Annotated in this window: 51 protein-coding genes (1 of these 51 running past the window's edge); 11 read left to right on the forward strand and 40 right to left on the reverse strand. The window is 72.2% G+C overall.

Annotation, left to right across the window (positions count from 1 at the left end; genetic code table 11):
- Positions 1-440 precede the first annotated feature (440 nt).
- Genes CG736_RS34135 through CG736_RS34145 form a run of 3 tightly spaced genes read left to right on the forward strand, consistent with a single transcriptional unit; the run spans position 441 to position 2,803 of the window.
- On the forward strand, positions 441-1,379 hold the full coding sequence (locus CG736_RS34135; protein WP_232734366.1) for a hypothetical protein: 939 nt from the start codon (positions 441-443) through the stop codon (positions 1,377-1,379).
- Complete coding sequence (locus CG736_RS34140; RefSeq protein WP_100590008.1) at positions 1,376-2,113, forward strand: DUF4166 domain-containing protein; 738 nt, start codon at positions 1,376-1,378, stop codon at positions 2,111-2,113. Before CG736_RS34135 ends, CG736_RS34140 begins: the two co-directional genes overlap by 4 nt.
- Positions 2,114-2,161: 48 nt before the next feature.
- Positions 2,162-2,803, forward strand: coding sequence for a TetR/AcrR family transcriptional regulator (locus CG736_RS34145; RefSeq protein WP_100590064.1), 642 nt, complete (start codon positions 2,162-2,164; stop codon positions 2,801-2,803).
- 94 nt (positions 2,804-2,897) lie between these two features.
- Here the strand turns inward: CG736_RS34145 and CG736_RS34150 are convergent, their stop codons facing one another.
- The 4 genes from CG736_RS34150 to CG736_RS34165 all read right to left on the reverse strand — a co-directional run bounded on the left by CG736_RS34150 (position 2,898) and on the right by CG736_RS34165 (position 7,403).
- Positions 2,898-4,421: a CoA-acylating methylmalonate-semialdehyde dehydrogenase gene (locus CG736_RS34150; protein ID WP_100590009.1), complete on the reverse strand. Its 1,524-nt coding sequence runs from the start codon at positions 4,419-4,421 to the stop codon at positions 2,898-2,900.
- Positions 4,422-4,528: 107 nt separating this feature from the next.
- Complete coding sequence (locus CG736_RS34155) at positions 4,529-5,308, reverse strand: hypothetical protein (RefSeq protein WP_100590010.1); 780 nt, start codon at positions 5,306-5,308, stop codon at positions 4,529-4,531.
- Positions 5,309-5,326: 18 nt separating this feature from the next.
- Entirely contained in the window at positions 5,327-5,776 is a 450-nt protein-coding gene (locus CG736_RS34160) for a hypothetical protein (RefSeq protein ID WP_100590011.1), read from the reverse strand.
- A 112-nt stretch (positions 5,777-5,888) separates the two neighbouring features.
- Entirely contained in the window at positions 5,889-7,403 is a 1,515-nt protein-coding gene (locus CG736_RS34165; RefSeq protein ID WP_100590012.1) for a gamma-aminobutyraldehyde dehydrogenase, read from the reverse strand.
- Positions 7,404-7,588: 185 nt separating this feature from the next.
- On the opposite strand from CG736_RS34165, the gene CG736_RS34170 reads away from it, so the two are divergent.
- On the forward strand, positions 7,589-9,235 hold the full coding sequence (locus CG736_RS34170) for a PucR family transcriptional regulator (RefSeq protein ID WP_043916190.1): 1,647 nt from the start codon (positions 7,589-7,591) through the stop codon (positions 9,233-9,235).
- Positions 9,236-9,348: 113 nt separating this feature from the next.
- Here the strand turns inward: CG736_RS34170 and CG736_RS34175 are convergent, their stop codons facing one another.
- Both CG736_RS34175 and CG736_RS34180 read right to left on the reverse strand, forming a co-directional pair.
- Entirely contained in the window at positions 9,349-10,707 is a 1,359-nt protein-coding gene (locus CG736_RS34175) for an aspartate aminotransferase family protein (RefSeq protein ID WP_043916189.1), read from the reverse strand.
- Positions 10,708-10,886: 179 nt separating this feature from the next.
- Positions 10,887-12,332, reverse strand: a complete 1,446-nt coding sequence (locus CG736_RS34180) for a gamma-aminobutyraldehyde dehydrogenase (RefSeq protein ID WP_100590013.1) — start codon at positions 12,330-12,332, stop codon at positions 10,887-10,889.
- Between the two features lie 266 nt (positions 12,333-12,598).
- Between CG736_RS34180 and CG736_RS34185 the strand changes: the two genes are divergently transcribed.
- The 4 genes from CG736_RS34185 to CG736_RS34200 all read left to right on the forward strand — a co-directional run bounded on the left by CG736_RS34185 (position 12,599) and on the right by CG736_RS34200 (position 16,536).
- A complete protein-coding gene (locus CG736_RS34185; protein ID WP_030458782.1) occupies positions 12,599-13,072 on the forward strand; it encodes an Lrp/AsnC family transcriptional regulator in 474 nt (157 codons plus the stop codon).
- The gene (locus CG736_RS34190) at positions 13,069-14,463 is read left to right on the forward strand and encodes an aspartate aminotransferase family protein (protein WP_100590014.1); all 1,395 of its coding nucleotides are present in this window, start codon (positions 13,069-13,071) and stop codon (positions 14,461-14,463) included. Before CG736_RS34185 ends, CG736_RS34190 begins: the two co-directional genes overlap by 4 nt.
- Positions 14,464-14,678: 215 nt before the next feature.
- A complete protein-coding gene (locus CG736_RS34195; RefSeq protein ID WP_100590015.1) occupies positions 14,679-15,386 on the forward strand; it encodes an ABC transporter ATP-binding protein in 708 nt (235 codons plus the stop codon).
- A gap of 10 nt (positions 15,387-15,396) precedes the next feature.
- Positions 15,397-16,536, forward strand: a complete 1,140-nt coding sequence (locus CG736_RS34200; protein ID WP_100590016.1) for a hypothetical protein — start codon at positions 15,397-15,399, stop codon at positions 16,534-16,536.
- Between the two features lie 74 nt (positions 16,537-16,610).
- Here the strand turns inward: CG736_RS34200 and rlmN are convergent, their stop codons facing one another.
- The 7 genes from rlmN to rpsB form a co-directional block, all read right to left on the reverse strand.
- A complete protein-coding gene (gene rlmN, locus CG736_RS34205; RefSeq protein ID WP_043916184.1) occupies positions 16,611-17,711 on the reverse strand; it encodes a 23S rRNA (adenine(2503)-C(2))-methyltransferase RlmN in 1,101 nt (366 codons plus the stop codon).
- A 40-nt stretch (positions 17,712-17,751) separates the two neighbouring features.
- A complete protein-coding gene (locus CG736_RS34210; protein WP_043916183.1) occupies positions 17,752-17,940 on the reverse strand; it encodes a hypothetical protein in 189 nt (62 codons plus the stop codon).
- Between the two features lie 94 nt (positions 17,941-18,034).
- A complete protein-coding gene (locus tag CG736_RS34215; RefSeq protein WP_043916182.1) occupies positions 18,035-18,901 on the reverse strand; it encodes a phosphatidate cytidylyltransferase in 867 nt (288 codons plus the stop codon).
- Positions 18,902-19,043: 142 nt separating this feature from the next.
- Positions 19,044-19,601, reverse strand: a complete 558-nt coding sequence (frr, locus tag CG736_RS34220; protein ID WP_033256297.1) for a ribosome recycling factor — start codon at positions 19,599-19,601, stop codon at positions 19,044-19,046.
- Positions 19,602-19,681: 80 nt separating this feature from the next.
- Positions 19,682-20,437, reverse strand: a complete 756-nt coding sequence (pyrH, locus tag CG736_RS34225) for a UMP kinase (protein WP_100590017.1) — start codon at positions 20,435-20,437, stop codon at positions 19,682-19,684.
- Positions 20,438-20,721: 284 nt separating this feature from the next.
- Positions 20,722-21,561 carry a translation elongation factor Ts gene (tsf, locus tag CG736_RS34230; protein WP_100590018.1) on the reverse strand — a complete coding sequence of 280 codons (840 nt, stop codon included), beginning with the start codon at positions 21,559-21,561 and terminating at the stop codon, positions 20,722-20,724.
- Between the two features lie 131 nt (positions 21,562-21,692).
- Entirely contained in the window at positions 21,693-22,559 is an 867-nt protein-coding gene (gene rpsB, locus CG736_RS34235; RefSeq protein WP_100590019.1) for a 30S ribosomal protein S2, read from the reverse strand.
- Positions 22,560-23,104: 545 nt separating this feature from the next.
- Between rpsB and CG736_RS38485 the strand changes: the two genes are divergently transcribed.
- Complete coding sequence (locus CG736_RS38485; RefSeq protein WP_255419066.1) at positions 23,105-23,680, forward strand: M23 family metallopeptidase; 576 nt, start codon at positions 23,105-23,107, stop codon at positions 23,678-23,680.
- A 7-nt stretch (positions 23,681-23,687) separates the two neighbouring features.
- On the opposite strand, the gene CG736_RS34245 is transcribed toward CG736_RS38485, so the two are convergent.
- The 18 genes from CG736_RS34245 to proS all read right to left on the reverse strand — a co-directional run bounded on the left by CG736_RS34245 (position 23,688) and on the right by proS (position 41,878).
- The gene (locus CG736_RS34245; protein ID WP_100590021.1) at positions 23,688-24,338 is read right to left on the reverse strand and encodes a TetR/AcrR family transcriptional regulator; all 651 of its coding nucleotides are present in this window, start codon (positions 24,336-24,338) and stop codon (positions 23,688-23,690) included.
- A 170-nt stretch (positions 24,339-24,508) separates the two neighbouring features.
- Positions 24,509-25,390, reverse strand: coding sequence for an RNA polymerase sigma factor WhiG (gene whiG / locus CG736_RS34250; RefSeq protein ID WP_369880805.1), 882 nt, complete (start codon positions 25,388-25,390; stop codon positions 24,509-24,511).
- A 1,276-nt stretch (positions 25,391-26,666) separates the two neighbouring features.
- The gene (dprA, locus tag CG736_RS34255; protein ID WP_232734367.1) at positions 26,667-28,337 is read right to left on the reverse strand and encodes a DNA-processing protein DprA; all 1,671 of its coding nucleotides are present in this window, start codon (positions 28,335-28,337) and stop codon (positions 26,667-26,669) included.
- Between the two features lie 142 nt (positions 28,338-28,479).
- Positions 28,480-30,132, reverse strand: coding sequence for a YifB family Mg chelatase-like AAA ATPase (locus CG736_RS34260; RefSeq protein ID WP_100590022.1), 1,653 nt, complete (start codon positions 30,130-30,132; stop codon positions 28,480-28,482).
- A 1-nt stretch (position 30,133) separates the two neighbouring features.
- On the reverse strand, positions 30,134-30,607 hold the full coding sequence (locus CG736_RS34265) for a YraN family protein (RefSeq protein WP_100590067.1): 474 nt from the start codon (positions 30,605-30,607) through the stop codon (positions 30,134-30,136).
- 290 nt (positions 30,608-30,897) lie between these two features.
- Complete coding sequence (locus tag CG736_RS34270; protein ID WP_043916176.1) at positions 30,898-31,224, reverse strand: DUF2469 domain-containing protein; 327 nt, start codon at positions 31,222-31,224, stop codon at positions 30,898-30,900.
- A 56-nt stretch (positions 31,225-31,280) separates the two neighbouring features.
- The gene (locus tag CG736_RS34275) at positions 31,281-31,754 is read right to left on the reverse strand and encodes an NUDIX hydrolase (protein WP_232734368.1); all 474 of its coding nucleotides are present in this window, start codon (positions 31,752-31,754) and stop codon (positions 31,281-31,283) included.
- A gap of 70 nt (positions 31,755-31,824) precedes the next feature.
- Positions 31,825-32,574, reverse strand: a complete 750-nt coding sequence (gene lepB, locus CG736_RS34280) for a signal peptidase I (protein WP_100590024.1) — start codon at positions 32,572-32,574, stop codon at positions 31,825-31,827.
- Between the two features lie 167 nt (positions 32,575-32,741).
- Complete coding sequence (gene lepB / locus CG736_RS34285; RefSeq protein WP_100590025.1) at positions 32,742-33,665, reverse strand: signal peptidase I; 924 nt, start codon at positions 33,663-33,665, stop codon at positions 32,742-32,744.
- Between the two features lie 205 nt (positions 33,666-33,870).
- Positions 33,871-34,767, reverse strand: a complete 897-nt coding sequence (gene lepB / locus CG736_RS34290) for a signal peptidase I (RefSeq protein WP_232734369.1) — start codon at positions 34,765-34,767, stop codon at positions 33,871-33,873.
- A gap of 301 nt (positions 34,768-35,068) precedes the next feature.
- Positions 35,069-36,025 (reverse strand): signal peptidase I, encoded by a 957-nt coding sequence (gene lepB, locus CG736_RS34295; protein WP_100590026.1) that lies wholly within the window; start codon positions 36,023-36,025, stop codon positions 35,069-35,071.
- Between the two features lie 65 nt (positions 36,026-36,090).
- Complete coding sequence (gene rplS / locus CG736_RS34300; protein WP_043916173.1) at positions 36,091-36,441, reverse strand: 50S ribosomal protein L19; 351 nt, start codon at positions 36,439-36,441, stop codon at positions 36,091-36,093.
- A 155-nt stretch (positions 36,442-36,596) separates the two neighbouring features.
- Entirely contained in the window at positions 36,597-37,415 is an 819-nt protein-coding gene (gene trmD, locus CG736_RS34305) for a tRNA (guanosine(37)-N1)-methyltransferase TrmD (RefSeq protein ID WP_100590069.1), read from the reverse strand.
- Positions 37,416-37,420: 5 nt separating this feature from the next.
- Positions 37,421-38,149 carry a ribosome maturation factor RimM gene (gene rimM / locus CG736_RS34310; RefSeq protein ID WP_100590027.1) on the reverse strand — a complete coding sequence of 243 codons (729 nt, stop codon included), beginning with the start codon at positions 38,147-38,149 and terminating at the stop codon, positions 37,421-37,423.
- Positions 38,150-38,339: 190 nt separating this feature from the next.
- Positions 38,340-38,579 (reverse strand): RNA-binding protein, encoded by a 240-nt coding sequence (locus CG736_RS34315; protein WP_043916171.1) that lies wholly within the window; start codon positions 38,577-38,579, stop codon positions 38,340-38,342.
- Between the two features lie 2 nt (positions 38,580-38,581).
- A complete protein-coding gene (gene rpsP, locus CG736_RS34320) occupies positions 38,582-39,010 on the reverse strand; it encodes a 30S ribosomal protein S16 (protein WP_043916170.1) in 429 nt (142 codons plus the stop codon).
- A gap of 441 nt (positions 39,011-39,451) precedes the next feature.
- On the reverse strand, positions 39,452-40,030 hold the full coding sequence (locus tag CG736_RS34325; RefSeq protein ID WP_043916169.1) for a hypothetical protein: 579 nt from the start codon (positions 40,028-40,030) through the stop codon (positions 39,452-39,454).
- Positions 40,031-40,465: 435 nt separating this feature from the next.
- A complete protein-coding gene (gene proS, locus CG736_RS34330) occupies positions 40,466-41,878 on the reverse strand; it encodes a proline--tRNA ligase (RefSeq protein ID WP_100590028.1) in 1,413 nt (470 codons plus the stop codon).
- 244 nt (positions 41,879-42,122) lie between these two features.
- On the opposite strand from proS, the gene CG736_RS34335 reads away from it, so the two are divergent.
- Positions 42,123-42,923 (forward strand): SAM-dependent methyltransferase, encoded by an 801-nt coding sequence (locus tag CG736_RS34335; protein ID WP_100590070.1) that lies wholly within the window; start codon positions 42,123-42,125, stop codon positions 42,921-42,923.
- Here CG736_RS34335 and ftsH read toward each other — a convergent pair.
- From ftsH to CG736_RS34370, 7 genes are all read right to left on the reverse strand, one after another.
- Complete coding sequence (ftsH, locus tag CG736_RS34340; protein WP_100590029.1) at positions 42,910-44,814, reverse strand: ATP-dependent zinc metalloprotease FtsH; 1,905 nt, start codon at positions 44,812-44,814, stop codon at positions 42,910-42,912. The genes CG736_RS34335 and ftsH overlap by 14 nt on opposite strands.
- A gap of 55 nt (positions 44,815-44,869) precedes the next feature.
- Positions 44,870-45,394 carry a GNAT family N-acetyltransferase gene (locus CG736_RS34345; protein ID WP_232734370.1) on the reverse strand — a complete coding sequence of 175 codons (525 nt, stop codon included), beginning with the start codon at positions 45,392-45,394 and terminating at the stop codon, positions 44,870-44,872.
- Between the two features lie 128 nt (positions 45,395-45,522).
- On the reverse strand, positions 45,523-47,076 hold the full coding sequence (ffh, locus tag CG736_RS34350; RefSeq protein ID WP_043916164.1) for a signal recognition particle protein: 1,554 nt from the start codon (positions 47,074-47,076) through the stop codon (positions 45,523-45,525).
- 103 nt (positions 47,077-47,179) lie between these two features.
- Entirely contained in the window at positions 47,180-49,588 is a 2,409-nt protein-coding gene (locus CG736_RS34355; RefSeq protein ID WP_100590031.1) for a [protein-PII] uridylyltransferase, read from the reverse strand.
- Positions 49,585-49,923 carry a P-II family nitrogen regulator gene (locus tag CG736_RS34360; RefSeq protein WP_043916162.1) on the reverse strand — a complete coding sequence of 113 codons (339 nt, stop codon included), beginning with the start codon at positions 49,921-49,923 and terminating at the stop codon, positions 49,585-49,587. The genes CG736_RS34355 and CG736_RS34360 overlap by 4 nt, the downstream gene beginning before the upstream one ends.
- Positions 49,920-51,242: an ammonium transporter gene (locus CG736_RS34365; RefSeq protein WP_100590032.1), complete on the reverse strand. Its 1,323-nt coding sequence runs from the start codon at positions 51,240-51,242 to the stop codon at positions 49,920-49,922. Before CG736_RS34365 ends, CG736_RS34360 begins: the two co-directional genes overlap by 4 nt.
- Positions 51,243-51,417: 175 nt before the next feature.
- On the reverse strand, positions 51,418-52,872 hold the full coding sequence (locus tag CG736_RS34370; RefSeq protein ID WP_100590033.1) for a hypothetical protein: 1,455 nt from the start codon (positions 52,870-52,872) through the stop codon (positions 51,418-51,420).
- A 444-nt stretch (positions 52,873-53,316) separates the two neighbouring features.
- Here CG736_RS34370 and CG736_RS34375 point away from each other — a divergent pair, with 444 nt between their 5' ends.
- Positions 53,317-53,976: a bifunctional DNA primase/polymerase gene (locus CG736_RS34375; RefSeq protein ID WP_100590034.1), complete on the forward strand. Its 660-nt coding sequence runs from the start codon at positions 53,317-53,319 to the stop codon at positions 53,974-53,976.
- Between the two features lie 93 nt (positions 53,977-54,069).
- Here the strand turns inward: CG736_RS34375 and ftsY are convergent, their stop codons facing one another.
- Both ftsY and smc read right to left on the reverse strand, forming a co-directional pair.
- Positions 54,070-55,350, reverse strand: a complete 1,281-nt coding sequence (gene ftsY / locus CG736_RS34380) for a signal recognition particle-docking protein FtsY (RefSeq protein ID WP_100590035.1) — start codon at positions 55,348-55,350, stop codon at positions 54,070-54,072.
- Positions 55,351-55,363: 13 nt separating this feature from the next.
- On the reverse strand, positions 55,364-57,671 hold the 3' portion of the coding sequence (smc, locus tag CG736_RS34385; RefSeq protein ID WP_100590036.1) for a chromosome segregation protein SMC. Its footprint extends 1,286 nt past the window's final position; only the last 2,308 of its 3,594 coding nucleotides appear in the window; its start codon lies off the right edge, out of view — the gene reads right to left on this strand; the stop codon is at positions 55,364-55,366.

The raw sequence follows: 57,671 nt of genomic DNA on the forward strand, positions 1-57,671 counted from the left end.
GTTTCCAGCTTATCAGATGTTTTCCGCTCCGTTTTCCGGAGTTTCAATCCGACTTACTGTTCGTCTTCCCGACCTGACGGCCCGTCCGACGTTTCAAACTCTAGCCGATCCCCGCTCCGAAAAGCGAATCCGCCGCAATCTCCGAAAACGCGCACAGCAAATACGAACGGAGGCGCGAAAAGGACGCGACCCGGCACGGATCAACTGGGTGGTTCTTGAGGATTGGCCGCCCCGGGACCGTCCACACAGATGCGTGTCCGGTGCTCCCTGCCGAGCGACCAGTGAACACTACGCCGGATCCGCCCCAGGTGCAAACACCTCCTGCCGGCGATCCACCGCCACCCCGCAGCATCGACTCTTGAGCGGTCGCTCAAACCTCTGCCATGATGACCGCGCCAAGCGTTGAGCGATCGCTCAAATCTCGCGACAGGGGGACATCCATGCCTGGTCAGGGGCGACGCCCGACCAAACCGATCTATGTGGAGCTGTCGATCCGCACGGATCCGGACACGCTCTGGGAGCTCACCCAGCGGCCGTGGCACCACCAGCGCTGGGACGCCCGATTCAGCCGCATCGACTACCTGGACTCGCCGAGCGAGCACCCACCCGAGCCCGGTGCACAGGAGAAGGAGGAGTCGGAGCCAGTCGGGTTCCGGTACCTGCTGGGGCTGTCAAAGGGGCCGGCACTGACGGGAAGCGGGGTCACCACAGCCGAGCGGCGGCGAGCCGACGGGCAGCGGGTGAGTGCGTTGCGCTTCGCGTCCGACTCGGGCTGGTCCCCGCTGCAGGAGGGGGCGGGGTACTGGCGCTACCTGCCCAGCCGTTCCGAGGACCCGGCGACTGACCGGACGTCGGCGGACGGCGCGGCGTCCCGCGTCACCTTCGTCACCGGCTACGACTACCGCAGCTGGCGTTGGCGCGGCGGTGCGCAGCTGGACCGCTTTCTGGTGCGGCCGTTCGTGGGGTGGCTGACGGCCTGGTCGTTCGACCGGCTGCGGCTGTGGGCGGAGCGTGGGATCCCGCCGGAGCGGGCATTGGTGCACGGGCTGGCCGAGGTGGCGGTCCGGGCGGGAGCTGCGGCGCTGGCGGGAGTGCTGGACGCGGCGGTCACGGGGCAGGCCGTCGCGGGTGTGCTCACGGCGGGCGTGGTGCTGGTGTTCTCGGCGCTCGTCCCGCCCTGCCCGGTCACTCCTGCTGCCCGCCGCTGCCGTCGTCGTCCGCGCCCGGGTGCTCGCGGCCGGGCTGCCGCCCGCGCGCCCCGTCTGCTGGCCGCGCTCGCCCCGCCGTCCGACCGCCCCGCTCCCTCTCCGAGCCGGAAGCACCTCTCCCCACGCCGACCCAGCGGGAACCTGGGCGCGATCACCCTGGAGCAGTCATGACCGTCACAGTTGCCGTCACCGACCCGGCCGGCTCCCCCGCCGCCGCGGCTCCGAGCCGTTCGATCTTCCATGCGGCGCTCGGCGCGGACTTCGAGCGTCTGCACCCGGAGTTGCAGCGCCGGTTCGGCTTCTCCAGTGCGGACGGGATCGCCTGTGTCGGAACGGGACGGATGGATCGGATCGAGCGCGGGTCGCGGCTGCTGGTGCCGTTTCTCCGGGTGGGGGCGCGCCGCAACGTCCTGTTTCCGGAGCAGGGGCGGGACATACCGTTCACGATCGCCAATTACGCGTACCGGGACGGGTTCGGACGGGAGACGGTGACGTTCGTGCGGACGTTCCAGTTCGCCCGGCCGCGGCGGTTCGACGCGACGATGGTGGCGGCGCAGGGCCGGCCGGGGACGGTGCTCGACTATCTGGGGACGCACCAGCAGTTGGCGGTGGACCTGCGGCTGGGGGTGACGGCGCGCGGCGGGCTGGTGATCTCCTCGGGGGCGCAGCGGGTGGCGTCGTTGGTCGGGGCGCCGGTGGTGCCGGAGCTGCTGACGGGGCGGGCGGAGTTGCACGAGTGGTTCGACGACGAGGCGGGGCGGTTCCGGATCCGGGTGCGGGTGAGCAATCCGGTGGTGGGGCTGGTGCTGGGGTACCAGGGGTGGTTCACGGCGGAGTACCCGCGGGTGGGGGCGGAGGGGATCCCGCGTCATGTGCGTCCGCTGCGCGAGCGCTTCCGGATGTAGCGGATGGGTCGGGACGGCGGGCAGCGGGCGGCGACTACGCTGCGGCGCATGGGCGACACACGTGAGCGGTTGATGGATGCGGCGATCAGTGCGCTCAAGCGGCAGGGGATCTCGGGGGTGTCGGCGCGGAGCATCGCCGGGGAGATCGGGGCCAATCAGGCGCTGGTGTTCTACCACTTCAAGACGGTGGAGGGGCTGCTCGCGGCGGCGGCGCTGCGCGAGACGGGGCTGCGGTTGGAGCGGTACCGCGAGCGGTTCGCGGAGGTGCGGTCGCTGCGCGAGCTGCTGACGGTGGGCCAGGAGCTGCACGCGCGGGAGCGGGCGGAGGGGAACGTCGCGCTGCTGGGTCAGTTCCTGGCGGGGGCGACGGGGTACCCGCAGCTCGCGGACGTGTCGGCGGAGGCGCTGCGGCTGTGGACGGCGGAGATCGAGGCCGTCCTCGGCCGGCTGTTCGCCGGGCATCCGCTGGCGGAGTTCCTCGACCTGGCGGGGTTGGCGCAGGCGGTGACGGCCGGGTTCGTGGGTCTGGAGCTGTACGAGGGTGTGGACCCGGCGGGGGCGGCGGGGGCGTTCGGCGCGCTGGACCAGTTGGGGCTGCTGGTGGAGGTGGTGGACGGCCTCGGACCGGTGGTGTCGCGGGCGGTGCGGGCGACGGTGCGCCGTCAGGTGAGGAACAACGGCGCGGAGTAGTGCGGCGCCCCCGCGGAGCGGGAACGCCGGACGGCCGGCCCCCTGGCAGGGGGCCGGCTGTCCGTGTCGTGTCCCGGGGCCGGGCTCGACAGCCTCAGCTGTTGGTCGGGAACCCGAGGTTGATGCCGCCGTGCGAGGGGTCGAGCCAGCGCTGGGTGACGGCCTTGCCGCGGGTGAAGAACTGGACGCCGTCGGCGCCGTAGGCGTGGCTGTCGCCGAACAGCGAGGCCTTCCAGCCGCCGAAGGAGTAGTAGGCGACGGGGACGGGGATCGGCACGTTGATGCCGACCATGCCGACCTCGACCTCGTTCTGGAAGCGCCGGGCCGCGCCGCCGTCGTTGGTGAAGATGGCGGTGCCGTTGCCGTACGGGTTGTCGTTGATCAGTTCCAGGCCCTCGTCGTAGGAGGGGACCCGGACGACCGACAGGATCGGGCCGAAGATCTCGTCGTTGTAGACGGACATGCCCGGCTTGACGTGGTCGAACAGGGTGGGGCCGAGCCAGAAGCCGTCGGTGGTGGGGGCGCCGGAGGCGTCCTCGCCGGCGATGGCGTGCTTGCGGCCGTCGACGGCGAGTTCGGCGCCGTCCGCGACACCGGACTCGACGTAGGAGGTGACCTTGTCGCGGTGCTGGCCGGTGACCAGCGGGCCCATCTCGGAGTCGCCGTTGCAGCCGGGGCCGACCTTGAGGGTGGCCATCCGCTCCTTGATCTTGGCGACCAGCTCGTCGCCGATCGGGTCGACGGCGACCAGCACGGAGACGGCCATGCAGCGCTCGCCGGCCGCGCCGAAGCCGGCGTTGATGGCGGCGTCGGCGGCCAGGTCGAGGTCGGCGTCGGGGAGCACCAGCATGTGGTTCTTGGCGCCGCCGAGGGCCTGCACGCGCTTGCCGTAGCGGGTGCCGGTCTCGTACACGTAGCGGGCGATCGGGGTGGAGCCGACGAAGGAGACGGACTTGATGTCGGGGTGCTCCAGCAGGCGGTCGACCGCGACCTTGTCGCCGTGCACGACGTTGAAGACGCCGTCGGGGAGGCCGGCTTCCTTCCACAGTTCGGCGATGAAGTTGGCGGCGGACGGGTCCTTCTCGGAGGGCTTCAGGACGACCGTGTTGCCGGCCGCGATGGCGATCGGGAAGAACCACATCGGCACCATGGCCGGGAAGTTGAACGGCGAGATGATGGCGACCGGGCCGAGCGGCTGACGGATCGAGTAGACGTCGACGCCGGTGGAGGCCTGCTCGGTGAAGCCGCCCTTGATCAGCTGCGGGATGCCGCAGGCGTACTCGACGACTTCCTGGCCGCGGGCGAGCTCGCCGAGGGCGTCGGAGTGCACCTTGCCGTGCTCGGCGACGATGATCGCGGCGAGCTCGTCCTTGCGGGCGTTGAACAGCTCGCGGAAGTTGAACAGCACCTGGGTGCGCTTGGCGATGGACGCCTTGCGCCAGGAGGCGAAGGCCTGGGCGGCGGCGGCGACCGCCTGGTCGACCTCGGCGATCTCGGCGAAGTCGACCTGGCCGGTGGTCTGGCCGGTGGCCGGGTCGAAGATGTCGCCGCGGCGGGGCGCGGTTCCGGCGGTGGCGACGGACTGGCCGCCGATCCAGTGGGTGATGTGCTTGCTCAAGGGTCTCTGCCTCCGACTGTCCACGGATGTCCCGCGCTCGTTCTCCAGTCTGCTCCGCGCATCCGGCCCGCTCAACGAGCACCCTGACGGGGAAGCGCGATTCACCCTTACAGGTCGTCGGGCGCGGCGTCGGGGGCTTCCTCGGCGCTCTCCGCGGCGTCCAGGTAGGGGTCGTGCAGGCCGTCGGCGAGTTCGGTGGTCTCCAGCAGATCGAGCCGCAGGTCCTGGGCCCAGTGCTCGGCCCACTGCCGGGTGTCGGCGGCGCCGGACGGGAGCAGCGCGGCGGCGCTCTCCAGCCGGTCGGCGAGCGTCCCTGCGGTGAACTCCTCGTCGAACGCGCCGGCCAGGGCGAGGAGTTGGCCCTCGCGCAGGCGGGCGGTGACGGCGTGCAGGGCGAACAGGTCGGCGGGCAGGGCGCGTTCGCAGAGGGTGAGGACGGCGAGCGCGGCGGCGTCGTCCAGGGCGGCGACGGGGAGCGGGGCGCCGTCGGGCAGCACGGGCGGGTGGCGCAGCGGTTCGCGCCGCAGTTCGACGCGGAGCGCCGGGCGGGCCGGGTCCGGGAGCCCGAGGCCGGCGGTGCGGCCGGCGGTGACGGCGAGTTGGTGGCGGCGGGCGGTGCCGGTGCTGTCCGCGGTGCGGTGGCCGGCGGCGCGCAGGGTCTCGGCGAGTCCGGTGGCGAGGTCGGCGAGCGGCGGGCCGTCGGCGCAGACCAGCAGCAGGTCGGCGCCGTGGCGGTGGACGGGCAGGCCGTGCAGGCGGAGTGCGTCGGCCCCGGCCAGCGCGAGGGCGTGCTGCAGGCAGTACGGCTGGGCGTCGGCGAGCAGGCGGGTGCGGTCGGTGTGCTGGTCCCGGGCGGGTGGCCCGGGGTCGGCAGTGCTGGTGTCCATGGGGACAGTGTGGTCCGCTCAGCGGGGGAAGCGCGGGCAGCGCAGGTGCGCGGCGGTGTCGTGCAGGGCCAGCGCGAGGGCGGCGGGGTCGACGAGGCGTCCGCTGCGGTGCGGGGGGATCAGCCAGTGCGGGCCGCGGCCGGGGCGGTCGGGGTGCGGGACGGCGATCCAGGTGCCGTCGCCGGAGCGGCGGATGCCGGTGCCGACCCAGTGGTCGGCGGTGCCGACGGGGACGAGGAAGCCGACGGTGTCGTCGGCCGGGTCCTCCAGGACGGGTCCGCCGCCGGGCCGGTCGAGCAGCGCGGCGGCGGGGCGGCCGAGCGGGCCCGGGGCGTGCAGTACGTCCCAGCGGCGGCCGGCGGGCAGCAGGGCGAGGCCGGTGCGCTCCCAGCGGCGGCGGCAGCTGTCGGGGTCGGGGGCGGCGGCGGCCAGCCAGTGCAGGGCGCTGGGGTGGCGGGTGGTGCTCACGTGCGGTTCCTCGTCTCTCCCGGATGACACGCGGTGGGCGTTGTCATCCGGGAGAGCGGGGTACCGGCGGTCTCTTACACGGATCGCGGACCCCGGTGGGCCCGAGGACCGGTCAGCGGTCGCCGAAGATGGTGCGGTGCCAGTCCTTGCGGGCGACCGCGGTGGTGTCGAACATGACGTGCTTGACCTGGGTGTACTCGTCGAGCGAGTACTGCGACATGTCCTTGCCGTAGCCGGAGGCCTTGTACCCGCCGTGCGGCATCTCGCTGATGATCGGGATGTGGTCGTTGACCCAGACGCAGCCGGCGGCGATCTCGCGGGTGGCGCGCAGCGAGCGGTGGATGTCGCGGGTCCAGGCCGAGGCGGCCAGGCCGTAGGGGGTGTCGTTGGCGAGCCGCAGGCCCTCCTCGTCGCTGTCGAAGGGCAGCACGACGAGCACGGGGCCGAAGATCTCGCCCTGGACGACCTCGCTGTCCTGGGTGGCGCCGGTGATCAGGGTGGGGCGGTAGTAAGCGCCGAGCGACAGGTCGGTGCCGTCGTGGCCCTTGCCGTCGGCGGGGCCGCCGGTGACCACGGTGGCGTAGGAGCGGGCGCGCTCGACGAAGCCGGCGACGCGGTCGCGGTGGGTGAAGGAGACCAGCGGGCCCAGGTCGGTCTGCGGGTTCATCGGGTCGCCGAGGCGGATCGCGGCGTACAGCTCGGCGACGCCGGCCACGAAGGCGTCGTACAGCGGGCGCTGGACGTAGGCGCGGGTGGCGGCGGTGCAGTCCTGGCCGCTGTTGATCAGCGAGCCGGCGACGGCGCCGTGCACGGCGGCGTCCAGGTCGGCGTCGTCGAAGACCACGAACGGGGCCTTGCCGCCGAGTTCGAGGTGGGTGCGCTTGACGGTGGCGGTGGCGATCTCGGCGACCCGCTTGCCGACGGCGGTGGAGCCGGTGAAGGACACCATGGCGACGTCGGGGTGGCCGATCAGGTGCTCGCCGGCGGTGCGTCCGGCGCCGGTGATCACGTTGACGACGCCGTCGGGGATGCCGGCGTCGGTGCAGGCCCGGGCGAACATCAGCGAGGTGAGCGGGGTGATCTCGGCGGGCTTCAGGACGATGGTGTTGCCGGCCGCGATCGCCGGGAGGATCTTCCAGGCGGCCATCTGCAGCGGGTAGTTCCACGGCGCGATGCTGCCGATCACGCCGACCGCCTCGCGGCGCACGTACGAGGTGTGGTCGCCGCTGTACTCGCCGGCGGCCTTGCCTTCGAGGTTGCGGGCGGCGCCGGCGAAGAACGCGGTGTTGTCGATGGTGCCGGGGACGTCGAACTCGGTGGACAGCTTGATCGGCTTGCCGGTCTGCGCGGTCTCCACCCGGGCGAACTGTCCGGCCCGCTCGGCGAGGATGCCGGCCAGGCGGTTCAGCGCCTCGGAGCGGGCGCCCGGGGTGGCGCCGGACCACTCGGGGAGCGCGCCGCGGGCCGCGGCGACCGCGGCGTCGACGTCGGCGGTGGTGGCGAGCTCGACCTGCTGGACGGTGCTGCCGTCGGCGGGGTTGACCACGTTGAACGGCTCGCCGCCCGAGCCCCGGGTCAGACGGCCCGCGAGGTACTGCGCGCCGTCGTTGAAGCTGGTCAGGTCCATGAGTTGCCTCCATTGCCTACTCGACCCGGCCGACGATGCCTCGGTTCGGGGGTCGGAGGCAAGCGTCACTCAGCAACGGCCCCGGCGGGCGGTCTTACAGGCTGCAAGGCTCCGCCCTGGGCGACAGGGCGTCGCGCCCGAGCATGATTCACTTGACACCCTGAAACCCCCTGGAGGTGTCCGCGATGCTGCCCACCGTCGCCCGCGTGCTCGATCTCGACGTGATGCGGCGCGGCCTGCCCCAGGTGGTGGCCGGAGCCTCCGCGTTGGAGCGGCCGGTGCGCTGGGTGCACGTCAGCGAGCTGCCGGACCTGGCAGGGCTGCTGCACGGCGGCGAGCTGGTGCTGTCCACGGGCATCGCGCTTCCGGAGGACCGGGACGGCCTGGCCCGCTACGTGCGGGAGCTGGCCGAGGTCGGGGTGGCCGGGCTGGTGATCGAGTTCGGCCGGCGCTACTTCGACTCGCTGCCCCGGGCCCTGGTGGCGGCCGCCGAGCGGCACAACCTGCCGCTGGTGGTGCTGCGCCGGGAGCTGAAGTTCGTCGCCGTCACCGAGGCGGTGCACGCGCTGGTGGTGAACGCGCAGCTGGAGCAGCTGCGGGTGTCCGAGGCCGTGCACCAGGTGTTCAACGAGCTGGCCACCGAGGGCGCGGAGCCCGCCGAGGTGGTCCGGCAGGTCGGCCGGATGGCGGGCGCGCCGGTGGTGCTGGAGAACCTCGCCCACCAGGTGCTGGCGCACGCCACGGCGGGCCGCGGCGAGCACGAGCTGCTGGAGAACTGGGAGCACCGCTCGCGCGGCGTCAACCCGCCGGGCCGCACCGGCTACGACCCGCGCTCGGGCTGGCTGGTGACCACGGTCGGCGCGCGCGGCCAGGACTGGGGCCGGCTGGTGCTGGTCGACGAGCCGGCGCCGCTCCCCCCGGACGTGCCGCACCCGCACGCGATGCTGCTGGAGCGCGGCGCGGCCACCCTCGCGCTGAACCGGCTGGTGGTGCGCGACCGCGAGTCGTTGGAGCGGCAGACCCACCGCACCCTGCTGTCGGGCATCCTCACCCACGCGCTCACCGTCTCCGAGGTGTCGCTGCGCGCCCAGGCGCTGGGCGTCCCGCTGGAGGGCCGCCGGCTGGTCGGCGTGGTGCTGAGGCAGCGTCAGGGCCCGCTGCCCGCCGCCCTGGAGGCGCAGGCCCGGCTGCGCGACTTCACCGAGCTGGCGGCCACCGCGATCCGCTCCGCCCGGCTGTCCGCGCTGGTCGGCGCGCTGGACGACGAGGGCGTGGGCGTGCTGATCGCGCTCGGCTCGCAGCAGGACGAGCACACCTCGCTGGAGGCGTTCGCCGCGGCGCTGCGCCGGCTGTCCGCGGAGGCGGGCCGGGACGGCGCGGCGGCCGAGCCGGTGATAGCGGTCGGCTCCTCGGTGGGCTCGGTCCGCGACGCCCGCCGCGCCCTGCTGGAGGCCACCCAGGTCGCCGACGCCGCCCTGCACGACGCCCCGGGCAGCCGCGCCGCGTACTACCGCCTGCCCGACGTCCGCCTGCGCGGCCTGCTCCACCTGCTGCGCGACGACGAGCGCCTGCAGACCTACGTGGAGCGCGAACTCGGTCCGCTGCTGGCCCACGACGCCGAGCACGGCGGCCAGTTGGTGCAGATGCTGCGGATCTATCTGGAGCAGGGCCGCAACAAGTCCGCGGCCGCGGACGCCGCCCACCTGTCCCGCCCGTCCTTCTACGACCGCCTGCACAAGGTCGAGCGCATCCTCGGCGTCGACCTCGACCAGGTGGAGTCCTGCCTCTCCCTGCACGTGGCCCTGCTGGCACTGGACGCGGTGCGCCGCTGACGGCGTCGGCGCGGCCCGAGGCGGCCGACGCTGCGGTGACGGTGTCGACGTGCCGGCGACCGCAGCGCGGAAGGCCCCGGGCGATCGCCCGGGGCCTTCCGCCTGGTGTCTCGTCAGACCGTGTGCGCGTCGGTGAGGGTGAGCACCTCGTCCAGGACGGCGAGGCCGGTCTTGGCGTCCTCCTCGCTGATGTTGCACGGCGGGACGACGTGGAACCGGTTCATGTTGGTGAACGGCCACAGGCCGCGCTGCTTGCAGGCCGCGGCGAGCTGCGCCATCGGCGCGTTGTCGGCGCCGGCCGCGTTGTAGGGCACCAGCGGCTCGCGGGTCTCGCGGTTCTTCACCAGGTCGAGCGCCCAGAACACGCCGAGGCCGCGGACCTCGCCGATCGAGGGGTGGCGCTCCGCCAGCTCGCGCAGGCCGGGGCCGAGCACGTTCTCGCCGATGTGCTTGGCGTTCTCCACGATGCCCTCCTCGGCCATCGTGTTGATGGTGGCCACGGCGGAGGCGCAGGCCAGCGGGTGGCCGGAGTAGGTGAGGCCGCCGGGGAACGCCTTCTGCGCGAAGGTCTCGGCGATCGCGCCGGAGATGGCCACGCCACCGAGCGGCAGGTAGCCGGAGTTGACGCCCTTGGCGAAGGTCAGCAGGTCGGGGGTGATGCCCCAGTGGTCGGCGGCGAACCACTCGCCGGTGCGGCCGAACCCGGCCATCACCTCGTCCAGGATGAAGACGATGCCGTACTTGTCGCAGATCTCGCGGACGCCCGCCAGGTAGCCGGCCGGCGGCACCAGGATGCCGGCGGTGCCGACCACGGTCTCCAGGATGATCGCCGCGACGGTCCCGGGGCCCTCGAACGCGAGGGTCTGCTCCAGGTGGGCGAGCGCGCGCTCGCACTCCTGGGCCTCGTTCTCGGCGTGGAAGTTCGAACGGTAGGCGTACGGGCCCCAGAAGTGCACGATGCCGGAGACGCCGGTCTCGTTCGCCCAGCGCCGCGGGTCGCCGGTCAGGGTGATCGCGTTGGCGGTGGCGCCGTGGTACGAGCGGTAGGTGGAGAGCACCTTGTGCCGGCCGGTGTGCAGCCGGGCCATCCGGATCGCGTTCTCGTTCGCCTCGGCGCCGCCGTTGGTGAAGAAGATCTTGTCCAGGTCGCCGGGGGTGCGCTCGGCGATCAGCCGGGCGGCCTCGCTGCGCGACTCCTCGGCGAAGCCCGGGGCGATGGTGCACAGCTGGGCGGCCTTCGCCTGGATCGCCGCGACCACCTTCGGGTGCTGGTGGCCGATGTTGGTGTTCACCAGCTGCGAGGAGAAGTCCAGGTAGCGGTTGCCGTCGTAGTCCCAGAAGTAGGAGCCCTCGGCGCCGGCCACCGCGAGGGGGTCGATCAGTGCCTGGGCGGACCACGAGTGGAAGACGTGCGCGCGGTCGGCGGCCTTGACGGCCTGCCCGGCGACCGAGTCAGCGGTGGGAGTGCTCATGCCCCCAGGTTAGGGAGCCGTCCGACGGCTGGGCAGCTTCATGCTGTCACAGGAGCGTCGCGCCGCCCTGACAGGGTGAAAAACCAGGGGCGCGACGGAACTGCGCGCCCGACCGTGCACTCCGCAGAGCGACGGCCGACGGCTCAGTTCCTCGCGCCCCTGCCTGTTCCGCTACCGCGTCAGATCGCGGTCATGACGTGCTTGATCCGGGTGTAGTCCTCGAACCCGTACGAGGACAGGTCCTTGCCGTAGCCGGACTTCTTGAAGCCGCCGTGCGGCATCTCCGCGACCAGCGGGATGTGGGTGTTGATCCACACCGCGCCGAAGTCCAGGCGGCGGGACATCCGCATCGCGCGGGCGTGGTCCTTGGTCCAGACCGAGGAGGCGAGGGCGAACTCGACGCCGTTCGCGTAGTCGACGGCCTGCTCCTCGTCGGTGAACTTCTGCACGGTGATGACCGGGCCGAAGACCTCGTTCTGGATGATCTCGTCGTCCTGGTTCAGGCCGGAGACCACGGTCGGGGCGTAGAAGTAGCCGACCTCGCCGACCCGGTGGCCGCCGGCCTCGACCTTGGCGTGCGCGGGCAGGCGCTCGATGAAGCCGGTGACCTGCTTCAGCTGGTTGGCGTTGTTGAGCGGGCCGTAGAGCACGTCCTCGTCGTCCACGCCACCGGTCTTGATGTCCTTGGCGGCCTTGGCGAGCGCCTCGACGAACGCGTCGTGGATCGACTCGTGCACCAGCACGCGGGTGGCGGCGGTGCAGTCCTGGCCGGCGTTGAAGTAGCCGGCGACCGAGATGCCCTCGACGGCCTCGGCGATGTCGGCGTCCTGGAAGACCACCACGGGGGCCTTGCCGCCGAGCTCCAGGTGGACCCGCTTGACGTCCTTCGCGGCGGACTCGGCGACCTGCATGCCGGCCCGGACCGAGCCGGTGATGGAGGCCATCGCCGGGGTGCGGTGCTCGACCATCAGGCGGCCGGTCTCGCGGTCGCCGCAGATCACGTTGAAGATGCCGGCCGGCAGCTCCATCTCGTTCAGCACGCCGCCGATGATCTCGGCCAGCAGCACGGTGGAGGCGGGGGTGGTGTCGGACGGCTTGAGCACCACGGCGTTGCCCGCGGCGATCGCCGGGGCGAACTTCCACACGGCCATCATCATCGGGTAGTTCCACGGCGCGACCTGCGCGCAGACGCCGACCGGCTCACGGCGGACGATCGAGGTCATCCCGTCCATGTACTCGCCCGCGGCCTTGCCCTCCAGCAGGCGGGCGGCGCCGGCGAAGAAGCGCAGCTGGTCGACCATCGGGCCGATCTCCTCGGAGAGGGTCAGCGCGCGCGGCTTGCCGGTGTTGCGGACCTCGGCGTCGACGATCTCGTCGGCCCGGGCCTCGACCGCGTCGGCGATCTTCAGCAGCAGCTTCTGCCGGGTGGACGGGGTCGAGTCGCGCCAGATCGGGAAGGCGGCGGCTGCGGCGGCCATCGCGGCGTCCACGTCGGAAGCACCGGACAGCGGGGAGGTCGCGTACACCTCGCCCGTGGTCGGGTCGACGATGTCGAGGGTGCGGCCGTCCGCCGCATCGACGAACTCACCGTTGATGTAGTTGCGCAGCGTACGAAGCTCGCTCACGGGTCTCTCCTCGGTCTGGGCCTGCCTCGTTGCATCCCCGCGCGCCAGATTACTCCGGGCCGGGGCGAACACAGCATGTCAGCGACAAGCCACGATCGGCGGCGTGCAGGCTCGCGCGTGTACGTCGCCAGACTACCTCCGACACTGCCGTAATCGACATAGCCCCGCCCGGAGCGCCACGCATTCCGTTCTTGATCATCGAATGCACGACGAAATCAGCAGAACCACCGCTTGCGATTCCTTCGCCCGTCGGGCACAGTGGCGGCGTGGCCAACCGTGACCGGAACGCCAGCGTTCCCCTCGACGCCGCCTCCAAGGCGATCATCGAGCAACTCCAGGAGGACGGGCGCCGTCCGTACGCCGCCATCGGCAAGGCCGTCGGCCTGTCCGAGGCGGCTGTTCGGCAGCGCGTCCAGAAGCTGCTCGACCAGGGCGTGATGCAGATCGTCGCCGTGACCGATCCCCTCACCGTCGGCTTCACCCGCCAGGCGATGGTGGGCATCCGCGTCGAGGGCGACATCGAACCGGTCGCGGACGCGCTGGCCGCGTTCGACGAGGTCGACTACGTGGTCTGCACCGCGGGCTCGTTCGACCTGCTCGCAGAGCTGGTGTGCGAGGACGACGAGCACCTCCTCGAACTGATCAACAAGCGCATCCGCGCGCTTCCCGGCGTGCGGAGCACCGAGAGCTTCGTTTACCTGAAGCTCCGGAAACAGACCTACACCTGGGGCACCCGATGACAGCCGAGCCGGCGCAGAAGGACCTTTCCAAGACCGCCTACGACCACCTGTGGATGCACTTCACCCGCATGTCGTCGTACGAGAACTCCCCCGTGCCGACGATCGTCAAGGGCGAAGGCACCTACGTCTGGGACGACAAGGGGCGCAAGTACCTCGACGGGCTCGCCGGCCTGTTCGTCGTCCAGGCCGGCCACGGCCGCGAGGAGCTGGCCGAGGCCGCTGCCAAGCAGGCCAAGGAGCTCGCCTTCTTCCCGGTGTGGAGCTACGCCCACCCGAAGGCCGTCGAGCTGGCCGAGCGCCTGGCCAACTACGCCCCGGGCGACCTGAACAAGGTCTTCTTCTCCACCGGTGGCGGCGAGGCCGTCGAGACCGCGTGGAAGCTCGCCAAGCAGTACTTCAAGCTGACCGGCAAGCCGACCAAGTACAAGGTCATCTCCCGCGCGGTCGCCTACCACGGCACCCCGCAGGGCGCCCTGTCGATCACCGGCCTGCCGGGCCTGAAGGCCCCGTTCGAGCCGCTGGTGCCGGGCACCCACAAGGCCCCGAACACCAACATCTACCGCGCCCCGTCGTTCCTGACGGCCCCCGACGGCACCGTCGACCCGGAGGCCTACGGCCGCTGGGCCGCCGACGAGATCGAGCAGGCCATCCTCTTCGAGGGCCCCGAGACCGTCGCCGCCGTCTTCGTCGAGCCGGTGCAGAACGCCGGTGGCTGCTTCCCGCCGCCGCCCGGGTACTTCCAGCGCCTGCGCGAGATCTGCGACCGCCACGACGTGCTGCTGGTCTCGGACGAGGTCATCTGCGCCTTCGGCCGCCTGGGCACCATGTTCGGCGCCGACAAGTTCGGCTACCAGCCCGACATGATCACCTGCGCCAAGGGCATGACCTCGGGCTACTCCCCGATCGGCGCCACCATCATCTCGGACCGCCTGGCCGAGCCGTTCTACAAGGGTGACAACACCTTCCTGCACGGCTACACCTTCGGTGGCCACCCGGTCTCCTCCGCGGTGGCGCTGGCCAACCTCGACATCTTCGAGCGCGAGGGCCTGAACCAGCACGTCCTCGACAACGAGTCGGCGTTCCTGGGCACCCTGAACAAGCTGCGCGACCTGCCGATCGTCGGCGACGTACGCGGCAACGGCTACTTCTACGGCATCGAGCTCGTGAAGGACAAGGTCACCAAGGAGTCGTTCAACGACGAAGAGGTCGAGCGCGTCCTCTACGGCTTCCTGTCGAAGGCCCTGTTCGACAACGGCCTGTACTGCCGCGCCGACGACCGTGGCGACCCGGTCATCCAGCTGGCCCCGCCGCTGATCTCCGACCAGTCGACCTTCGACGAGATCGAGCAGATCCTGCGGACCAGCCTGACCGACGCGTGGGCGAAGATCTGATCAGCTGAGCTTTCTGCCCCACCCTCCACCGAAGGGCGGTCCCGACTCCTCACCGTCGGGACCGCCCTTCGGCGTACCCGGGAACGAATCTGCGGCCAACACGCCGCTTTCGCGGCGATTCCTCCCCGTTCGGGTCAGTGCGGCGCACCCGCACGGCCGTCCGATCGTTCTAATCTGACGACTGTCATATCCCCGTCGGCACCTGGATGGATCACATGTCAGCGGCCCCGCCCGACAACGACGTGCTCTGGGCCCGAGGCATCGTCAAGTCGCACCACGGCACCCCCGCGCTGCGCGGCGTCTCCCTCCGCGTCCGTGAGGGCGAGATGCTCGCCGTCACCGGCCCGCGCGGCTCCGGCAAGTCCACCCTGCTCGGCTGCCTGTCCGCCCAACTCCCGGTCGACGAGGGCGAGGTCTGGTTCCACAGCTCCCCCGTGCACACCCTCGGCCGGGCCGGACGCGAACGGCTGCGCCGCGAACGCTTCGGCTGGGTCGGCTCCGAACCGCACCTGGTCCCGGAACTGACGGCCCGTGAGAACGTCGCCCTGCCGCTGCTGCTGGCCGGCGCCGGCCACCGCGCCGCCCACCGCGCCGCCACCGAATGGCTCGACCGCCTCGACGTCGCCGACTGCGCCAAGCTCCGGCCCGCCGACCTCCCCCAGGACCGCCGCCAGCGGATCGCCGTCGCCCGCGCCCTCGCCCCCGAACCGCCCGTGGTCTTCGCCGACGACCCCACCGCGCCGCTGCACCGCGACGCCCGCGAACAGGTCCTGCGGATACTGGCCAGCGCCGCCCGCTCCCACCACCTGACGCTGGTCCTCGCCACCCACGACCCGGAACTCGCCCGCTACGCCGACCGCACCGTCCACCTGGTCGACGGCCGGATCACGGCCGAGCCCGCCGCCGTCCCCGCCGGGCACTGAGAGGGCCGACGTGTACTACCTCGGACTCGCCCGCGGCTACCGCGCCCTCGACCTGGCCCGCTGGCTGCTCACCGCCGGCGCCGCCGCCGTGGTCGCCGCCTTCCTGCTGCGCGCCCTCGGCCGGGCCCTCGCCGAACCCACCGGCGGCCCCGACCGGCTGCTGTGGTGCCTGCCCCCGCTGGCCGCCGTCGCCTGGTTCGCCGCCGTCGCCGCCCGCGCCGTCCCCGCCCAGCACCCCGAGCGGATCACCGGCCTCGCCGCCGCCGGCGTCGGACCCGGCCGGATCCGGCTGCTGATCGCCGGCGAGATCGCACTCGCCTGCGCCCTCGGCTCCGGACTCACCCTGCTGCTGTTCCTGGTGCTGCGCAACGACATCGCCGGGCCCTCGCTCGCCGCCGACATCGGCATGGGCATCCCGCTGCCCGTCGCCGCGCCCGTCACCCTGCTCGCCGTCCCCACGCTGGTCGCCGGCGTCGCCGCGGCCTGCGCCGTCCGCTTCCCCGACACCCTGCCCGGCCGACCCGCCGAACCCGCCCGGCCCGGCTGGAGCGCGCGACGGCTCGCCCTGCCCGCTCCCCTGCTGCTCGCCGGGATCGGCCTCGAACTGTACGGACTGCGGCCCGGCGCCACCGACGCGGAACGCACCCTCGACCTGCCCGGCGGCCTGCCCGCCACCAGCCCCGCCCTGCTGGTCGGCTGGACCCTCGCCGCCCTCGCGCTCGCCCTGTGGACCGGCCCGCTGCTCGCCCTCGCCGGGCGGCTGACGGTGATCCGCCGGCCCTCCCCGCTGCGGCTGCTGGCCGGCCGCGCGCTCACCGCCCAGGCGCCCCGTCTCGGCACGCCGCTGGCCGTGCTCACCGGCGTCGCCGCCCTGCTGCTGGTGGCCGGCCGCGAGTGGTCCCGCCACGACACCGACGTCCCCGCGCTCCTGCTGGTCGAGGGCCTGCTGATCCTGGCCTGCGCCGTCGCCGCCCTGGCCTCCCGGCTGCTGGAACTGCGCGGCGACCGCCGCGACACCCTCGCCGTCCTGGACCGCCTCGGCACCCCGGCCGGCCTGCTCACCGGCACCCTCGCCCTGCGCGCCCTCGCCGCCGGCACCGTCCTGCTGGTCACCGGCGGGCTCACCCTGGCGCTCTGCCCGCTGCGGTAGCGCCCACGGACGCGGAACGCCCCGGTGGTCCTCCCGTCACGGGGAACCACCGGGGCGTTCGTGCTGCTGGGGTCTCAGCCCGCCGCGGCCAGCTGACCGCAGGCGCCGTCGATCTCCTGACCGCGGGTGTCGCGGACGGTGGTGGGCACGCCGTGCGCCTGCAGCCGGCGGACGAACTCCCGCTCGTCCTCCGGACGGGAGGCCGTCCACTTCGAACCCGGCGTCGGGTTGAGCGGGATCAGGTTCACGTGCACCCGCTGGTTCTTGATCAGCCGACCGAGCAGGTCCGCCCGCCACGCCTGGTCGTTGATGTCCTTGATCAGCGCGTACTCGATCGACACCCGGCGGCCGGACTTCTCCGCGTAGTTCCACGCCGCGTCCAGCACCTCGGCGACCTTCCACCGGGTGTTCACCGGCACCAGCTCGTCACGCAGCTCGTCGTCCGGGGCGTGCAGCGACAGCGCCAGGCGGCAGCTCAGGCCCTCGTCGGCGAACCGGTGCATGGCCGGGACCAGGCCCACCGTGGACACCGTGATGCCGCGCTGGGAGAGCCCGAAGCCGTCCGGCGCCGGGTCGGTGAGGCGGCGGATCGCCGACAGCACCCGGTTGTAGTTCGCCAGCGGCTCGCCCATGCCCATGAACACCACGTTGGACAGCCGCGCCTCGCCACCGGCCACCGACCCGGACTTCAGGTCGCGCATGCCGGCGGCGATCTGCTCGACGATCTCCGCGGTCGACAGGTTCCGGGTCAGCCCGGCCTGGCCGGTCGCACAGAACGGGCAGTTCATGCCGCAGCCGGCCTGCGAGCTGATGCACATCGTCACCCGGTCCGGGTACCGCATCAGCACCGACTCGACCAGCGTCCCGTCGAAGAGCTTCCACAGCGTCTTGCGGGTCTCGTCGTCGTCGCACGACACGTGCCGCACCACCGACATCAGCTCGGGCAGCAGCGCCTCGGTCAGCTTGCCCCGGCTGGCAGCCGGAATGTCCGTCCAGCTCTCCGGGTCGTTCGACATCCGGCCGAAGTAGTGGTTCGACAGCTGCTTCGCGCGGAACGGCTGTTCGCCCAGCTCGGCGACGGCCTCCTTGCGCTCGGCAGGGCTGAGGTCGGCAAGGTGTCGCGGGGGCTTGGCGCCGCGCGGCGCGACAAAGGTCAGTTCTCCGGGCTTAGGCATGGTCCGTCCAGTGTCGCAGACCGCGGACGCTGCCCCGTCGCTACCGCCTGGCCGCCCGGTGCCGCTTGAGCAGCGCCGTCAGCGTCGCGTGGTCGACCCGGGCGTTCAGACCCGCCACCAGCTCGTCCGGGCACAGCTCGTACAGGTCGCCCCACCACCGCTGCGCCCGGTTGTCCCAGATCCGGTAGCCGCCCGGAACACCGCGCGCCACGTACCGCCGCCTGCCCATCGCACCCCCCGTCACCGCGGACGGTACCGGGCGGGAACGGCGGCCTCAACCGAAAAACGGCCCCCGTCGCCGGGGGCCGTGGCATGACGGGGCCTCAGCTGCCGACGAAGACCGTGAGCAGCAGCCAGACCACCGGGGCGGTCGGGAGCAGCGAGTCGAGGCGGTCCATGATGCCGCCGTGGCCGGGGAGCAGGGTGCCCATGTCCTTGATGCCGAGGTCACGCTTGATCATGGACTCGGCGAGGTCGCCGAGGGTCGCGGTGACGGCCGCGCAGCCGCCCAGGATCAGGCCCTGCCACCAGGAGCCGCCGTCGATCACGAAGTGCATCAGCAGCGCGCCGGCGATCATCGACAGGCCGATGCCGCCCGCCAGACCCTCCCGGGTCTTGCCCGGGCTGATGGTCGGGGCGAGCTTGGTGCGGCCGAACTTGTAGCCGACGGCGTACGCGCCGGTGTCCGAGCAGATCGTCACGACCAGGAACAGCAGGATCCGCCAGGCGCCGCCGTCGGCGGAGAGGATCAGCGCGACGAAGGTCGCCAGGAACGGCACGTAGAAGGCGGTGAACACGCCGGCCGTTATGTCGCGCAGGAAGTTCTCCGGCGGCGTGGCCATCCGGGCGACCATCATCGCCAGCCCGGTGAGCGCCAGGATCGCGGCCGCCCACTGACCGCCCTCGAAGTAGCCCGCCACCACCATGCCGACGCCGCCGACCAGCAGCGGGATCTGCGGGACGTGGATGTCCTTGCGCTCGGCGAGCCGGCTGGTGAGCTCCCAGATGCCGACGGCGACGGCGGCGGCCACCACCACCATGAAGACCGCCTTGACCACGAACAGCGAGGCCGCGATCACCGCCCCGAGGCCGACTCCCACACCTATCGCGGCGGGCAGGTTGCGGCCGCCGCGCGGCTTGCGGGGCTGCTGGTCGGTCTGGGCCACGGAGGTCTCCTGGGCGGGGGGCATGAACTGAGTCTGTGCCGCGCCGCCCCCTCGCCATACCGGAGGCCGCCGCGCGAGTGACCCGTGTGGCGCCGGCCCGGGTCGAGCCGCGCCCCGGGCCGGGCGGAGGGGCCGCCGGTCCGGGGCGTACGCGCGGGGTCTGGGGTCAGACCTCCAGCAGCTCGGCTTCCTTGTGCTTCAGCAGCTCGTCGATCTGCGCCACGAACTTGGCGGTCAGGTCGTCGAGCTCCTTCTCGCCGCGGCGGCCGTCGTCCTCGCCGATCTCCTTGTCCTTGACCAGCTTGTCGATCGCGTCCTTGGCCTTGCGGCGGACGGAGCGGACCGAGACCTTGGCGTCCTCGCCCTTGCCGCGGGCCTGCTTGATGTACTCGCGGCGGCGCTCCTCGGTGAGCTGCGGCAGCACCACCCGGATGACGGAGCCGTCGTTCGACGGGTTGACGCCCAGGTCCGAGTCGCGGATCGCGGTCTCGATGGCCTTCAGCGCGGTCTTGTCGAACGGGGTGACCATGGCCATCCGCGGCTCCGGAACGGAGAACGAGGCCAGCTGGTTGATCGGCGTCAGGGCGCCGTAGTACTCCGCGACGATCTTGGCGAACATCGCCGGGTGTGCACGGCCGGTACGGATGGCGGCGAGGTCGTCCTTGGCGACCCCGACGGCCTTCTCCATCTTTTCCTCGGCCTCGAGGAGGGTCTCGTCAATCACTGTGTGCTCCCTGTCCGGTTCATCTGCTGTTGTTCCGTACCGGTGCCCCGGACGGCTGTTGCTACTCGGCGCCCCGGCGGCTAGGCCTGGACGGAGTCCTCGCTGATGAGTGTGCCGATCTTCTCACCCTTGACCGCGCGGGCGATATTGCCTTCGGCGAGCAGCTCGAAGACCAGGATCGGCAGGCGGTTGTCCTTGCACAGGGTGATCGCGGTCAGGTCGGCGACCTTGAGGTCGCGGGAGATCACCTCGGTGTAGTCCAGCGAGTCGAACCGGACCGCGGCGGGGTTGGTGCGCGGGTCGGAGTCGTAGACCCCGTCGACGCCGTTCTTGCCCATCAGCAGGACATCGGCGTGGATCTCCAGCGCCCGCTGCACGGCAGTGGTGTCGGTGGAGAAGTAGGGCATGCCCATACCCGCGCCGAAGATCACCACGCGGCCCTTCTCCAGGTGCCGGATGGCGCGCAGCGGCAGGTACGGCTCGGCGACCTGGCCCATGGTGATCGCGGTCTGCACGCGGGTCTCCATGCCCTCCTTGATCAGGAAGTCCTGGAGCGCGAGGCAGTTCATCACGGTGCCCAGCATGCCCATGTAGTCGGAGCGGGCCCGGTCCATGCCGCGCTGCTGCAGCTCGGCGCCGCGGAAGAAGTTGCCGCCGCCGATGACGATGGCGACCTCCGTACCCGCGCGCACCACCGTGGCGATCTCACGGGCGATGGCGTGCACCACGTCCGGGTCGACGCCGAGGCCGCCTCCGCCGGCGAACGCCTCGCCGGACAGCTTGAGCAGTACCCGGCGGCGGGTGCCGTCCGGTGCGGTCTCCTGCGTCTCCTGCATGGACTTTCCCTTCTCCGCCTGCTGGTCAGCAGATCTGCAAGTGCTACTCACGGCGCCGGACGTGCGGGCCCGGTGCCGTGCATACGAGAGGAGGCCACTGCCGCGGGAACCGGTACGGTCTCCTGCACGGCAATGGCCTCCTCTTCGTTCATGGTGCCGACGCCGCCCTCACGGGGTACTGGAGGGCTCGGTCGGCGCGTTCCTCCGTCCTTGCGGACGGGCGCTCTCCTACCTTATGTCCGGCCCGGGGCCCGACTTGGCGGGAGGAGCTGCGCGGAACGGTCTCAGGCGCCGACGCGGAAGCGAACGAAACGCTTGAGGGTGACGCCGGCCTCGTCGAGGACCTTGGCGACGGACTTCTTGTTGTCCTTGGCGAACGCCTGCTCCAGGACGGCGTTCTCCTTGACGAAGCCGGTGACCCGACCCTCGACGATCTTCGGCAGGGCAGCCTCGGGCTTGCCCTCCTCGCGAGCGGTGGCCTCGGCGACGCGGCGCTCGTTCTCGAGCTCCTCGGCCGGGATCTCCTCGCGGGAGAGGTACTTCGGCGCGAAGGCGGCGATGTGCTGCGCGACGTCCTTGGCGGTCTCGGCGTTCTCCTGGTCGAGCTCGACGAGGACACCGATGGTCGGCGGCAGGTCCGGGTCCGACTTGTGCATGTAGACGCCGACGAAGCCGTCGTTGTCGAACTGCGCGAAGCGACGGAAGACGATCTTCTCGCCCAGGGTCGCGTTGGCCTCGTCCACGAACTGCTGGACGGTCTGGCCCGGGTTGATCTCGGAAGCCAGCGCGGCCTCCAGGTCGGCCGGGGAGGTGGCGGCAACGTGCGCGGCGATCGCGTCGGCGACCTCGACGAACTTGCCACCCTTGGCGACGAAGTCGGTCTCGCAGTTCAGCTCGACCAGGACGCCGGACTTCTTGTCCTCGGCGATCAGCGCGGCGACGGCGCCGTTGGAGGCGTCGCGGCCCTCGCGCTTGGCAACGCCCTTCTGGCCCTTGATGCGCAGGAGCTCGACGGCCTTCTGAACGTCGCCCTCGGCCTCGTCCAGAGCCTTCTTGCAGTCCATCATGCCGGCGCCGGTGAGCTCACGGAGCTTCTTGACGTCCGCGGCGGTGAAGTTCGCCATCGTGTGATCTCTTCTCACGTCTCGCGTGTCTGCGTGGGAAAGTGCCGGGGCCCAGGGTTCGGGTCCCCGGCACGGGAGAGAGGGGCACCCACCGGCTCAGCCCGGCCGGTGCCCCTCGCCCTGGTGGTACGTCAGGCCTGCTCGGCCTCGGCGGCCGGAGCCTCCGCAGCAGCCTCGGCCGGGGCCTCGACAGCAGCCTCGGCGGCGGGGGCCTCGGCGGCCTTCTCGCCCTCGAGGATCTCCTTCTCCCAGGCGGCCAGCGGCTGGTCGGCGCCCGGCTCGGCCTTCGCGTCGCCCTTGGCGACACCGGCGCGGGACTTCAGGCCCTCGGCGACGGCGTCGGCGATCACACGGGTCAGCAGGGTGACGGAGCGGATCGCGTCGTCGTTGCCCGGGATCTTGTAGTCGACCTCGTCCGGGTCACAGTTGGTGTCGAGGATGGCGACGACCGGGATGTTGAGCTTCCGGGCCTCGCCGACCGCGATGTGCTCCTTCTTGGTGTCCACGATCCAGACAGCGCTGGGAACGCGCTGCATGTCGCGGATACCGCCGAGGGTCTTCTCCAGCTTGTCGTACTCGCGCTGGAGGACCAGGAGCTCCTTCTTGGTGAGGCCCGAGCCGGCCACATCCGTGAAGTCGATCTCGCCGAGCTCCTTGAGGCGCTGCAGACGCTTGTAAACGGTCGAGAAGTTGGTCAGCATGCCGCCCAGCCAGCGCTGGTTGACGTACGGCATGCCCACGCGGGTCGCCTGCTCGGCGATGGCCTCCTGGGCCTGCTTCTTGGTGCCGACGAAGAGGACGCTGCCGCCGTGGGCAACGGTCTCCTTGACGAACTCGAAGGCGCGGTCGATGTAGTTCAGCGACTGCAGGAGGTCGATGATGTAGATGCCGTTGCGCTCCGTGAAGATGAAACGCTTCATCTTCGGGTTCCAACGACGGGTCTGGTGACCGAAGTGGACGCCGCTCTCCAGCAGCTCCCGCATCGTGACGACGGCCATGTGCCGTGCTCCTCTGTGTTGCCCGGCTCGCCGCGAGGCAGGTGCGCTCTGCGGGGTGCCGGGACTCTCGGTTGTCCGTGTCGGTCGGGTGACCGCCACGCCTGACGCCCCGACGTGCCAAGCCGCTCGGCCTGCACGGGGCTTGCGGCCTCGGCAGGCTCGGCGGACCGAGCGGCACTCGCACCGGCGACCGTTCCCGGAAGGGGGCGGGCCGTCGGTGGCGGGGCGTGCGAAGTCGACCCGGCAGACCGGGTCGCGTGTGAAGTGTACGGGAAGCCCCGAGCGACGGGCGACTCCGTGCGGTCCCGCTGCCCTGTTCAGCACCGCTACGGGCGGGCCGCCGCCCACCGTTCACCCCTGCGGGGGACGGCAGTTGTCCACAGCCCCCGGTCTGTCCACAGCTTCCGGAATCGACGGGCGACACCGGCGCTGCGACCTCCATGGTGGGGCCACACCCGCCGAGCGGGCTTGTCGTGGTTTGTGCCGGGTGCCGGTGCTGTGCCGGTTTCGCCGTGTTGGGGCGCCGAGGACCGAGGGAGGTTGGCGTGCGGTGGTGGGGCGTGTTCTGCCGAGTGGGGGCAGTGCTGCTGGGGCTCGTCACCGTGGTCGGCGGCGGGGGTGGTTCGGGCGGTCCGGCGGCGGGGGTGGTCGCGGCGGGGTTCTCTGCCGCGGGGCCCGAGGTGGTGGGGCCGGGGTCCGGGCGGGTGTGGCCGGTGGGTGACCGGTCCGCACTGGTGCGGCGCTTCGATCCGCCTCCGGCGCGCTGGGCGGCCGGGCACCGCGGCGTGGACCTGGCGGCCGCGCCCGGGACGGCGGTGCGCGCGGCCGCGCCCGGCGTGGTGACGTTCTCCGGGCAGGTGGCCGGGCGCCCCGTCGTGGTGATCACCCACACCGGCTCGGGCACTCCCCCGCTGCGGACCACCTACCTCCCGGTGGCCGGGTCCGTCCCCGTCGGCACGGCGGTATCGGCGGGCGACCGGATCGGCGAACTGACCGCCGACTCCGGGCACTGCCCCGTCGACTGCCTGCACTGGGGCCTGCTCCGCGGCGCCCGCTACCTCGACCCGCTCGCCCTGCTCGGCACCGGCCGGGCCCGCCTGCTCCCGCTCGACTCGCCCTGACGCCGGATCAGCTTCCGCCCGAGCCCGAGCCGCAACCCGTCCCGGCCGGGGCAGTGCCGCCGACGTCCGAGGCGCCTGTGCCCGCACCGTCTGCACTGCCCGGCCTGAGGCCGTCCAGGGCGAACCGCACCGAGGCATCGGCGATCTCCGAGGCGTCGGCGGTCTCCCGGGCCCGCTCGATCTGGCGGACCGCGGCCTCCACCACGCCCTGCAGCAGAGCGGCCGCGACGCCCGGCCTGGCATGGCCGAGTTCTTCCAGGGTGCGCACCACCATGGCGGTCAGGCCGGTGTGCGCGGCTCTGATCCGTGCCCGCGCGGCGTCGTCGAGTTCGAACTCGGCGACGGCCACCAGCGCGCGGTGCACCGGGTCGGTGGCCAGCGCCACCTGCCCCCGGACGTACGCCTCGATCCGCTCGACCGCACCGTCGCAGGCCGCCATGCCGGCCTCGATCTCGGCGGCCCACAGCGGGAGGTCCACCGCGCAGAGCGCTTCCACCAGCTCGGACTTGGACCGGAAGTACTCGTACACCGAGGACCTGGCCAGCCCCGCACGCGCAGCGAGGGCGCCGAAGTTCAGCGCCTCCCTGCCGCCCTCCGCCAACAGGACGCGCGCGGCGTCCAGCAGCGCTGCCTGCTGCAACTGTCGATGCTCGGCCACCGTGGCCGCCCGGATTTTCGGCACGCACCAACTCTACGGACGCCAACGGCCGACGGGGGCGCATACCGCACACCCGCCGATCCGTCGGCCCAGGAGCCGTCGCTCCGCCATCACCGCCGCGCTGCGGTCGTACTGCCGTCGCGCCGCTCTCGCGCCGCTGCCGTCCTGGCTCAGCGGGCGTCGGACATCTTCGCCCGCAGTTGCAGCACCGACTTGGTGTGGATCTGGCTGACCCGGCTCTCGGTCACCCCGAGCACCTGGCCGATCTCGGCGAGCGTCAGGCCCTCGTAGTAGTAGAGCGTCACCACCGTCTTCTCCCGTTCGGGCAGCGTGTTGACCGCCGAGGCCAGCAGACGGCGCAGCTCGCGGTCCTCGGCGATCTCGACCGGGTTGTCGGCGCCGTTGTCCGGCAGCGTCTCCATCAGGGTCAGCCGGTCACCGCCCTCGCCCGCCGAGTGCAGCAGTTCGTCGAGCGCCACCACGTTGGCCAGCGACAGCTGACTGAAGATGGTGTGCAACTCGTCCAGCGCGATGCCCATCTCCGCCGCCACCTCGGGGTCGTGCGGCGTCCGCCGCAGCCGTGCCTCCAAGGTGGCGTAGGCCCGCTCGACCGCCTTCGCCTTCTGCCGCACCGACCGCGGGATCCAGTCCAGCGCCCGCAGTTCGTCGATGATCGCGCCGCGAATCCGACTGATCGCATACGTCTCGAACTTGATCGCCCGGTCGATGTCGAACTTCTCGATCGCATCGATCAGCCCGAAGACCCCCGAGGACACGAAGTCCGCCTGCTCCACGTTGGCCGGCAGCCCGACCCCGACCCGACCCGCGACGTACTTCACCAGCGGCGAGTAATGCAGGATCAACTGGTCGCGCAGCCCCTGGTCACCCTTCTCCTTGTACGAACGCCACAGCGCCTGAAGCGCCGACTGGTCCCCGCTCTTCGCGCTGCCTCGCGCACCTCCCTTCCCCTGGCTCGCTGCCGGTTCCTCCGCCACACCCGCGCCGCCCAGCCCGACGCCCCCCGCCGAGGCCGCCACCGCCGGCGCGGGCACCGTCGCACCTGCAGACGCCCCCGGGCTGCGACCCACTCCCGCCGGACCTTCCTCTCCCTCGGACGTCTCGGACGCGAACGACCTGGACGACACCGACGGCGGCCCCGAGGCCGGCCCGGGCAACGCGACCGGCGACCCGGCCGGCTGCTGCCCACCCGGCGGCTGGGGCTGGGGCTGCGGCCGAGGCTGCGACGCGCCCTGCTCCGGGCCCGATGCGGACGCCGATGTCGGGGTTCCCGCCTTCAGGGAACGTTCCGCCTCCGGGCCGCTCGCCTGCCGGCGAACCTGCGAGCTCCGCACCGGCGGCTCCCCCGGCTTGGCCTTCGACCGGGCACCGCGCCTCGACTGGCCGCGCACCGGTCGGCCGCCCGCAGGCGATGCGTCGGCGGAGGCTGCCTCGGCCGACGGCACCTCGGCCGTGCTCTCCCCGGGCTGCGGCCCACCGCCGGCCTGGCCTTCGCCGAACCGATCGCCGCTTGGCCTGCCGCCGTCCGGCCGGTCGGTGTCCGGCTCGCCGGTGTCTGACCGATCGGCCTGCCGACCACCGAACGGCCCCGGCTCGTCCGGGGGGCCGCCGGTCTCGTCGCCGCGCGGCCGCGGCTGGGCCGCGGCCCTCGACGGCACTGCCTGTGGGCAGGGCAGCAGCTGGCCTGGGCGTTCAACGGAGGGGCGCGCCGAGGACTGCCGGTCCGACGGCCCCTGCGGGACGGGGGGGCGGGGAAGGGGCGAGGGCGAGGTGGGACGGGCCTGGGACTGTGGGGTCGCGGTCGGGGGGGTGCCCGACCTCGTCATCCCCACGACTCCCGAGGACCTGGCCCGCAACTCCGCGGCGTTGCGGATCTCGGCCCCCGGCCCGTCCGGGGACCGACCGTCACCGGTCACCCTGTGTCCGGGAATGTGAGTGGCCATGCGTTGGTCTGCGCCGTTCTGCCGAGTCATGTGCTGATAGGGACGCCATAAGGGAGCGTAGCGTGACCAAGTCGCTGCACAGTGCTACCGCCACTCGGGCGTCGCTCGATCCGGTGGCAGTGCTGGGCTCCCCCGGCGCGTCGCGGCGCGGACCCCGACCGGCTGCCGGGCGCCCTGCCTCCACCAGGCCGCCGACCAGCGCAGACCTCTCCTGACACGTCGGAATCCTTGCGTCACACCCACTCACCGATATCGCCCACCCGAGCTCAACCGTCTCGGCGCCGCTCTCAACTCACCTGGGGTTCCTTCCTGTTGACGGGATGCTCCGTTCGGTCGACCTTCCGTGTCCGCTGTTGCGCAGATCCGATCACTTGCGTCGCACCAGCCTCCAGTGCGCGCCCTGCCGTTCGACGAAGCCCAGCGAGCTCAGCTCGTGCAGGTGGTGCACGGTCTCCTGCGGGGAGAGCGCGGCGTACTGGGCGAGTCGCTGCACCGGCGCACCGTCCGCGCTGGCCGGGACCGCCTCCAGGACGCGGGCCACGGGCGGTGCGAGCGCGTCACGGGGCAGGATCGGTCCGACTCGCTCCGGCGCCAGGTCGCCACCGACGGAGCCGATCAGCTCGCCCACCTCGGCGCCGGTGGTGACCAGAGTCGCGGCACCGCTCCTGATCAACGCGTGAACTCCTGCCGAGAGTTCGGACGTCACCTGGCCGGGGACGCCCATCGTGTGCCGATTCAGATCCATGGCGCGTCGAGCGGTACTGAGCGCGCCGCTGCGCGGCGCGGCCTCGACCACGACGGTGCCTCGGGTGAGCGCCGCTATCACTCGGTTGCGCAGCACGAACCTGAACCTGGTCGGGTTCATCCCGAGCGCCAGCTCGCTCACCAACAGCCCGTCGCCCCCGATCCGGTGGATCAGCGCCTCGTTCCCTCGCGGATAGCAGATGTCAACCCCGTTGGCCAGGACCGCGATCGTCATCCCGTTGACGGCCAGCGCGCCCAGATGGGCGGCCGTGTCGACGCCGTACGCGGCGCCGGAGACCACCACCCAGCCACGCTCGGCCAGTTCCGAGCCGAGTTGACCGGCGATGTGCCGCCCGTATGCGGTGCAGGCCCGGGATCCGACGATGGCGACCGATCTCAGCGCGAGCAGGCGCAGCGACGGCAGCCGCGGCCCCGGCCGGCCTCGGATCCACAGTCCGACCGGGCGACTGTCGCCGAGGTCGTCCAGCTGCGAGGGCCAGTCGGTGTCGCCCGGAATGATGAACTTCCCACCGAGCTTGGCGATTCGTTCAAGGTCGGTGGCCGGGTTGAACTTTCGCAACCTCTCCTGGTAGGCGGTGATCCGGTCTGCTCCGAGCCCCAGCCGGCCCGGGGATGCTCCGTTGTAGAAGCCCTGCACCAGGCCGACCACACCGAGCCGCTGGATCGCCCGGCCGATGGCTGCGTCACCCGGTTCGATCAGCCTGGTGAGTGCCGCCCGGGCCACCCGCTCGGGCTCGGGCGGGTCCGGCGTGGCCGCTGGTCCGGCCCACCGGGTGGGGCGGATGAGCCGGTGATCGCCCCGCACCACCCCCACACGAGTGGCATGACCTGCGGCGACCGGTTCGGCCGTGCAGTGCCGACTCGTTACGGCGGCGTGCACGGCACGACTGGTGCTGCCCGCCGTATCCGACGCTGACAGGCCTGGGTCTGCCCTGTCCGGATTCGGCCGGTGGGTGCCCGGCGGGCCGGCTCCCCGAATCAGGTGGCGCAAACCGTCGTGGCTGCCGTCGGGCGGGCTGCCGTCGAGCGGGTGGTCGTCGGGCGGGCGGTCGTCGGGCGGGCGGGGCGGGCAAGGGTTGTCGGGTGGGCCCGCCAGGCTGGGCTCACCCACCAGGTGAAGCCTGCCGGGCTGGGCTCGCCCGGGGCGGGCCGGGCCGTGCGGGTGAGTGGTGTCGCTGTCGCGAACCGGGCTGCCGAGTGGCGGCATGAGCATCGCTGACGTTGTTGTCGCGCGATCGATGTCCTGCCGGGGTGCTGGAACTGCTGCGGTCACGGAATGCTCCTCCTGCGGCCGTTTGGCCAACGGGCGGGTGGATGGAATGGGTGGGTACGGGAGCAACGCTGCGGCCCGGCGGCCTGTGAAGTGGCCGGCGCTGCTGACCGCCACTGCCAGCTGCCCGCCAGGTGATGGGTGGTCAAAGCTCGGCACCTAGGTCGGCGTCCGCGTCGTAGTACATGTCGGGTCGGCGGTCGGTCGGTCGGGTGACGCGTTGGACTCCGGTGCGGAGGGTGAGCGCGGTCTGGATGTCGGTACGGGTGGGACGAGGCCGGCACGCGAGGTCGGCGACCGTCCAAGCGACGCGGAGGACTCGGTCCAGGCCTCGTGCGGTGAGCAGACCTCGGTCGAGGTCACGCTCGGCGTCGGTGAGCGAGCCGGGTGCGAGTTGCCAGCGCGTGCGCAGTTCGTGCCCTGGCACTTCGGCGTTCGTCCGCCACGGGGTGTCGGCGAGGCGAGCGGCGGCGCGCTCGCGGGCCTGCCTCACGCGTTCGGCGACCGTGGCCGTGCTCTCCGCTTTTCCGCCTTGTTGCATCAGCTCGGCCCTGCTGACTCCGGCCACCTGAACTTGGAGGTCCACTCTGTCGAGCAGCGGCCCGGACAGGCGCGCCTGATAGCGGTTGACCATGACGGGTGTGCATTCGCAGCCTTCTCCTCTCAACGAATAGCGGCCGCAGGGGCAGGGGTTGGCGGCCAGACAGAGCAGGAAGCGGGCGGGCAGCCGCATCGAGCCCGCGGCTCTGGCGATCATCACCTCCCCCGATTCCAGGGGTTGGCGCAGGGCGTCGAGGACCCGGACCGAGAATTCGGGTGCCTCGTCGAGGAAGAGCACGCCGCGATGAGCGAGGGAGACGGCGCCAGGTCGGGGCAGACCCGTCCCGCCGCCCACGATGGCGGGCATGGTGGTCGAGTGGTGCGGTGCGCAGTAGGGCGGGGTGTCGATCAGCGGGCGGTCGGGTGGGAGTAGGCCTGCCACGGAGTGGATCGCGGTCACTTCGAGGGCTTCGGCCTGTGTGAGTGGTGGGAGCAGGGCGGGGAGCCGTTCCGCCAGCATGGTCTTGCCAGCTCCGGGCGGCCCTTTCAGGTACAGGTGGTGGCCGCCCGCGGCGGCGATCTCCAGGGCTTGCCGGGCTTCGTGCTGTCCGGCAACGTCGGCGAGGTCGGGTCGGCACGCCTGCTCCGAGGTGACGTCCCGGACGCCGAGCCCCGGGAGGAGGAGTCCGGCGAACGAGGAGTCGGGACGGCCGGTGGAGGGGTCGAGCGGCTCGTCGGGGACGGGGGCGTTGGTGAGGATGGCGATGAGTTGGCGCAGGCTTCGTACGCCGAGGACGGAGACGCCTGGCACCAATTCGGCTTCGGCAGCCGTCTGTTCGGCGACCACGATCTGGCGGTAGCCGGCGTCCGCCGCAGCGAGTACTGCGGGCAGGACACCGCGCACTGGACGTACCCGGCCGTCCAGTCCGAGCTCGCCGATGATCAGCAGGCCGTCGATCGACGCGGGGTCGAGCCGTTCGGCGGCTGCCAGTACGGCGCAGGCCACGGCCAGGTCGTACCCGCTGCCGCTCTTGGGTACGGAGGCCGGGGTGAGGCCCACGGTGAGTTTGCGCAGCGGCCACTTCTCGCCGCTGTTGGAGACGGCTGCGCGGACCCGGTCGCGGGCTTCGAGGAGGGCCTTGTCGGCGAGGCCCACCAGGCTGAAGGCCGCGAGTCCGGGTTCGAGGTCGGCCTGCACCTCGACCACGACACCGTCCACCCCGACCAGGGCGACCGAGCAGGTACGGGCGAAGGCCATCTCACACCGCCCCGCGCAGGTGCTCGACCGCGGCGGCGCCCCTGAGCGGGTTGACCACGGCGACCAGGTCGATGCGCACTCCCCCTGGCGGCGGGGGCGCCGGTCCGCCGGCTGCGGCTTCACCCAGGGGCTCGCCGTCGTCGACCCGCTCGGCGGCGGCCAGCACCAGCCGGGAGAAGTGCTCCGGCCAGCGTTCGGCGAGCCACCGTTCGGCGAGGTGGCGCAGTCGGTCGGCCTTGGTCTGGTCGATCGCCTCGGACGGCTGCTGGAAGCCCCGCTCGGACCTGGTCTTCACCTCGCACACCGCGAGGGTGTCCCCGTCCAGGGCGACGATGTCGAGCTCACCCTCGGCGCAGCGCCAGTTGCGCTCCAGGATGCACAGCCCGCACTCCGTGAGCCGGCGGGCGGCGACCTCCTCGCCGTAGCGTCCGAGGCCGTTGGTGGAAAACTTGTTGGGATTCTGCACGGCAATCACCTCCGGCCGGAAGGTTGCCGTCACAGCCGGGAAGTGGACCAGCGAAATCGTCAGGCCTGTGGATAACTCGGGCCTGTGGATAACTTAGCTCGCTCGTTCGAGCGACAAACTCAAAAATGCGCTGGACAATCGGCGATCTCGGCGACCAGTCTCGGTGACCCGGGCGTCGCCGCAGCTCCTCAAGGTGCGGTCGCTCGGGGGGAAGGGCGCGGTCGGCCGCGCCGTTCCTCGCCCACCCCGGGCAGTCGGGCCCGGGGCGCTCCTGGGCCGGCCGTTCAGTCGCAGAGCGGTCAGTTCCCGAACGCGGAGTCGTCCGAGGGCAGCTCAAGATCGCTCTTGGCCAACTCCTCGATATTCACGTCCTTGAAAGTCAGCACGCGGACCTTCCGAACAAACCGGGCCGGTCGGTACATGTCCCAGACCCACGCATCCGCCATCGCCACTTCGAAGAAGACCTCGCCCTGCACCGAATGCACCTGCAGGTCGTAGTCGTTCGTCAGATAGAAACGCCGCTCGGTCTCGATCACGTACTTGAACAGGCCGACGACATCCCGGTACTCCCGGTAGAGCTTGAGCTCCATCTCGGTCTCGTACTTCTCGAGGTCTTCGGCACTCATTCCAAGCGTCCCCTCACTCGTCACGTCCACCCCATTGTGGACCACTGGGCCAGTGCTCAGAGCCGTACTGGCGGTTCTGGCGGCCCTTCCGTCAGAACCTGCTCCACCAGCGCGGCCAGTCCGCGCGGATACACGGTCTCCTCGGTGGTCCTCAACTCCCCCACCGTCCACCAGCGGACGGCGAGCAGCAGCGCGTGCTCGTCCGCCCCGCTCTGCCGCAGTGCCACCTCGCCCCGGCCGGTGCGGGCCAGGTGGAACCACTGCTCCTGCTCGTAGTCCCTGCCCCGGAAGGAGAACTCCACCGTGCCGTACGCAACCAGCGGTCCCCACTCCACCTCGGTCAGCCCGATCTCCTCGCCCAGTTCGCGCCGGGCTGCCTCGGCCGGGCTCTCGCCGGGCTCGATGCCGCCGCCCGGGGTGATCCACCAGTCGACGCCCGGCGTGGCCGGATCGGTTCCGTGCAGCAGCAGGACACGCCCGTCCGGGTCCACCAACAGCACGCGGACGGCTCTGCGCCGCTCGGCCACCACCTGGTTCAGCTCCGTCCTGAGGTTCTGCGCACGTTTCCGGGCCGGCCCCGGGGTGCCACCGGCGCCCGGTTCAGGCCTTCCGCCGTCCCCCCAGCTTGCGGCCCAGCGAGACCGCCCAGCCCGCCGCCGAGGCGAGCACGATCAGGGCTGCCCCGTCGATCGCCGTCCAGCCGGCGGGCAGCAGGGCACCCGCCTGGTGCGCACGCGGCGCACCCAGTTCGTCGAAGGCCGCGGTGCGCCCCTCCAGCCCTGCCCGGGACAGCGGCAGGATCACCGCCTCGACCCGCGCCTTCACTCCGGAGGCCGGAACGGAACCGAAGGCCACGTCCAGATGGCTGCGCGAGTCCATCGAGTTCCCGCGGAAGTCACCGAGCAGGAACAGCCGCCCCTCGGGCACCGTCACCGAGAACACGGTGGTGGGCACCGGTGTCTTCGCCAGGTAGGGCTCGTCCACCTGGTGACCGTTCACGGTGATCCGTCCCTCGCGGTCGCCGGTGACGGTGTCGCCACCGACCGCGGCCACGCGCTTGACCAGGGTGGCGTTGCCCCAATCCGGGTCCTGGAAGACCACGATGTCGCCGCGTCCGACCGACGTCCCGTCAGCGGTGTGGGCCAGGACGGTGTCGCCGATCTCCAGGGTGGGGCTCATCGACCCGGTGGGGATCTTGTAGGGCCGGTACTGGATGGCGAGCATCGCGAAGCCCCCGACGAGCATCACGAAGCCGATCGCGATCACCAGGCTCTGCACGATCGACACCGAGCTCCGACGGCGGACGGGTCTGGCCTCGGTGGGCGGTGTCCGCTCCGCGACGCTGGTCATCGGCTTCGCCCTCTCCTGGCGCTCACGCGCTCCGGGCGAGCGCTCGCTGCCTGCCCGGGAGTGGCCGTCCTGGTCTGGACAGCACTGCGGGCCGTGGCACGTGCGAGCAGACTACTCACGAGTACCACGGCCCGCGCAAGAGTCAGTCGCGGACGGTCCGGGACCGGTCAGCGACGGCGCTTGCGCACCCACCACACGGCGGGGACGGCCAGGGCTGCACCGGCCAGCGTCGGGGCGAGCGGCCCGCCGGCCGCCAGACCCTTCTGGTCGAAGGTGTCGGGAACGGGCAGCGTCGCCCAGTCGCCGATCGGCCAGGCCACCACGAAGGCGCGGCCGACGACGTTCCCGACCGGGACGGTGCCGCCGCCCGGCTGGTCCATGTGGAAACGGGAGTCCAGGGAGTTGGCGCGGTGGTCGCCCATCACCCAGATCCGGCCGTCCGGCACCTTCACCGGACCGAACGGCTTCTCCCCGCACGGGGTGTTGCCCGGGAAGATGTACGGCTCGTCGAGTGCGATGCCGTTCACCTTGACCGGTCCGGAGCCCTGGCACTCGACGGTGTCGCCGCCGACCGCGATGACGCGCTTGATCAGGTCCTTCTCGTCGCTGGACGGCATCAGCCCGATGAAGCTGAAGACGTCCTGGACGCCGCGCACGAAGGCGTTGTTGCTGCGCTGGGCGGGCTCGTCGTTCAGCCAGCCGCCTGGGTCCTTGAAGACCACCACCTCGCCGCGCTCCGGCTCCGAGCCGAACCACGGGGTGAGCTTGTCGACCAGCACGCGGTCGCCGACCTGGAGCGTGTTCTCCATCGAACCCGACGGAATCGAGAACGCCTGGACGAAGAAGGTCTTGATCACCAACGCCAGGATCAGGGCGATGCCGACCAGGATCGGCAGCTCCTTCCAGAAGGAACGCTGCTTGGGAGCCTTCTTGGCCCCGGCCGACGCCTCCGAATCGCTCTCCTCCGCAGCGTCGGAATCGGACGCCCGCAGGGCGTCACCGTCCTCCGCGTGTCGCCCGTCGGCGTTGCCCGAAGGCTCCCCGTCGGGCTCCGGAGCACCTGAGCGGGCACCGATCACCAGATCCCCCACGACATCTCCTCCCTGCTGTGCGGACGCCTGCGCGTCCGCGCTCACCAGTGCCGCACAGCGGGCACCACACTCTGCGATCGATCGAAAACCCGCCTCTGGCTTGCCCTACCCGGGCACGCCCGACACCAGGCCGGAACCGAGCACTTCAGCACTTCTCTATCACTCCCGGTCGGCAAGCCCGTGTTTCCACGCGCCGACCGGAACGTCAGTCAGCCATCGGCCCGGCCCGCCAGGGCGCTCTCCACCGCCGAACAACAGCCGGGAGGACGCCCAACACACCCATAACGAGCGGGGGTTCCGCAGGAATCGGTCCAACGGCCGATGATCCTGCCACTTGCACCGGCAGAGAGGAGAGTGAATCAGGAACACCCAGTTGACCGAAGTGGGAGAGCGGCCATGCGACCACGAACGCACGACCGACCACGTTCGCCACCGGGACGGTCCCGGAGCCGGGATTGCCCATGTGGTAGCGGGAGTCCGCGGACAGGTCGCGGTGGTCCCCCATCACCCACAGCCGCCCCTGAGGAACCGTCACCTTGAAGGTGATCCGTGAGGGCACGTTGCCGGGCGCGACGTACGGCTCGTCCACCGGGGTGCCGTTCACGCTCAGCCGGCCCTGGGCGTCACAGCACTCCACGGTGTCGCCGGCGACACCGATCACCCGCTTGATCAAGTCCCGCTCGTCATCCGAAGGAAGGAGTCCCGCCGCGGAGAACATCGATTTCACGTCGTGCAGCACCGACCCGTCCGTGGACGACGTGCGGTGGTTCTCCAACCAGCCGCCCGGGTCCTTGAAGACCACCACCTCGCCGCGCTCCGGCTCCGAGCCGAACCACGGGGTGAGCTTGTCGACCACGACCCGGTCGCCGACCTGCAGGGTCGGCTCCATCGAACCGGAGGGAATGACGAACACCTGGACCAGGAAGGTCTTCAACACCACGGCGATGACCAGCGCCACCAGCACGATCACCGGCAACTCGCGCAGAAAGGAGCGACGCCCACGGCGCGCGACCCGCTTGGCGGTGCGCCGCCGCTCGGCGCGGCCCCGGACCGGCCGACGACTGTCCACCGCCCCGTTCCCGCCATCTGCGGCGGCCTCCACGGCCTCCTCGCTCCCCCGCAGCAGGTCGGTTCCCCCGCTCCTGTCAGCTCCCCCGGCTCCCCGATTTCTGCCAGCTCTCCCGGTTCCGCTCGCGGCGCCGGCGGCTCCGCCGGCCTCAGCGCCATCGGGCCATTCGCGGCCGTCGACCCCGATGGCCTCGGTGCCACCACCAGCTCCGTCGAAGCCCTCGGGAACGGGTGCAGGAGCAGGACCTGGCAGGTACACGGATTCCGGCGGGTCGAGGTGCGAACCGGGAGGTGGGCTCTCGGGGTGGGCCGGTCCGTCGGTGCCGGCCCGGGGTCTACCGCGGCTCCCCATGGCCACCGGTCCCCTCGATCGCGGCGAATGCCGCCGGCCGGTCGAGCGAGGTCGTCCGGCCGAGGGGGAACAGCAGCCAGTCGGCGCGTCCGATCACCCGCTTCACGGGCACGGTGCCGCCGCCGGGCTCACCGAGGTGATCCCGGGAGTCGCGGGACGCACTGCGGTGGTCGCCCATCACCCACAACTTGCCGGCGGGAACCACGATGTCGAACGGCACCGCCGACGGTGCGTCGCCGGGGAGCAGATAGGCGCTCTCGTCCAGCGGCACCCCGTTGACTCGCAGGCGGCCGTCGGAGCCGCAGCAGGTGATCCGGTCGCCTCCCACCCCGATCACCCGCTTCACGTAGACCGTGTCGCCGGCCGGGGCCAGTCCGGCCTCGGTCAGCAGCCGCTTCACCCCGGACGGTTCGTCCCGGTAGGGCAGGAAGGAGCCGATGCCGTCGAAGACCACCACATCGCCCCGCTGCGGGCGCCCGTCGAAGGCGTAGGCGAGCTGGTTGACCAGAACCCGGTCGCCCGGGCGCAACGTCCCTTCCATGGAGCCGGACGGCACCGCGAAGGGCCGCGCCACGAAGGCGTTCACCAGCAGCAGTGCGACCACACACACCGCGCCGATCCACAGCAGGTCCCGCGACCACCGCCGCCCGCCGCCGTCCGCCGCGCCCTCGGTGCCCTCCCCGCCCTCGCCGTCCGCCGCGCTCTCGGCACTCTCGGTGCCGCCGGAATCCTCCGCGGCGTCCGGATCGGCCGTCGCCCCGTCATCGCCCCCTGCGTCCGGGGCAGCGGACCGGTCAACGCTCCCGGTACCGCCCTCGGGGCGGGTCTCGGTGCCGACCGCTTTCCCGGTACCGGAAACGACAACGGACCGCGTCGGCGTGTCCGCACCCGTGGGTGCGGGACTGCCGTCGCGGTCCGTCGGTGGCTCGTGCGTGCTCATCGGGGGTGAGCCTATCCTCCCGGTCTAAACCGGTCGGAGGGCCTTCCCCCGTCGAGCCTGCGCGATCACGCGTCGCGCTTCTCCTTGATCTTCGCGGCCTTGCCGCGGAGGTCACGCAGGTAGTACAGCTTGGCGCGGCGGACCGCACCGCGGGTCACGACCTCGATCTTCTCGACGACCGGGGTGTGCACCGGGAAGGTGCGCTCGACACCGACGTTGAAGCTGACCTTGCGGACGGTGAAGGTCTCACCGACGCCGGCGCCGTGACGACGGATGACGACGCCCTGGAAGACCTGGACGCGCGAGCGGTTGCCTTCGATGACTCGGACGTGCACCTTCAGGGTGTCGCCGGGGCGGAAGGCGGGGATGTCGGTACGCAGCGAGGCCGCGTCGACAGCAGCGAGCTTGTTGCTCATCGTTGCTCTCCATCGCAGGCGCCACGGGCCGCCCACGGAAATTCGTCTCAACTGGGTGGTACTGCGGGTCGCTTCGGCTGACGATGAACCCCCCGTGGCGGGGGCACCGGTCCACTGACCCCCACGGAGGGAGTCGGGCGACAGACAGCAGTCGCCTATTCTTCCACAGGCTCTACCGCAGACCGAAATCGGCCGGCAGCGTCGTCCCAGGCCAGACCGAGGACGCTGAGCGCCTCGCGTTCCTTCTTGGTGAACGCGTCGCGCTGCCAACGGGCCACCAGGTCGGGTCGGTTGGCGAGGGTGCGGGCGAAGGCCTGCTCGCGCCGCCACTGGGCGATCTTCCCGTGGTGGCCGCTGAGCAGGATCTCCGGCACCTCACGGCCGCGCCACTCGGCGGGCTTGGTGTACACCGGCCCTTCCAGCAGGTCGGCCATGGCGCCGGGGGCGAAGGAGTCGTCCCGGTGCGACTCGGCGTTGCCGAGCACGCCGGGCAGCAGTCGGGCGATCGCCTCGACCATCACCAGGACGGCGACCTCGCCGCCGGCCAGGACGTAGTCGCCGATGGAGGCCTCGACCACGGGCATCCGGGTGGCGGCTTCCTCGATGACCCGGCGGTCGATGCCCTCGTACCGGGCGGGTGCGAAGGCCAGCCAGTTGCGGGAGGCCAGGTCCTGGGCGAGTTCCTGGGTGAACGGTCGACCGCTGGGGGTGGGCACCACCAGGGTCGGCACCTCGCCCTCGGGGCCGGCCGCGAGGACGGCGTCCAGCGCCGCACCCCACGGTTCGGGCTTCATCACCATGCCGGGCCCACCGCCGTAGGGGGTGTCGTCCACGGTGCGGTGGATGTCGGTGGTCCACTGCCGCAGGTCGTGCAGGTGCACGTCGAGCTGACCGCGGGCCCGCGCCTTGCCGACCAGCGAGACGTTCAACGGCTCCAGGTACTCGGGAAAGATCGTGACGACGTCGATCCGCATGTCGGTCACGCCGCACCCCCGGTCGAGCCGCCGCAGCCGCCGGATCCGGCAGAGTCATCGGAGTCGGAATCGGAGGCATCAGAGCCGGAAGCATCGGAGCCGGAGTCGCCAGCGCCCTCGGAGCCCTCGGACTCGCCCGCGTCATCCACGTCATCCGCGTCGTCCGCATCGCCCGCGCCATCCGCATCGCCCGCGTCCTCGCGCGACGAGACGACCACCGCGTCGGCGGGGTCGATCAGGCCGGGCGGCGGGGTGATCACGGCGCGCTGCTCGTCCAGGTCGATGGTGGGGACGATCTGCTCGACGAACGGGATGAGCACCTCGGTGCCGTCGGGGCGCAGGACGGTGAGCAGGTCCTGGTACGGGAGGTGGACCACCTCGGTGAGTTCGCCGATCAGGGTGCCGTCGGTGAGGACGACGTCCAGGCCGATCAGCTGGTGGTCGTAGTACTCGTCGGGGTCGTCGGGGGTCTCCTCCGGGTCGACCTCGGCGATCAGGAAGGTGCCGCGCAGCGCCTCGGCGGCGGTGCGGTCCTTGACTCCGGCGAAGCGCAGCAGCAGGCGTCCGCTGTGCACCTTGCCGGACTCGACGGTCAGCGGTCCGATGCCGGCCGGGTCGGTGAGGAGGACCGCGCCGGGGCCGAGCCGCAGCTCCGGCTCGTCGGTGCGGACCTCGACACTGACGTCCCCTCGGATGCCGTGGGCGCGGCCGATCTTGCCGACGACGAGCTGCACGGTGATCGTTCTCCTGAGATGAGCCTGGGTGAGGCGAGCGAGGTGGTGGGTGCTGAAAGCGAGGTGGTGCGGTAGTGAAAGACGAACGGGCCCGGAAAACGGGAAGGACCGGCCGGGACGGATGCGTCCCGGCCGGTCCGGAAACCCGGAGGTCGACCTGTCGATTGACGTTGCCGGTCGATCGTGGAGGTCAGCGAATGCTGTCCACATCGACCAGGTCGACCCGGACATTGCGACCGCCGAGGGCGCCGACCACGGTGCGCAGTGCGCGCGCCGTACGGCCGCCCCGGCCGATCACCTTGCCGAGGTCGTCGGGGTGCACCCGCACCTCGATGGTGTGACCGCGGCGCAGGTTCCGCGAGCGGACCTGCACCTCGTCGGGGTGCTCGACGATGCCCTTCACCAGGTGGTCGAGGGCTTCCTCGATCATGCTCAGGCCTCGGTGGAAGCGGCCTCGGCCTCGTCAGCCTTGTCCGACTTCTTGGCCTTCGGGGTGATGGCGACACCGGTGGTGGCGTCCTCGAAGCCGGCGACGGCCTTGGCGAACAGGTGCGAGAAGTCCTCGACCTTGGGCTCCGCGACCTTCAGCGGCTCCGGAGCCGGCAGGCCCTTGAACTTCTGCCAGTCGCCGGTCAGCTTGAGGATGGCGAGCACCGGCTCGGTCGGCTGGGCGCCGACGGACAGCCAGTACTGGGCGCGGTCGCCGTCGACCTCGATCTTCGAGGGGTTGTAGGTCGGCTGGTAGATGCCGATCTCCTCGATCGCGCGGCCGTCACGCTTGGTGCGCGAGTCGGCGACGACGATGCGGTAGTGCGGGGAGCGGATCTTGCCCAGACGCTTCAGCTTGATCTTGACAGCCACGGGTGTGGTTCTCCTGAGTTTTGACGTGGGTGAGCAGCGCTCCGCCGCGTGGGGCTGCGGCGCGAGGTGCCGTTCAAGGGACACGCCAGCCGTTGGGAGAGAGGGTCCTGCAATGGCTGCCGAGTACTCAGCTGTCCATTCTGCCACATCGCAGAGGTCGCCCCGACACCGCCCGGCACCGCCCGACAGGACCACCGAGCGGCCCGACAGGACCACCGAGCGGCACCGCAGGACCACCGAGCGGCCCGACAGAACCGCCGAACCACACAGCAGGACCACCGCGCAGCAGGGCAGTCGCGCACCGCGGCAGCCTCGCAGAAGCGGAAAAGGTCCGGAAAAAGTTGTGTCGACCGTCCCCCGAAGGGGCCGGTCGACTCACGGCCGGTCCGCGGGCACCCCCGCCCGCGGTCCGGATCAAGCGTTCTTCGACGGCAACGGCTGTCAAGCGATCTTGAACGGCTGCTGGCAGGCGCCGCAGACGATCGAGGCCTGCGCCAGCACCGACGGGACGACGCGGACGTTGCGACCGCAGCCGCACACCGCCTTGACCCGCACGCCGCCGCCCGAGGAACCGTGCCGGGCGGCCGGTCCGCGGAAAGCGCGGTGGTTGCCCTCGCCGGCGACGGCGAGCTGGTGCGCCCCGAGCGCGCGGTCGAGACGCTCGATGGTCTCGGCGTAGCGTTCGCGGGTCTCGTGCCCCATCGTCACCTGGGAGAAGCCGCTGCTGGCGTGCGGCTCGACCGGGTGGGCCAGGCCCAGCTCGGAGGCGAGCAGCAGGAAGCGGCGGTTGTGGTAGCGCCCGGCCCGCGACGTGTCGCGGATCTCCCGGGCGGCGGCCAGGCCGTGCGCGGCCTCGTGCAGCAGGCGCTCGAAGTTGAGGCGGGTGCCGCAGGCCGACGAGGACTCGCCGATCAGCGCCTCGGGCGACGCGAGGTCGGGCAGGTCCCGGTGGTGGGCCTGGATGTCGCTCCAGGCGGCGGCCAGTTCGGCCGCAAGGACGAGGGGCTGTGTCGTGCTCACGCTGTACCAACGATGGGGAGAGAGCCGATGTTCCGCCGGACCCCGGGGTTCGGGAATTCCCAGCGAACTCTCAGGAATGCACTTCCGCACGCGAATTGCGCGGTTCCGAACTGACGCAAGACCAACCCCCTGCACGTTTGGGCCCGACGCTCTCGCCAGGCTCTCGGCACCCGTCGCGGAGCCCAACATCCCCACGGCGGACGGCCCGCAACCTGTCCGAAAATTGACAGGGCCACGGGCCGTATACCGTACCGCTTGTCAGGTACTCCGGGGAGTTGACTGAGCAGTAGTCTCAACTACCAGTATGCGAACCGGGGTTCGGGATCCACCCGGACCGTTCCGGGGCCCGGCCGGCCACTCCGCAGCTCATCGCGTTGATCACGCTCCGCACACGGTCCCCGGGCCGGCGGCCCGGGGACGCTCGCGGTGGTCGGATCAGTACGCGCGGGCGACCAGGGCGAGGTTGCCCTCCTGGTCGTCGGCGGCCGGCACGGTGCCGTCCGCGGCGATCAGGCAGCGCACCGACACGCCCTGCTCGGCCAACTTCGCCTCGCCCTCCGGGCCGAGGTCGGCCCAGGAGATCCGGCCCCAGCCGGTGGCGGCGGCCTCGACGGCCTCGTCGATGGTCTTGACGTCCACGGTGCGGGCCTCGCGGCGCTCGCGGGACTCGCGCAGCAGCTGCGCCTGGTCCTCCTCCAGGATGCCGGGGACGATCGCGGCCAGGGAGTCGACCTGGACGGGCGCCTTGCCGCCGGCGATCCGGCGGGCCAGCATCGCGGTACCGGCCTCCAGGTCGCGCGGGCCGACCTCGATGCGCAGCGGAACGCCCTTGAGCTCCCAGTCGACGGCGCGGCGGCCGAACGGGGTGTCGGTGCGGTCGTCGACGACCACCCGGACGCCCGCGGCCTCCAGCTGGGCGCCGATCTCGCGGACCTTGGCCAGCACCGCGTCCTCGCCCTTGATGGCCAGGACCACGACCTGGACGGCGGCCAGCCGCGGCGGAACCCGCAGGCCGTTGTCGTCGCCGTGGGACATGATCAGGCCGCCGACCATGCGGGTCGAGACGCCCCAGGAGGTCTGCCAGACGAACTCGCGCTCGGCGCCCTGGAGCTGGTAGGTGGTGTTGAAGGCCTTGGCGAAGTTCTGGCCCAGCTCGTGGCTGGTGCCCATCTGCAGGGCCTTGCCGTCACGCATCATGCCTTCGAGCGTGAGGGTGTTGATGGCGCCGGCGAACCGCTCGCGGGCGGTCTTGCGACCGAGCACCACGTCGATGCCGAGCACGTTGGTCATGAAGTCGCCGTAGACGTCCGTGTGGATCCGCGAGGCGTAGTCGCGGGCGTCCTCGTAGGTGGCGTGGGCGGTGTGGCCCTCCTGCCAGAGGAACTCGGTGGTGCGCAGGAAGACGCGCGGGCGGAGCTCCCAACGGACGACGTTGGCCCACTGGTTGATCAGCAGCGGCAGGTCGCGGTGGCTCTGCACCCACTTGGAGAAGTACTCGTTGATGATCGTCTCGGAGGTGGGCCGGACGACCACCGGCTCCTCGAGCTCCTTGCCGCCGCCGTGGGTGACCACCGCGAGCTCGGGGGCGAAGCCCTCCACGTGCTCGGCTTCCTTGGTCAGGTAGGACTGCGGGATGAACATCGGGAAGTACGCGTTCTGGGCGCCGGCCTTCTTGATCCGGGCGTCCATCTCCTGCTGCATCCGCTCCCACAGGCCGTAGCCGTACGGTCGGATGACCATGGTGCCCCGCACCGGACCGTTGTCGGCCAGCTCTGCCTTGTTGATGAGGTCCTGGTACCAGCGGGGGAAGTCTTCCGCCTGGGGGGTGAGAACGGGTGCCTTAGCCATGGGCCGAATGGTACGGGGCGTGACGGCCGTACCGTGAATCCGTTTTCCCCACTGCGGCCCGTGGACGGGGCGGGGGCGCGCCCGCGCACACCCCGGGGCGCACACCCGCAGCGCACGGACACCTGCTCGCACCCCTCTGGACGACGGCGGCGACCCGCTGTTCGCTGAGAGGGGCCGGGGGGTGCCGGGCTGCGGCACGGGCAGCCGATTCCGAGGACCGATGTGGACCGATTGGGAGGCCGCGATGGCTTCAGCGCAGGTGACCGGCAGCACCGTGGACCGGGTCCGGGCGGACGGTCCGGCGGAGCGGCGCGGTCGGGCGCGGGACTGGGCGGAGATCCAGGAGCGCATGCTCGTCCCCCTCTACCAGGACGTTTACCGGCGGCTGGAGGTCGGCGCGGCGACCAGCCTGCTCGGGGTGGGGTGCCGGTCGGGCCTGGCGCTGCTGCTCGCCCGGGGGCGCGGCGCGCAGGTCGCGGGGGTGGAGCGGGACGACGAGCTGCGGGAGCTGGCGGCGGCCCGCGGGCTGCAGGTGGCGCCCGGTGGGAGCCTCGCCCGTTCGGCGCACTCCGTCCCCCGGCCGGCGCACTCCCTGGTGACGGTCTTCGAGCAGCCGCCGACGCCCGCGCTGGTCGCCTGGTCGGCGCAGCGCACGCTCCCCGGCGGGCTGCTGGTGCTGGCGGTCCGGGGCCCGGCGGAGCGCTGCGAGAGCACCGCGGTGCTGGAGGTGGCGCGCCGGCACGCCCCCGCGGAGGAACCTGCCGCAGGGACGCCGGAGTCGTTGCTGGTCGCCGCCGGCCTGCGCCCGTCCGCCGCCGGCCGGGTGGTCTGCCCGTTCGCGTACGCCGAGGTGGACTCGGCGGTCCGCGGGCTGCTGGCCACCGGCCTGTTCGACCGGGCCGAGCAGCAGGCCGGAGCGGCGCTGGTGGCGAAGGAGCTGGCGGAGGCGCTGCATCCGTTCCTGCGCCCGGACGGCTCGGTGCGGATGGTGGACGAGTTCCGCTGGGTGGCGGGCGTCCGGCCGGCGGACGCTACTCGCGACTGAGCCCGGCGGCGGCGTACGCGGCCTCCTCGTCCAGGGTCTCGGCCTCCAGGAGGGCGGTGGCGAGGGCGTCGAGGCGGTGGCGGTGCCGGTTGAGCAGGACGATCGCCTCCTCCCAGCATTCGGCGACGATCCGGCGGGCCTCCTCGTCGACCGCGTCCAGGGTGGTGGGGGCGGCGGACAGGCCGTACGGGGCCTGGCTGTCGTTGGGGATGGCGGTGACCCGGCCGACCAGGCTGCTCATGCCCCAGCGGCCGGCCATCGACCGGGCGATGGTGGTGAGCTGTTCGAGGTCGCTCTCGGCGCCGGTGGTGACCACCCCGTACACCACCTGCTCGGCGGCCATGCCGCCGAGCGCGCCGATGATCCGGCCGCGCAGGTAGGGCTCGGTGTAGGAGTAGCGGTCGGTGTCGGGGGTGGAGAGGGTGACGCCGAGGGCGCGGCCGCGCGGCACGATGGTGACCTTGCGGACGGGGTCGGCGCCGGGCTGGAGCATGCCGAGCAGGGCGTGCCCGGACTCGTGGTACGCGGTGCGCTCGCGTTCCTGCTGCGGCATCACCAGCGGCCGCACCGCGCCGAGTTGGACCTTCTCCAGGGCCTCGGACAGGTTCTCCTGGTCGACCGCGTCCTGCTGGCGCTTGACCGCCAGCAGCGCGGCCTCGTTGACCAGGTTCGCCAGGTCGGCGCCGGTCATGCCGGGGGTGGTGCGGGCGACGACGTCCAGGTCGGTGCCCTCCACCAGCGGGACTTCGCGGGTGTGGATCCGCAGGATCTGCTCGCGGCCGGCCCGGTCGGGCGGGCTGACGGTGATCCGCCGGTCGAAGCGGCCGGGGCGCAGCAGGGCGGGGTCGAGGATCTCGGCCCGGTTGGTCGCGGCGATCACGATCACGCCCTCGGAGCCGGTGAAGCCGTCCATCTCGGTGAGGATCTGGTTGAGCGTCTGCTCGCGTTCGTCGTGGCCGCCCATGCCGCCACCGCCGCCGCGCTGGCGGCCGATGGTGTCGATCTCGTCGATGAAGATGATCGCGGGGGCGACCTTGCGGGCCTCGGCGAACAGGTCGCGGACCCGGCTGGCGCCGACGCCGACGATCATCTCGATGAACTCGGACGCCGAGGCGGAGAAGAACGGGACGTCCGCCTCCCCGGCGACCGCGCGGGCGAGCAGCGTCTTGCCGGTGCCGGGCGGGCCGGACAGCAGGACGCCGCGCGGCATCTTCGCGCCCAGCCGGCGGTAGGCCTGCGGGTTCTTCAGGAAGTCGACGACCTCGCTGAGCTCGGCCTCCACCTCGTCGATGCCGGCCACGTCCCGGAAGGTGGTGCGCCGGCCCTGGCTGGTGTCCACCGGCTTCGGCGGGGCCTTGCGGCCGAGCGCGCCGCCGCCCAGGCCGCCGGCCATCCGGCGGGCCAGGAACACCCAGACCGCGATCAGCAGCAGCATCGGGGCGAGCGAGATCAGCAGGTTGGCCAGGAAACTGCGCTGCTGCACCACCGGGCGGGCGGTCACCTCGACGTTGTGCGACTGCAGGGTCGCCCAGAGCGGGTCGGTGGCGAACGCCGGGCGCTGGGTGGTGAATTCGGTGTAGTCGCCCTTGCCGCCGTCCGGCTTGGGCTGCTTGTTCCGCAGGTTGCCCTCGATGGAGTCGCCCTTGGAGTAGATCTTGGTGATGTTGTCGCTGTTGAGCTGCTTGCTGAACTCGGTGTACGAGATCGTGGTCGACCCGCCGCCGCCGAAGAAGCTCAGCAGCAGGTCGGACAGCAGGAACACCACCAGCGCGGTGAGGATCAGGCCCGTCCAGCCGCCCGGCATCTTCTTCTTCGGCGGCGCGGGCGGCGGCGCCCCCTCGGACCGCCAGGGCTGGTCGGGGGTCTGACGCGGCGGCACGGGGTTGCTCACCCGTCGGACAATACGGACGTTCCGGCCGCCGGTCGGTGCGCAACGCCGACGCCCGTCAGCGCACGGGCGTCGGCCACTCCTCCGCCGTCAGCGCGAACCGCTCGTGATCGCGCCACGCGTCCTGCAGGAACAGCATCCGCGGCGTGAACCCCTCGTGCCGGAAGCCCAGCCGGCGCGCCATCGCCACCGAACGCTCGTTGTCCGGCTGCACGTTGATCTCCAACCGGTGCAGCCCCAGCCCGCCCTGCTCGGCCGACAGGAAGCACCGCTCCACCACCAGCCGCATGCCCTCCGACATCCGACCCGTCCCGTCGAACGGCACGTACGAGTCGTAGCCCAGCACGCCGTTGCGGAACCGGGCCATCACGATGTTCGCCACATTGCACTTGCCGACCAGCCCGCCGCTCTCCCGGTCGAGGATCAGGAACGTCCGCAGCCCCACCCCCTGACGGCTCAACAGGTCCGGCAACCCGTCCGGCTCCACCGGATTCCACCGCCCGATGTGCTCGGCGGAACGCCGCACCGCCTCGGCGTAGGGGACGACGTCATCGGGGCGGGGGGCTCGGATCGTTACGCGCATGCCAGCCATCATGGCGCAGGACGAGCACGAACAGGGGCGAGGGCCGACGGGTGCGAAACCCGTGCGAGTGCGAAGCCGCAGGGGCGCGGGTCTCCCCGCGCCCCTGCGGCTTCGCAGTCGAACCCGCCTTACAGCAGGTCCTTGAACTCCTTGGGGAGCTCGAAGTCCGACGGACCCTTGCCCGGCGGGAGGCCGAACGCGTTGCCGCCGCCCTGGCCCGGCCCGAGCGCCTTGCGCTCGGCCGCGGCCGCCTCCTCCTGGGCCCGCTTGAGCGGGTTGCCGCTCTTGCGCTTGCCCTTGGCCACGGGGGCCTTCTTGCCGGAGCGCTTGCCGCCGCCACCCATGCCGGGGATGCCGGGCATGCCGGGGATTCCCTTGCCGGAGGCCATCGCGGACATCATCTTGCGGGCGTCGAAGAACCGCTCGACCAGGCTGGAGACCTCGCCGACCTGGACGCCGGCACCCTTGGCGATGCGCAGGCGGCGCGAGCCGTTGATCAGCTTCGGGTCGGTGCGCTCGGCCGGGGTCATCGACTTGATGATCGCGCCGACGCGGTTGACGTCCTTGTCGTCGATGTTGTTGATCTGGTCCCGGATCTGGCCCATGCCGGGGAGCATGCCGAGCAGCTTGGAGATCGAGCCCATCTTCTGGACCTGCTCCAGCTGCGACAGGAAGTCGTCGAGCGTGAACTCCTTGCCGCCGCCCTGCAGCTTGGCGGCCATCTTCTCGGCCTCGGCCTGCGAGAAGGTCTGCTCGGCCTTCTCGATCAGCGAGAGGACGTCGCCCATGCCGAGGATGCGCGAGGCCATCCGGTCGGGGTGGAAGGCGTCGAAGTCGTCGACCTTCTCGCCGTTGGAGGCGAACATGATCTGGCGGCCGGTGACGTGCGCGACCGAGAGCGCGGCGCCGCCGCGGGCGTCGCCGTCGAGCTTGGAGAGCACCACGCCGGTGAAGTCGACGCCTTCGAGGAAGGCCTGCGCGGTGGTGACCGCGTCCTGGCCGACCATGGCGTCGACCACGAACAGGACCTCGTCCGGGTTGACCGCGGCGCGGATGTCCGCGGCCTGCTGCATCAGCTCGGCGTCGATGCCGAGGCGGCCGGCAGTGTCGACGATGACCACGTCGTACTGCTTCTGCTTGGCGTACTCGATGGAGTCGCGGGCGACCTGCACCGGGTCGCCGACGCCGTTGCCCGGCTGCGGGCCGTAGAACGCGACGCCGGCCCGCTCCGCGACGACGCCGAGCTGGGTGACGGCGTTGGGGCGCTGGAGGTCGCAGGCGACCAGCAGCGGGGTGTGCTTCTGGGCCTTCAGCCAGTGGCCGAGCTTTCCGGCCAGGGTGGTCTTACCGGCACCCTGGAGGCCGGCCAGCATGATCACCGTCGGGCCGGTCTTGGCGTACCGGAGGCGGCGGGTCTCGCCACCGAGGATGCCGATGAGCTCCTCGTTGACGATCTTGATGATCTGCTGGGCGGGGTTCAGCGCGCCGGAGACCTCGGAGCCGAGGGCGCGGTCCTTGACCTGCTTGATGAAGGCGCGGACCACGGGGAGCGCGACGTCCGCCTCCAGCAGGGCGATCCGGATCTCGCGCGCGGTGGCGTCGATGTCCGCCTCGCTGAGACGGCCCTTGCCCCGGAGGTTCTTGAACGTCGCTGCGAGGCGGTCGGAGAGAGTGTCGAACACGTCGGTCGCGGGTCCCTTGCGGCATCGAGTACGGGTACTGTCGTCGCCCCCAAGGGTAGCCGTACGCCCGGTGGACGGTCTGCGCCCCTGCGTGAACGGGTCGTCAGCCGGTCCCCAGGGCGTCCCGCACGACCCGTGCCACCTGCTGCGCGCGCTCCGGCGTCAGCGGTCGGCCGTCCTCGGCGGTCAGGTAGAACGCGTCCACGACCTCCGCGCCGAGGGTGGACACGTGCGCCGTGCGGACCCGTACGCCGGCGGTGTCCAGGGCGCGTCCGATCCGGTGCAGCAGGCCGGGGGCGTCGTGGGCGCGCACCTCCAGCACGGTCGCCGAACGGGACGCGGTGCCGGGGGCGACGGCGACCACCGGCGGCGGGGTGCGGATGCCGGGCCGGCGCGGGGCGGCGGCGTCGCGCTCGGCGAGTCTGCGGGTCACGTCGAGCGAGCCGTCCAGGGCACGGCGCAGGTCGGCCCGCAGCCGGGCCGCCTCGGGGACGTCGCCGTACTCGGCGGCCACCGTCCAGCCGAGCAGCAGGACGGGGCCGGTGCCGACCGGGTCGAGTTCGCGCAGGCCGGCCTTGCGGACGGTGAGGCGGTGCAGGGCCAGCACGCCGGCCACGGTGCCGAGCAGGCCGGGGCGGTCGGGGACGGCGAGGGTGAGCTCGACGCCGACGGACTCGGTGCCGTCGGCCGCGAGCTCGGCGCGCAGCGCCAGCGCGGGGCCGCCGGTGCGGGCCGCCTCCACCGCGAGGCGCTCCTGCTCCACCGTCGGACCATCGGTGCCCGGGCCGTCGCCGGCAGCCGGCGGCGAGCCGGTCAGCCGGGCGGCGGTGCGGGCGACCAGCTGGTCGACCAGTTCGGCCCGCCAGGCGGACCAGGCGGCGGGACCGGTCGCGGTGGCGTCGGCCTCGGTGAGCGCGTGCAGCAGTTCCAGGTGGGTCCGGTTGCCGACGATCCCGGCGATCAGGTCGGCGGTGGCCGGGTCGTCGGGGTCGCGGCGGGTGGCGGTGTCCACCAGCGTCAGGTGGTGGCGCACCAGCAGCGCCAGGGAGTCGGTGTCGGGTTTGTCGAAGCCCATCCGGACGGCCAGCTCGCGGACGATCAGCTCGCCGGTCTCCGAGTGGTCGCCGGGCCGGCCCTTGCCGAGGTCGTGCAGCAGGGCGGCGACCAGCAGCAGGTCGGGGCGGGCGGTGCGCCGGGTCAGCGCGGCGGCCCGCACCGCGGTCTCGATCAGGTGCCGGTCGACGGTCCACCGGTGCACGGCGTTGCGCTGCGGGCGGCAGCGGACCTGCTCCCAGTCGGGCAGCAGCCGGCCGATCAGCCCCTCGGCGTCCAGCGCCTCCCACACCGGCAGGCAGGCCTCGCCGGCGCCGAGCAGTCCGACCAGCCGGTCCCGGGCCTCGTCGGGCCAGGGCACCGGCAGCGGCCCGGTCTCGGCGGCCAGTCGGCGCACCGTGGCGTGGCCGACGGGCAGCCCGGCCTGGGCGGCCGCGGCGGCGGCGCGCAGCGGCAGCACCGGGTCGGCGGCGGGCCGGGCGGCCCGGGCGAGCACCGCCTCGCCGTCCTGTTCGACCACGCCCTCGGCCAGCGGGCGGCGTTCGGCGGGCGCGGCTCGCCGGGTGATCCGGAACGGGCGGCCGCGGCGGGTGCGGGCCGCGAGCACCCGGTCGACGGCCCGCCAGGTGACGTCGGAGGCGTAGGCGACGGTGCGGGCGGCCCGGTAGACCTGGCGCAGCAGGGTGTCGGCGTCGGGCAGGCCGAGCCGTTCGGCGACCTGGTCCTGGTCCTGCAGGGTGAGCCGGTCGGTGGCCCGGCCGGTGGTCAGGTGCAGGGCGTCGCGGACGTCGGCGAGGGTGGTGGCGGCGGTGTCCAGGCCGTCGCGGGGGGCGTCGGCGAGCCAGCTGGCGGCGACCGCGTCGAGCGCGACCAGGTCGCGCAGGCCGCCGCGGGCCTCCTTCAGGTCGGGTTCCAGCAGGAAGGACAGTTCGCCGTGGCGTTCGGCCCGGGCCCGGCCGAGGGCGCGCAGTTCGGGCAGCCGGTCGGGGGCGGCGGCGCGCCAGTCGGCGAGCACCCGGGTGCGCAGGTCGGCGGTCAGCCGGGCGTCGCCGGCCAGGTGGCGGGCGTCCAGCAGGCCGAGGCCGGCCCGGAGGTCCGCGGCGGCGACCCTGCGGGCCCCGTCGGGGGTGCGGACGGCGTGGTCGAGGGCGACGCCGCTGTCCCAGACGGGGTACCAGATCCGCTCGGCGACCTCGGGGGCGAGCGGGCCGTCGTGCAGCAGCAGCACGTCCAGGTCGCTGCGCGGGGAGAGTGCGCCGCGGCCGTAGCCGCCGACCGCGACCAGGGCGGTGCCGGCGGGCGCGCCGGCCGCCCGGTACAGCCCGGTCAGCCAGTCGTCGGTGAGCCGGGCGAGCGCAGTGCGCCGCCCGCGACCGGTGCGGGCGGGGTCGGGGTCCGCCAACAGCCGGGCGCGGGCGGCGAGGTGGCCGCGGTCTCCGGGGTCGGTCGTCACGGTCAGAGCGCGTCGGGGCCGCGTTCGCCGGTCCGGACGCGCACCACGGTCTCCACCGGAACCGACCAGACCTTGCCGTCGCCGATCTTCCCGGTGCGGGCGGCCCGGACCACCACCTCGATCACCTGCTCGGCGTCCTCGTCCTCGACGAGTATGTCCACCCGGACCTTGGGCACCAGGTCGACGGTGTACTCGGCGCCCCGGTAGACCTCGGTGTGGCCGCGCTGCCGGCCGTACCCGCTGGCCTCGGTGACGGTCAGCCCGTGCACCCCGAACGCCTGCAGGGCGTCCTTGACCTCGTCCAGGCGGTGCGGCTTGATGACGGCGGTGATGAGCTTCATCGGGCGTCGACCTCGGTCTTCTCGGAGGTGGCAGTGGTGGAACTGGGGGCGGTGCGGGCCTGGCCGGCCCCGACGGCGGTGAAGTCGTAGGCGGACTCGGCGTGTTCGGCCTGGTCGATGCCGGACAGCTCGACGTCCTCGGTGACCCGGAAGCCGACGGTCCGCTGGATCGCGGTGCCCAGCAGCCAGGAGAGCACGAACGAGTACGCCAGCACGGCGGCCACGCCGAGCACCTGCCGGCCGAGCTGCCCGAAGCCGCCGCCGTAGAACAGCCCGGCCGCGCTCTGGCCGACGTGGCCGGTGGCGAACAGGCCGATCAGCAGCGAGCCGATCACCCCGCCGACCAGGTGGACGCCCACCACGTCGAGCGAATCGTCCAGCCCGAAACGGTACTTGAGGCTGATCGCGGCGGCGCACACCGCGCCCGCGACCAGGCCGATCGCGATCGCGCCGAGCGGCGACACCGAGCCGCAGGCGGGGGTGACGGCGACCAGCCCGGCGACCGCGCCGGACGCCGCGCCGAGGGTGGTGAAGGCGCCGTGCCGCAGCCGCTCGTACGCCAGCCAGCCGAGCATCGCGGCGCCCGTGGCGACCTGGGTGTTCAGGAACGCCATCCCGGCGACGCCGTTGGCGGCCAGCGCCGAGCCCGCGTTGAAGCCGAACCAGCCGAACCACAGCAGGCCGGAGCCGAGCATCACCAGCGGCAGGCTGTGCGGGCGCATCGGGTCCCGGCGGAACCCGATCCGCCGGCCCAGCACCAGCGCCAGGGCCAGTCCCGCCGCACCGGCGTTGATGTGCACGGCGGTGCCGCCGGCGAAGTCGATCACGCCGTTGCGGTCGCCGAGCCAGCCGCCGTGCCCGCCGTCGAAGAAGAACACCCAGTGCGCGACCGGGAAGTAGACGATCGTCACCCAGAGCGCCACGAACAGGCTCCAGGACGCGAACCTGGCCCGGTCCGCGATCGCGCCGCTGATCAGCGCCGGGGTGATGATCGCGAACATCAGCTGGAACGCGACGAACGCGGTGACCGGGATGCTGCCGCTGAGCGAGTTCAGGCCGATGCCGCGCAGGCCGACGAAGTCGAGGTTGCCGATCAGGCCGGCCCCGGCGTCCGGCCCGAAGGCCAGCGAGTACCCGTAGAGCACCCAGAGCACGCTGACGATCGCCAGCGAGACGAAACTCATGGCGAGCATGTTGAGGGTGCTCCGGACCCTGACCATGCCCCCGTAGAAGAAGGCCAGGCCCGGGGTCATCACCATGACCAGGGCCGCACTGATGAACACGAAGGCGGTGTCGCCCGCGCTGAATCCGTCCGGCATCGGCATCTCCTCCGCTGTGGAGGCCGCTCCATGCCGGGACGTGTGCCCGTCCTGACATGTCGGCCTTGGGAGGAGCGTGCCGAAGCCGGGTTTCCGCCGATGCGACCCGGTGTTTCACCGCAGTGACGTGGTCGACGCGCCCGTTACGGGCGCGTGAACCACGAGCGACGGGCCGTCAGACCACCGAGACGAACTCCGGGATGTCCTGGACCACCCGCTCGGCGAGCCGGTCCACGCCGGGCACGCCGCGGAAGTCCCGGGTGGCCGCCTCGGAGGTCTTGCGGACCCGGGTGTTCAGCCGCTCGGAACGCACCTTGCGGGCGATGTCCACCGCCGCCTCGCAGTACTCCGCGGCCTCCTCCGGCTCGCGCTGCAGCAGCCGCACCGAGGCCATGCCGACCAGGTTGAACGCGTAGGTGCGGACGTGGTCGCCGTCCTTCCGGAACAGGTCGACCGCCTTGGTGATCATCGGCTCGGCGGCCTTGGCCATCGCGGCCGTCCGGTCCGAGGTGTACGCCAGGTCGCGGTAGGAGTGCCCGTTCTCCGCGTTGAGCTCGGCCGTCGAGAAGAACTTCAGCCAGGTCGGCGTCTCCTCGCCGGAGTTGATGTCACTGAAGGTGTCCTCCGAGAGCCGGATCGCCCGGGCGCAGCGGTTGACCTCGCCGATGGTGGCGTACGCGCGGGCCTCCATCGCGTACAGCAGCGACTGCTGGCGGCTGCTGGCGGTGTCCCGGCTGCCGTACTGGGCCAGGTGGATCAGCTCCAGCGCGTCCTCGCCGCGGTTCAGGTGGATCATCTGCCGGCACATGTCGGTCAGGACGTGCGCGCCGAACGGCCGGTCCCCGGCCTCCTTGGCGGCGTGCAGCGCCAGCACGTAGTACTTCTGCGCGCTCGGGTGCATGCCCACGTCGTACGACATGAAGCCCGCCAGGTGGGCGAGTTCGGCGGTGAGCCGGAACAGCCGCTTGGTGGTGGTCTCGGGGTAGGTCTCCTGCAGCAGGTCGGTGACCTCGTGGAGCTGGCCCACCACGGCCTTGCGGCGCAGGCCGCCGCCGTTCTGGGCGTCCCACTTCCGGAACATCTCGGTGGTCTGCTCCAGCAGCTGCATCTCCGGCTCGGACAGCCGCCCGGAGAACTGCTCGCCGCCGTTGGCCGCCGCCAGGATCGGGGTGGGCTCGCCGTTCGGACCCGGCGTCAGCCAGCGCTGCATCGGCTCGATCAGCGCCGCGCCGGCCGTCAGCGCCAGTGAGGTGCCCAGGAAGCCGCGGCGGTTGAGCATCAGGTCGCTGCGCGAGTACTCGCTGATCGCCTGCACCGTCTGCTGCGGGCTCCACGGCAGGTCCACTCCGCTGCCGACGGTGGTCACCGGGACGGCGGTGCGCAGGCCGAGGTCCTCGATCGACACCACCGAGCCGAAGCGCTCGGAGAACAGCTCCGACATGATCTTCGGGATCGGCTCGCGTGGCTGCTCGCCGTCCAGCCATCGGCGCACCCGCGAGGTGTCCGTGGAGACGTGGTGCGCGCCGATCTGCCGCGCCCGGCGGTTCACCTGGCGCGCCAGCTCGCCCTTCGACCAACCACTGCGCGTGAACCAGGAGCCCAGCTTCTCGTTCGGCTGCTTCTCACCCATGGGACCGTCCCCATCCCGCCCCGACCCGGGGCTCCCGCTCGCCTTGACGACTCGTCATTTCGCAGACCGCTGTGACCGGCCGGCTGCATTCCGTATCCAGAACGTAGCGTCCCTCCGCCATCCGAGGGAGCAACGTCCGGGAAACGCCACCATTCGCCACCCCCACGAGTGAACTACCGGGCGCAGAGCCGCGCTTCACTGTGTGTCAGCCCGGTCAGCTCGGCATGACCCCGGCACATGCCCGGAATCCCGACGGAGGCACGCGTGCGGCAACGACGATCCGGCATCCGGAGCGCGGGTGCAAGGTTCCTGCTCGCCCGTGCCACTCGAATCGGTGTGCGCCGGTCCGCGCGCGCCTCCGGCGCACCACGCGCCACACGCCCCCCGGGCGACGCACCGTCACCGTCCCGTAACCACCGGCGACCGGAACCTGTTGGGGGAGGCATGGACAAGCTGTTCGGCACCCTGCGACTCGTCGGCGGTCGTCGCCGCACCCGACCCACCCCGTTCCAGACCGCCACCGAGTACTCCGAGCGCTGGGGTTGGACGCTCGCCGCCGGAAGCCCACCACCGCACACCTCGCTCCGCTGCGAATGCGCCGTCCCGCTCTGCGCCGCCCCCAACCTGCACCGGCAGGTCGGCCCGCCGATCGCCCCCGGCGCCAGTGCCGAGGAGCTCGCCGCGCGATGTCCGGCGGACGCACCGCTGCTGCTCCCCACCGGCCACCAGTTCGACGTCCTGGACGTTCCGGCCCAGCCCGGCCTGCAGGCCCTGGTCCGGCTGGAGCGCATGGGCACCCAGGTCGGCCCCGTCCTCGCCTCCCCCACCGGCCGCCTGCTGTTCTTCGTCGCCCCGCGCACCGCCGAGCACCTCCCCGACCTGCTCTACCGGATGGGCTGGGACGACGCCTCGCTCGACCTCGCCTGCCACGGCCTCGGCTCCTACCTGGCCGCCCCGCCGGTCTCCCTCGGCGCCCTGGGCCCGATGCGCTGGCTGCGCCGCCCCACCGCGGACAACCACCCCCCGGAGGCCCGCCTCCTGCTGGGCACCCTCGCCTACGCCTGCCACCGCACCCGCGACCGGGAGACCTCCCTCGCCGGGTGAGAACCCCGGGGCGCGCGCCCCCGCACATGGAGCAAGGTCCGTCCCGGGGTGACTTCTCCCGGAACGGACCTTGCTGGGGGAACAGGGCGGCGGCTAGCCCAGCAGCGCGTCCACGAACGCCCCCGGCTCGAACGGCGCGAGGTCGTCCGCGCCTTCGCCGAGGCCGATCAGCTTGACGGGCACGCCGAGTTCGCGCTGCACCGAGATCACGATGCCGCCCTTCGCGGTGCCGTCGAGCTTGGTGAGCACGATGCCGGTGATGTCGACGACCTCGGCGAACACCCGGGCCTGCACCAGGCCGTTCTGGCCGGTGGTGGCGTCGAGGACGAGCAGGACCTCGTCGACCGGGCCGTGCTTCTCGACGACCCGCTTGACCTTGCCGAGTTCGTCCATCAGGCCGGTCTTGGTGTGCAGGCGGCCGGCGGTGTCCACCAGGACGGTGTCGACGCCGTCGGTGATGCCCTGCTTGACCGCGTCGAACGCGACGGAGGCCGGGTCGCCGCCCTCGGGGCCGCGGACGGTGTGCGCGCCGACCCGCTCGCCCCAGGTCTGGAGCTGGTCGGCGGCGGCGGCACGGAAGGTGTCGGCGGCGCCGAGCACGACCTTGCGGCCGTCGGCGACGAGGACGCGGGCGAGCTTGCCGGTGGTGGTGGTCTTGCCGACGCCGTTGACGCCGACCACCAGGACCACGGCGGGGCCGCCGTCGGTCTTGACGGAGTGGACGGTGCGGTCCAGCTCGGGGCCGATCAGCTTGATCAGCTCTTCGCGGAGCAGCCCGCGGAGCTCGTCGGGGGTGCGGGTGCCGAGCACCTTGACCCGGGTGCGCAGGTTGTCGACGAGTTCCTGGGTGGCGCCGACGCCGACGTCGGCGGTGAGGAGGGTCTCCTCGATCTCCTCCCAGGTGTCCTCGTCGAGGCGGTCGCGGGAGAGCAGGGTGAGCAGGCCCTTGCCGAGCGTGGACTGCGAGCGGGAGAGCCGCGAGCGCAGCCGCACCAGGCGTCCGGCGGTGGGTTCGGGGACCTCGATCGCGGGGGCGGCCTCCGCCTCCTCGATCCGCACTTCCTCGACGGGCTGCTCGGCCGCCGGCGCCTCGGCGGCCCCGACTCCGGCGGCCCCCGCCTCGACGGTCTCGGGAGCCTCGGTCTCGGGGGCCTCGGCCTCGGGAGCGGCGGTGGCCGGCGGCGCGGTGGGCTCGGCGGCCCCCTCGGTCGGCTTGGTGGGCGCGCTCGGCCGGTCGGCCGCGGGCGGCGCGGTGATCGTCGGGGTCTGGCTCGGCCGGTCCAGCTCTTTGCGTCGTCTGCCGGAAACGACGAGTCCGGTGATCGCGCCGATGGCGACCACCGCGATGACAACGGCAAGGATCACGTATTCCATAACCCGTCCAGTATCACTTAGCGCCTGCGCCGGCCCGGGTTGTGCGGGCTCCAGCCTTTCCGTCCTGTGCTGCCGTGCCTTTCTCGGGCATCCGCAGGCGCTGGCTGATCACCTGGGAGATGCCGTCGCCCTTCATGGTCACGCCGTACAGGGCGTCGGCGGATTCCATGGTGAGCTTCTGGTGGGTGATGACGATCAACTGGGAACTCTCCCGCAGTTCTTCCATGATCGCGATCAGTCTGCGCAGATTGGTCTCGTCGAGCGCGGCCTCGACCTCGTCCATGACGTAGAACGGGCTGGGCCGCGCCTTGAAGATCGCCACCAGCAGCGCCACGGCGGTCAGCGAGCGTTCGCCGCCGGAGAGCAGCGAGAGCCGCTTGACCTTCTTTCCGGGCGGGCGGGCCTCGACCTCGACGCCGGTGGTGAGCATGTTCTCCGGGTCGGTGAGGACGAGTCGGCCCTCGCCGCCGGGGAACAGCCGGGCGAAGACGCCTTCGAACTGGGCGGCGGTGTCCTGGTAGGCGGCGGTGAACAGCTGCTCGACCCGGACGTCGACGTCGCGGACGATGTCGAGCAGGTCGCGGCGGCTCTTGCGCAGGTCGTCGAGCTGTTCGCCGAGGAACTGGTGGCGGGCCTCCAGTGCGGCGAACTCCTCCAGCGCGAGCGGGTTGACCTTGCCGAGCTGCTGGTAGGCGCGTTCGGCGGCCTTGAGCCGCTTCTCCAGCTCCGCCCGGACGTACGGCCGGGGCTCCCCCGGTTCCTGGCCGTCCTCGGCCGGCGGCGCGGGGACGGGCCGGTCGGGGCCGTAGTCGGCGAGCAGTTCGGCGCCCTCGATGCCGAACTCCTCCAGCGCCTTGGCTTCCAACTGCTCGATCCGGAGCCGTTTCTCGGCGCGCAGCACCTCGTCGCGGTGCCCGGCGTCGACCAGCCGGTCGAGTTCGGCCTGGAGTTCGCGGCCGTGTTCGCGGAACTGGCGGAGTTCGCTCTCACGGGTGGCCCGGTCGGCCTCGACGGCGGCGCGTTCGGCCTCGGCGGTGGCGAGGGTCTCCTCGATCCGGCCGAGCAGTCGGCGGGCGGCGGTGGCGACGGCTCCGGCGACGGCGGCTTCCCGGCGGGCGCGGGCGCGGCGTTCGGCGGCGCGGGCCCGGGCTTCGCGTTCGGTGCGGGCGGCGCGGTCCAACTGGTCGGCGCGGCCGGCGAGTCCGCGGACCCGTTCCTCGTGGGTGCGGACGGCGAGCCGGGCTTCCATCTCGGTCTGCCGGGCGGCCGTCCCGGAGGCGGCCAGCCGGTCGCGTTCGGCGCTGTCGGGTTCGTCCTCGCCGTTGTCGGCCGACTCCTCGGCGGTGGCGAGGCGTTCGGCGAGCTCGTCGGCGGCGGTCCGGGCCTCGGCGAGGCCGCTCTCGGCCTTGGCGGCGGCGGTGGCGGTGCGTTCGGCCTCACCGGCGGCGGCGCGCGCCGCGCCGCCCGAACGGCCGAGCGCTCCGGCGAGTTCGGCGCGCCGCCTCTCGCCCTGTCGGCGCTGCGCGGCCGACTCGTCGACCTCGGCGGCGAGCTCGCGACGGTGCTGCTGCGCCTCGGCGAGCCGGTGGGTCAACTCCTCGCAGCGGGTGTCGAGTTCTTCGATGCCGCGGGCGGCTTCGGCGACCGCGGCCCGGGTCTCCAGCTGGCTGGGGGCGCCGGCCGAGCCGCCGTGCGCGAGGGCGGCGGAGAGCAGGTCGCCGTCCGGGGTGACGGCCGTCCACTGCGGGTGACGGTCGATCAACTGCTGTGCGGTGTCCAGGTCTTCCACCACGGCGGTGCGGCGCAGCAGCCGCCGGGCGGCGGCGGCCATCGGGCCGTCGATCAACTCCCCTGCCGGGCGGGCTCCTTCGGGCGGGCCTTCGCCCGCGCCCGGATCCGGGGCGGCGATCAGCAGCGCGGCCCGGCCGCCGTCCTCGGCGCGCAGCCGGGCGAGGGCCGCGGCGGCGGTGGCCACGTCCTCGACCGCGACGGCGTCGGCGGCGGCGCCCAGTGCGGCGGCGACGGCGAGTTCGAATCCGGGTTCGACGTGCAGCAGTTCGGCGGCGGGTCCGAGTACGCCGGGCCGGCCGAGCAGGGCGGCGCTGCCGTCCTTGCGGCGCAGGGCGAGGGCGAGGGTGTCGTGCCGGGCGGTGAGCGCGGCGCGTTCCTTCTCGGCCCCGGCGAGCGCCTCGCGGGCGGCGCCGGCGGCCCGTTCGGCGTCGGCGAGGGCGGCGCGGGCCAGGTCGTGGCGGCTCTCGGCCTCCTCGTCGCCGGCTTCGGTCCGTTCGCTGCGTTCGAGGAGTTCCCGGTGTTCGGCCTGG

The organism is Kitasatospora sp. CB02891 (assembly GCF_002803145.1).
Taxonomy (GTDB): domain Bacteria; phylum Actinomycetota; class Actinomycetes; order Streptomycetales; family Streptomycetaceae; genus Kitasatospora; species Kitasatospora griseola.

Bases quoted from the DNA above. Each gene is read 5' to 3' on its own strand.
- CG736_RS34135 (WP_232734366.1), top strand. From the start codon at position 441: ATGCCTGGTCAGGGGCGACGCCCGACCAAACCGATCTATGTGGAGCTG.
- CG736_RS34140 (WP_100590008.1), top strand. From the start codon at position 1,376: ATGACCGTCACAGTTGCCGTCACCGACCCGGCCGGCTCCCCCGCCGCC.
- CG736_RS34145 (WP_100590064.1), top strand. From the start codon at position 2,162: ATGGGCGACACACGTGAGCGGTTGATGGATGCGGCGATCAGTGCGCTC.
- CG736_RS34155 (WP_100590010.1), bottom strand. From the start codon at position 5,308: ATGGACACCAGCACTGCCGACCCCGGGCCACCCGCCCGGGACCAGCAC.
- CG736_RS34165 (WP_100590012.1), bottom strand. From the start codon at position 7,403: ATGGACCTGACCAGCTTCAACGACGGCGCGCAGTACCTCGCGGGCCGT.
- CG736_RS34170 (WP_043916190.1), top strand. From the start codon at position 7,589: ATGCTGCCCACCGTCGCCCGCGTGCTCGATCTCGACGTGATGCGGCGC.
- CG736_RS34175 (WP_043916189.1), bottom strand. From the start codon at position 10,707: ATGAGCACTCCCACCGCTGACTCGGTCGCCGGGCAGGCCGTCAAGGCC.
- CG736_RS34190 (WP_100590014.1), top strand. From the start codon at position 13,069: ATGACAGCCGAGCCGGCGCAGAAGGACCTTTCCAAGACCGCCTACGAC.
- CG736_RS34195 (WP_100590015.1), top strand. From the start codon at position 14,679: ATGTCAGCGGCCCCGCCCGACAACGACGTGCTCTGGGCCCGAGGCATC.
- rlmN (WP_043916184.1), bottom strand. From the start codon at position 17,711: ATGCCTAAGCCCGGAGAACTGACCTTTGTCGCGCCGCGCGGCGCCAAG.
- CG736_RS34210 (WP_043916183.1), bottom strand. From the start codon at position 17,940: ATGGGCAGGCGGCGGTACGTGGCGCGCGGTGTTCCGGGCGGCTACCGG.
- CG736_RS34215 (WP_043916182.1), bottom strand. From the start codon at position 18,901: ATGCCCCCCGCCCAGGAGACCTCCGTGGCCCAGACCGACCAGCAGCCC.
- pyrH (WP_100590017.1), bottom strand. From the start codon at position 20,437: ATGCAGGAGACGCAGGAGACCGCACCGGACGGCACCCGCCGCCGGGTA.
- tsf (WP_100590018.1), bottom strand. From the start codon at position 21,561: ATGGCGAACTTCACCGCCGCGGACGTCAAGAAGCTCCGTGAGCTCACC.
- rpsB (WP_100590019.1), bottom strand. From the start codon at position 22,559: ATGGCCGTCGTCACGATGCGGGAGCTGCTGGAGAGCGGCGTCCACTTC.
- CG736_RS34260 (WP_100590022.1), bottom strand. From the start codon at position 30,132: ATGGCCTTCGCCCGTACCTGCTCGGTCGCCCTGGTCGGGGTGGACGGT.
- CG736_RS34270 (WP_043916176.1), bottom strand. From the start codon at position 31,224: ATGAGTGCCGAAGACCTCGAGAAGTACGAGACCGAGATGGAGCTCAAG.
- lepB (WP_100590024.1), bottom strand. From the start codon at position 32,574: ATGACCAGCGTCGCGGAGCGGACACCGCCCACCGAGGCCAGACCCGTC.
- lepB (WP_100590026.1), bottom strand. From the start codon at position 36,025: ATGAGCACGCACGAGCCACCGACGGACCGCGACGGCAGTCCCGCACCC.
- rplS (WP_043916173.1), bottom strand. From the start codon at position 36,441: ATGAGCAACAAGCTCGCTGCTGTCGACGCGGCCTCGCTGCGTACCGAC.
- trmD (WP_100590069.1), bottom strand. From the start codon at position 37,415: ATGCGGATCGACGTCGTCACGATCTTTCCCGAGTACCTGGAGCCGTTG.
- CG736_RS34315 (WP_043916171.1), bottom strand. From the start codon at position 38,579: ATGATCGAGGAAGCCCTCGACCACCTGGTGAAGGGCATCGTCGAGCAC.
- proS (WP_100590028.1), bottom strand. From the start codon at position 41,878: ATGGCTAAGGCACCCGTTCTCACCCCCCAGGCGGAAGACTTCCCCCGC.
- CG736_RS34335 (WP_100590070.1), top strand. From the start codon at position 42,123: ATGGCTTCAGCGCAGGTGACCGGCAGCACCGTGGACCGGGTCCGGGCG.
- CG736_RS34345 (WP_232734370.1), bottom strand. From the start codon at position 45,394: ATGCGCGTAACGATCCGAGCCCCCCGCCCCGATGACGTCGTCCCCTAC.
- CG736_RS34360 (WP_043916162.1), bottom strand. From the start codon at position 49,923: ATGAAGCTCATCACCGCCGTCATCAAGCCGCACCGCCTGGACGAGGTC.
- CG736_RS34365 (WP_100590032.1), bottom strand. From the start codon at position 51,242: ATGCCGGACGGATTCAGCGCGGGCGACACCGCCTTCGTGTTCATCAGT.
- CG736_RS34370 (WP_100590033.1), bottom strand. From the start codon at position 52,872: ATGGGTGAGAAGCAGCCGAACGAGAAGCTGGGCTCCTGGTTCACGCGC.
- CG736_RS34375 (WP_100590034.1), top strand. From the start codon at position 53,317: ATGGACAAGCTGTTCGGCACCCTGCGACTCGTCGGCGGTCGTCGCCGC.
- ftsY (WP_100590035.1), bottom strand. From the start codon at position 55,350: ATGGAATACGTGATCCTTGCCGTTGTCATCGCGGTGGTCGCCATCGGC.